Source organism: Pseudomonas sp. NPDC089752, assembly GCF_044748725.1.
In the GTDB taxonomy this organism is placed as follows: domain Bacteria; phylum Pseudomonadota; class Gammaproteobacteria; order Pseudomonadales; family Pseudomonadaceae; genus Aquipseudomonas.
In genome coordinates this window covers 1-44,096 of record NZ_JBIVGP010000024.1, presented here as the reverse complement: position 1 = coordinate 44,096, position 44,096 = coordinate 1, and the positions used below count along the sequence as shown (strand labels likewise).

The 44,096-nt window shown below is 63.4% G+C and carries 36 protein-coding genes, 4 tRNA genes, 2 pseudogenes and 1 riboswitch; of the genes and pseudogenes, 13 read left to right on the top strand and 29 right to left on the bottom strand.

All coding sequences use genetic code 11. The features are described from left to right. Nucleotides 1-145 precede the first annotated feature (145 nt). The 5 genes from ACIPZF_RS25315 to ACIPZF_RS25295 form a co-directional block, all read right to left on the bottom strand. Complete coding sequence (locus ACIPZF_RS25315; protein ID WP_400804576.1) at nt 146-3,886, bottom strand: molybdopterin-dependent oxidoreductase; 3,741 nt, start codon at nt 3,884-3,886, stop codon at nt 146-148. Nucleotides 3,887-4,336: 450 nt separating this feature from the next. Then, nucleotides 4,337-4,413, bottom strand: a tRNA-Asp gene (locus ACIPZF_RS25310). A gap of 14 nt (nt 4,414-4,427) precedes the next feature. Further along, nucleotides 4,428-4,503: transfer RNA gene (locus ACIPZF_RS25305), tRNA-Val, on the bottom strand. Between the two features lie 169 nt (nt 4,504-4,672). Next, nucleotides 4,673-4,749 (bottom strand) — tRNA-Asp (locus ACIPZF_RS25300). Nucleotides 4,750-4,762: 13 nt separating this feature from the next. After that, nucleotides 4,763-4,838, bottom strand: a tRNA-Val gene (locus ACIPZF_RS25295). Nucleotides 4,839-5,043: 205 nt separating this feature from the next. Between ACIPZF_RS25295 and rdgC the strand changes: the two genes are divergently transcribed. The 3 genes from rdgC to sugE all read left to right on the top strand — a co-directional run bounded on the left by rdgC (nt 5,044) and on the right by sugE (nt 7,663). Continuing rightward, nucleotides 5,044-5,964, top strand: a complete 921-nt coding sequence (rdgC, locus tag ACIPZF_RS25290; protein WP_008098477.1) for a recombination-associated protein RdgC — start codon at nt 5,044-5,046, stop codon at nt 5,962-5,964. Between the two features lie 185 nt (nt 5,965-6,149). Further along, the gene (locus ACIPZF_RS25285) at nt 6,150-7,115 is read left to right on the top strand and encodes a bile acid:sodium symporter family protein (RefSeq protein ID WP_400804573.1); all 966 of its coding nucleotides are present in this window, start codon (nt 6,150-6,152) and stop codon (nt 7,113-7,115) included. 230 nt (nt 7,116-7,345) lie between these two features. Next, on the top strand, nt 7,346-7,663 hold the full coding sequence (sugE, locus tag ACIPZF_RS25280; RefSeq protein ID WP_010952753.1) for a quaternary ammonium compound efflux SMR transporter SugE: 318 nt from the start codon (nt 7,346-7,348) through the stop codon (nt 7,661-7,663). Between the two features lie 10 nt (nt 7,664-7,673). Here sugE and ACIPZF_RS25275 read toward each other — a convergent pair whose 3' ends face one another. Continuing rightward, nucleotides 7,674-9,551, bottom strand: a complete 1,878-nt coding sequence (locus ACIPZF_RS25275) for a 1-acyl-sn-glycerol-3-phosphate acyltransferase (RefSeq protein ID WP_400804569.1) — start codon at nt 9,549-9,551, stop codon at nt 7,674-7,676. 194 nt (nt 9,552-9,745) lie between these two features. On the opposite strand from ACIPZF_RS25275, the pseudogene ACIPZF_RS25270 reads away from it, so the two are divergent. Then, nucleotides 9,746-10,810, top strand: a pseudogene (locus tag ACIPZF_RS25270) (methyl-accepting chemotaxis protein); the annotation flags it as partial. After that, a complete protein-coding gene (locus ACIPZF_RS25265; protein ID WP_400804581.1) occupies nt 10,802-11,665 on the top strand; it encodes a methyl-accepting chemotaxis protein in 864 nt (287 codons plus the stop codon). The pseudogene ACIPZF_RS25270 and the gene ACIPZF_RS25265, both read left to right, overlap by 9 nt. A 58-nt stretch (nt 11,666-11,723) precedes the next feature. On the opposite strand, the gene ACIPZF_RS25260 is transcribed toward ACIPZF_RS25265, so the two are convergent. Together ACIPZF_RS25260 and ACIPZF_RS25255 are read right to left on the bottom strand one after the other, a co-directional pair. After that, nucleotides 11,724-13,025, bottom strand: a complete 1,302-nt coding sequence (locus ACIPZF_RS25260; RefSeq protein ID WP_400804567.1) for an SLC13 family permease — start codon at nt 13,023-13,025, stop codon at nt 11,724-11,726. 32 nt (nt 13,026-13,057) lie between these two features. Beyond that, a complete protein-coding gene (locus ACIPZF_RS25255; protein WP_400804565.1) occupies nt 13,058-13,891 on the bottom strand; it encodes an amidohydrolase family protein in 834 nt (277 codons plus the stop codon). A gap of 171 nt (nt 13,892-14,062) precedes the next feature. Between ACIPZF_RS25255 and ACIPZF_RS25250 the strand changes: the two genes are divergently transcribed. The 3 genes from ACIPZF_RS25250 to ACIPZF_RS25240 all read left to right on the top strand — a co-directional run bounded on the left by ACIPZF_RS25250 (nt 14,063) and on the right by ACIPZF_RS25240 (nt 19,676). After that, on the top strand, nt 14,063-14,800 hold the full coding sequence (locus ACIPZF_RS25250) for a GntR family transcriptional regulator (protein WP_400804562.1): 738 nt from the start codon (nt 14,063-14,065) through the stop codon (nt 14,798-14,800). Between the two features lie 23 nt (nt 14,801-14,823). Then, a complete protein-coding gene (locus tag ACIPZF_RS25245; RefSeq protein WP_400804559.1) occupies nt 14,824-16,008 on the top strand; it encodes an MFS transporter in 1,185 nt (394 codons plus the stop codon). 191 nt (nt 16,009-16,199) lie between these two features. Continuing rightward, nucleotides 16,200-19,676 carry a NahK/ErcS family hybrid sensor histidine kinase/response regulator gene (locus tag ACIPZF_RS25240; protein ID WP_400804556.1) on the top strand — a complete coding sequence of 1,159 codons (3,477 nt, stop codon included), beginning with the start codon at nt 16,200-16,202 and terminating at the stop codon, nt 19,674-19,676. On the opposite strand, the gene rmuC is transcribed toward ACIPZF_RS25240, so the two are convergent. After that, a complete protein-coding gene (gene rmuC / locus ACIPZF_RS25235) occupies nt 19,648-21,021 on the bottom strand; it encodes a DNA recombination protein RmuC (protein WP_400804579.1) in 1,374 nt (457 codons plus the stop codon). The two genes, ACIPZF_RS25240 and rmuC, sit on opposite strands and share 29 nt — an antisense overlap. 154 nt (nt 21,022-21,175) lie before the next feature. Then, nucleotides 21,176-21,535 (bottom strand): sel1 repeat family protein, encoded by a 360-nt coding sequence (locus ACIPZF_RS25230; RefSeq protein WP_400804553.1) that lies wholly within the window; start codon nt 21,533-21,535, stop codon nt 21,176-21,178. 954 nt (nt 21,536-22,489) lie between these two features. Here ACIPZF_RS25230 and ACIPZF_RS25225 point away from each other — a divergent pair. From ACIPZF_RS25225 to ACIPZF_RS25215, 3 genes are all read left to right on the top strand, one after another. Continuing rightward, nucleotides 22,490-22,714 carry a hypothetical protein gene (locus ACIPZF_RS25225; RefSeq protein ID WP_400804551.1) on the top strand — a complete coding sequence of 75 codons (225 nt, stop codon included), beginning with the start codon at nt 22,490-22,492 and terminating at the stop codon, nt 22,712-22,714. Between the two features lie 249 nt (nt 22,715-22,963). Then, nucleotides 22,964-23,446 (top strand): hypothetical protein, encoded by a 483-nt coding sequence (locus tag ACIPZF_RS25220; protein ID WP_400804548.1) that lies wholly within the window; start codon nt 22,964-22,966, stop codon nt 23,444-23,446. A gap of 145 nt (nt 23,447-23,591) precedes the next feature. Continuing rightward, the gene (locus ACIPZF_RS25215) at nt 23,592-24,857 is read left to right on the top strand and encodes an OmpP1/FadL family transporter (RefSeq protein WP_400804545.1); all 1,266 of its coding nucleotides are present in this window, start codon (nt 23,592-23,594) and stop codon (nt 24,855-24,857) included. Between the two features lie 41 nt (nt 24,858-24,898). On the opposite strand, the gene ACIPZF_RS25210 is transcribed toward ACIPZF_RS25215, so the two are convergent. Beyond that, nucleotides 24,899-25,828: a LysR family transcriptional regulator gene (locus tag ACIPZF_RS25210; protein ID WP_400804543.1), complete on the bottom strand. Its 930-nt coding sequence runs from the start codon at nt 25,826-25,828 to the stop codon at nt 24,899-24,901. Nucleotides 25,829-25,942: 114 nt separating this feature from the next. Here ACIPZF_RS25210 and ACIPZF_RS25205 point away from each other — a divergent pair, with 114 nt between their 5' ends. Beyond that, nucleotides 25,943-26,203 carry a DUF2798 domain-containing protein gene (locus ACIPZF_RS25205; protein WP_400804540.1) on the top strand — a complete coding sequence of 87 codons (261 nt, stop codon included), beginning with the start codon at nt 25,943-25,945 and terminating at the stop codon, nt 26,201-26,203. Between the two features lie 243 nt (nt 26,204-26,446). On the opposite strand, the gene ACIPZF_RS25200 is transcribed toward ACIPZF_RS25205, so the two are convergent. The 18 genes from ACIPZF_RS25200 to hda form a co-directional block, all read right to left on the bottom strand. Further along, the gene (locus ACIPZF_RS25200; protein WP_400804537.1) at nt 26,447-26,998 is read right to left on the bottom strand and encodes a glutathione peroxidase; all 552 of its coding nucleotides are present in this window, start codon (nt 26,996-26,998) and stop codon (nt 26,447-26,449) included. Between the two features lie 45 nt (nt 26,999-27,043). Beyond that, nucleotides 27,044-27,166 carry a hypothetical protein gene (locus ACIPZF_RS25195; protein WP_400804534.1) on the bottom strand — a complete coding sequence of 41 codons (123 nt, stop codon included), beginning with the start codon at nt 27,164-27,166 and terminating at the stop codon, nt 27,044-27,046. Further along, entirely contained in the window at nt 27,163-28,365 is a 1,203-nt protein-coding gene (locus ACIPZF_RS25190; RefSeq protein WP_400804531.1) for an MFS transporter, read from the bottom strand. Before ACIPZF_RS25190 ends, ACIPZF_RS25195 begins: the two co-directional genes overlap by 4 nt. A gap of 76 nt (nt 28,366-28,441) precedes the next feature. Beyond that, nucleotides 28,442-29,623, bottom strand: a complete 1,182-nt coding sequence (locus tag ACIPZF_RS25185) for a glycoside hydrolase family 5 protein (protein WP_400804528.1) — start codon at nt 29,621-29,623, stop codon at nt 28,442-28,444. A 65-nt stretch (nt 29,624-29,688) separates the two neighbouring features. After that, complete coding sequence (locus ACIPZF_RS25180; RefSeq protein WP_400804526.1) at nt 29,689-30,429, bottom strand: adenosylcobinamide-GDP ribazoletransferase; 741 nt, start codon at nt 30,427-30,429, stop codon at nt 29,689-29,691. A gap of 1 nt (nt 30,430) precedes the next feature. Continuing rightward, nucleotides 30,431-31,000 carry an alpha-ribazole phosphatase family protein gene (cobC, locus tag ACIPZF_RS25175; RefSeq protein ID WP_400804523.1) on the bottom strand — a complete coding sequence of 190 codons (570 nt, stop codon included), beginning with the start codon at nt 30,998-31,000 and terminating at the stop codon, nt 30,431-30,433. Further along, nucleotides 30,997-32,052, bottom strand: a complete 1,056-nt coding sequence (cobT, locus tag ACIPZF_RS25170; RefSeq protein WP_400804520.1) for a nicotinate-nucleotide--dimethylbenzimidazole phosphoribosyltransferase — start codon at nt 32,050-32,052, stop codon at nt 30,997-30,999. Before cobT ends, cobC begins: the two co-directional genes overlap by 4 nt. After that, on the bottom strand, nt 32,049-32,570 hold the full coding sequence (gene cobU, locus ACIPZF_RS25165) for a bifunctional adenosylcobinamide kinase/adenosylcobinamide-phosphate guanylyltransferase (RefSeq protein ID WP_400804519.1): 522 nt from the start codon (nt 32,568-32,570) through the stop codon (nt 32,049-32,051). Before cobU ends, cobT begins: the two co-directional genes overlap by 4 nt. Before the next feature lies 1 nt (nt 32,571). Further along, nucleotides 32,572-34,026, bottom strand: coding sequence for a cobyric acid synthase (locus ACIPZF_RS25160; RefSeq protein WP_400804518.1), 1,455 nt, complete (start codon nt 34,024-34,026; stop codon nt 32,572-32,574). Further along, nucleotides 34,023-35,015: a threonine-phosphate decarboxylase CobD gene (cobD, locus tag ACIPZF_RS25155; RefSeq protein ID WP_400804516.1), complete on the bottom strand. Its 993-nt coding sequence runs from the start codon at nt 35,013-35,015 to the stop codon at nt 34,023-34,025. Before cobD ends, ACIPZF_RS25160 begins: the two co-directional genes overlap by 4 nt. Then, nucleotides 35,008-35,916 (bottom strand): adenosylcobinamide-phosphate synthase CbiB, encoded by a 909-nt coding sequence (gene cbiB, locus ACIPZF_RS25150; RefSeq protein WP_400804513.1) that lies wholly within the window; start codon nt 35,914-35,916, stop codon nt 35,008-35,010. The genes cobD and cbiB overlap by 8 nt, the downstream gene beginning before the upstream one ends. Continuing rightward, nucleotides 35,913-36,563 (bottom strand): 5,6-dimethylbenzimidazole synthase, encoded by a 651-nt coding sequence (gene bluB, locus ACIPZF_RS25145; protein WP_400804510.1) that lies wholly within the window; start codon nt 36,561-36,563, stop codon nt 35,913-35,915. The genes cbiB and bluB overlap by 4 nt, the downstream gene beginning before the upstream one ends. Then, entirely contained in the window at nt 36,560-37,855 is a 1,296-nt protein-coding gene (locus ACIPZF_RS25140) for a cobyrinate a,c-diamide synthase (RefSeq protein WP_400804509.1), read from the bottom strand. Before ACIPZF_RS25140 ends, bluB begins: the two co-directional genes overlap by 4 nt. Next, the gene (gene cobO, locus ACIPZF_RS25135) at nt 37,852-38,463 is read right to left on the bottom strand and encodes a cob(I)yrinic acid a,c-diamide adenosyltransferase (protein WP_400804507.1); all 612 of its coding nucleotides are present in this window, start codon (nt 38,461-38,463) and stop codon (nt 37,852-37,854) included. Before cobO ends, ACIPZF_RS25140 begins: the two co-directional genes overlap by 4 nt. Nucleotides 38,464-38,584: 121 nt before the next feature. Further along, nucleotides 38,585-38,806: riboswitch (cobalamin riboswitch) on the bottom strand. Between the two features lie 70 nt (nt 38,807-38,876). After that, the gene (locus ACIPZF_RS25130) at nt 38,877-41,420 is read right to left on the bottom strand and encodes a dermonecrotic toxin domain-containing protein (RefSeq protein WP_400804506.1); all 2,544 of its coding nucleotides are present in this window, start codon (nt 41,418-41,420) and stop codon (nt 38,877-38,879) included. 172 nt (nt 41,421-41,592) lie between these two features. Further along, on the bottom strand, nt 41,593-42,126 hold the full coding sequence (locus ACIPZF_RS25125) for a C40 family peptidase (RefSeq protein ID WP_400804503.1): 534 nt from the start codon (nt 42,124-42,126) through the stop codon (nt 41,593-41,595). 138 nt (nt 42,127-42,264) lie between these two features. Next, nucleotides 42,265-42,909 (bottom strand): C40 family peptidase, encoded by a 645-nt coding sequence (locus ACIPZF_RS25120; protein WP_400804501.1) that lies wholly within the window; start codon nt 42,907-42,909, stop codon nt 42,265-42,267. Nucleotides 42,910-43,035: 126 nt separating this feature from the next. Further along, complete coding sequence (gene hda / locus ACIPZF_RS25115) at nt 43,036-43,743, bottom strand: DnaA regulatory inactivator Hda (protein ID WP_060509165.1); 708 nt, start codon at nt 43,741-43,743, stop codon at nt 43,036-43,038. Between the two features lie 133 nt (nt 43,744-43,876). Between hda and ACIPZF_RS25110 the strand changes: the two are divergent. After that, nucleotides 43,877-44,096 (top strand): annotated as a pseudogene (locus ACIPZF_RS25110) (hypothetical protein); the annotation flags it as partial.

The following is a 44,096-nucleotide window of genomic DNA, read 5'->3' as shown; positions in this document are numbered from 1 at the left end:
GCTTCAAGACCTTCCCTCGATGATCAGTCGAGAACTTTCGCCTCTTGGGAGGCGAAAGTCGAGATACAAGGAGCGGCTTCAGCCGCGATGAGGCCAGTAAAGCCAATGCACATTCCAAGTGCACTACTCACCATCTTGGGGCACTTCAATACACATCCCGCCGATACCGCTTGGCCTTGCTCAAGGCCTCCATATAAGCATCCGCGTCCACGCCCCCATGCTCGCCAATGACCTCGCGCAACGCCACATCCACATCCTTGGCCATGCGCTGAGCATCTCCGCACACATAGAAGTACGCCCCCGCCTCCAGCCACTGCCACACCTGCGCGCCCTGCTCACGCAGGCGCTGCTGCACATAGATCTTCTCGGCCTGATCACGGGAAAACGCCGTGTCCAGCCGCAAATGGCCGCTCGCCTGCCAAGCCTGCAGCTGCTCCCGGTAGTAAAAGTCGGTCGCAGCATACTGCTCACCAAAGAACAACCAGTTGCCGCCCTTGGCTCCCCGTGCCTCGCGCTCTTCGAGGAAGGCACGAAACGGCGCGATCCCGGTACCGGGACCGACCATGATCACCGGCACCGTGTCGTCATCAGGCAAGCGGAAATGCTTGGATACCTGCGGGAAGATCGCGATCTTCTCTACCTGCCCACGGTCGGCGAGGAAGCTTGAGCAGACCCCTTTGCGCTCGCCATAGCGCACCGTGGAGACGGTCAGATGAACCTGGCCAGGGTGCGCCAGTGGGCTGGAACTGATCGAATACAGCCGTGGCTGCAGAGGCTTGAGCAAGTCGAGCCATGCAGCCACCGGCAGGTCTTGCGGAAAAGCGTGCAGCACATCGACCAACTGCCGGCCCCACAGCCAGTCCTGCAACTCGCCTTTGCATTCCGGCTGCAGCAGGCGCTCCAGCTCGGCGGCTTGCTGGCTGAAGACCTGCAGTTGTTGCGCAGTGACCTTGGCGATTTCCAGATGCGACACCAGCGCCTGGGCCAGGGGCATGAGTGCTTGCCCTTTGACCTGAACCTGGGCCTGGCCATCGAGGCGCATCGCGGCCAGCAGTTCCTCCACCAGCGCCGGGCAGTTGCGTGGCCATACCCCCAGGGCATCCCCGGCGGCATAGGTGAAATCGCTGCCGGCCAGGTCGAACACCAGCTGGCGGGTTTCCTTGCTGGCGCCGGGGCCATTGAGCAGTCGATTTTCCAGCAAGGTGGCCGACCAGGGTTGTTGCTTGCTGTAGCCCGCAACGGGTTCAGATACAGGCGGCGGGACGGCGGCGCTGCCCAGTTCGGGCAAGAGTGCATCGAGCCAGGTGGCGAAGGCCTCATCGAAATCCGGCTCGCAGTCGACCCGTGGCAGCAGGCGCCGCCCGCCCAGTTCAGCCAGGCGCTGGTCGAGCTTGCGGCCAAACCCGCAGAACTGATCGTAGCTGGAGTCTCCCAGTGCCAGCACGGCATACGGAAGCTCGGCACAGTGCGCGCCCTCCTCGCCCTGCAGCGCCTGCCAGAACGCCGTGGCGCTGTCGGGCGCATCGCCATCGCCGAAGGTACTGGCGATCAGCACGACGCTGGCCGCCCCCTGCAACTGGCGAGGGCTGACCGCCTCCAGGCCACTGAGCTGCACGTGCAACCCACCACGGCGTAGACGCTCGGCGCAGCGTTCGGCCAGCACTTCGCCGTTACCCGTTTGCGAAGCCCACAGCACCTGATGGTGGGGCGCAACCGACGCGCTCGCCGTCGGCTCGGCACTCAGCTCGAGGGCTTCGATGCGCTCACCGGCAATCCGCTGCAAGGCCACGGCGCAGTGCTTGAAGGCCGGTTGCAGCGACAGCGGGTCGACCGCATCACAGGTGACGGCATTGATCGCCAATTGCTCGCCGATCACATCGTTCCAGTGGAAGGGCGCAAAACAGCTGCCGGGCATCACCCGGTCACTGACCCGCGCCGGCAGCACGGCCTGACCACGCCGCGAGCGGATCGCTACCTGGTCCTTGTCGCGGATGCCCAGCCACGCCGCATCCTTGGGGTGAATTTCAACGAATGGACCGGGTTCCAGCTTGTTCAGCGCCGGCACCTTGCCGGTCTTGGTCAGGGTGTGCCACTGGTGCTGCACCCGGCCCGTGTTGAGCACCAGTGGGTAGTCGGCGTCTGGCAGCTCTGGTGCGGGTAACCAGGGCCGGGCGAAAAAGCCGGCCTTGCCGCTCGTTGTTGGGAAAACCAGGGTGGCGGGATCGCCGTTCTCGACATAGCGCAGTGGGCTGCGGTCATCCGTGTGGCCTGGGGCGCTGGGCCATTGGCGGGGTTTGTCGCGCAGCGCCTGGTAGTCGATGCCGCGCAGATCGTAGCCGGTGACCGGGTTGTTGAAGCGGCGGATCTCGTCGTACACCGCCTCGGCGTTGACGTAGTCGAAGGCCTCGGCATAGCCCATGGCACACGCGACCCTGGCGATGATCTGCCAGTCCGCCAGGCTCTCGCCCGGCGCCTCGACCGCGCGCGGCATCAAGGTGAGGTTGCGCTCGCTGTTGATCATCACGCCCTCGCCCTCGGCCCACAGCGCGGCCGGCAAGAGGATATCGGCGTAGCGGTTGGTTTCGGTGTCGAGGAAGGCATCCTGGGTAATCACCAGCTCTGCCTGGCGCAGGCCGTCGATCACCTGCTGGCGGTTGGCGACACTGGCCACGGGGTTGCTGCAGATGATCCAGCAGGCCTTTACTGCGCCCGCCTTCATCTGCTCGAACAGCGCCACCGTGCCTTCGCCACCCTCCGCACGCAGGCTTCCGGACGTCAGGCCCCACTGCGCCTCGACGAAGCGGCGGTCGCCTTCGACCAGTACCGAGCGCTGGCCCGGCAGGCCCGGCCCCATGTAGCCCATCTCGCGGCCGCCCATGGCATTGGGCTGGCCGGTCAGCGAGAACGGCCCGCTGCCGGGGCGGCAGATGGCGCCGGTGGCGAGGTGCAGGTTGCAGATCGCATTGCTGTGCCAGGTGCCGTGGATGCTCTGGTTGAGGCCCATGGTCCAGCAGCTCATCCACTCCTTGGCCGTGCCGATCAAGGCTGCGGCCTCGCGGATGTCATCCTCCGCCAGGCCGGTGATGGCGGCCACGCGTTCAGGCGTGTAGTCGTCGAGGAAGGCAGGCAGCTCGTCCCAGCCTTCGGTGTGGCGGGCGATGAAGTCGGGGTCGGTATGGCCATCTCGATGCAGCAGGTGCAGCAGGCCGTTCAGCAGCGCCATGTCTGAACCCGGCCGCACCTGCAGGAACAGGTCGGCCTTGTCGGCGGTGGCGGTGCGTCGCGGGTCGACAACGATCAGCTTGGCCCCGGCTTTTACCCGGTCGAGCAGGCGCAGGAAAAGGATCGGGTGGCAGTCGGCCATGTTCGCGCCGATCACCAGGAACACCTCGGCGTGCTCGAAATCCTGGTAACTGCCAGGCGGGCCATCGGCACCAAGCGACAGTTTGTAGCCGCTGCTGGCACTGGCCATGCACAAGCGCGAGTTGGACTCGATATGGCGGGTGCGGATGAAGCCCTTGGCCAGCTTGTTGGCCAGGTACTGGGCTTCCAGCGACATCTGCCCGGACACATACAGCGCCACGGCGTCAGGGCCATGCTGGTCAATGATGCTGCGCAGGCGCTCGGCGGCCTGGGTGATGGCCTGGGCCATGCTGCTGCGGGCTGGCTGGTGGTCGCGCTGCTGGCGCACGAAAGCGCTCTCCATGCGCCCAGGGGCGGTCAGCGGGATGTGCGCGGTGAGGCCTTTGGTGCACAGGCGGCCGAAGTTGCTTGGGTGCTGTTTGTCGCCGCTGACCTTGGTTACCTTGCCGTCGGCGACGCTCATGACGATGCCGCAACCGACGCCGCAATAGGGGCAGACGCTGCGAACTTGGGTGCTGGCCATGGGCGGGGCTCCTGCTGGAACGCAAAAGGCGCCGGTTGCCCCGGCTTGCTTGGCAAGGGGGGCAACACGGCGCCTTTGTCGTGAGTCTGATGGGCTGTCGACGTTGACAGCCTGGAATGGGATCAAGTCAGCAAATACTGGGCCAGCTGTGCTGGCCTCTTCGCGGGCAAGCCCGCTCCCACAGGAACACCACGGGTTCGACGGCTGTGCAGTACCTGTGGGAGCGGGCTTGCCCGCGAAAAGGCCGGCACAGCCAACGCACCATGCGGTGGCATCACAAAGGCCCCTGGCGCTATGCTGGAGCAAATTCCAGCAGTTATCATCCGCCCCGGCACCCGCGACCTTGCGCGAAGAAGAGCGCGGCCAATAAGGCCCAGAAACGAAAAAAACGACCCTAAGGTCGCTTTTTTTGTAACTTCCGGGTGTTCAGTGGGCCCTGGAAGTTGAATATGGCGCAGCGGACGGGACTCGAACCCGCGACCCCCGGCGTGACAGGCCGGTATTCTAACCGACTGAACTACCGCTGCGCTATTTCATCGAGTGGTGGGTGATGACGGGATCGAACCGCCGACCCTCTGCTTGTAAGGCAGATGCTCTCCCGGCTGAGCTAATCACCCTTCGTCTCGGTGAGGCGCGCATTCTACGTAGGACGCGGCAGCATGGCAAGCCATTAGTGCAACTTTTTCGCAAAATCCACTTTCAGCAAATCGCAGGCACAAAAAAAGCGACCCCAAGGTCGCTTTCTCTGTTACTTCCGGGTGTTCAGTGGGCCCTGGAAGTGGAATATGGCGCAGCGGACGGGACTCGAACCCGCGACCCCCGGCGTGACAGGCCGGTATTCTAACCGACTGAACTACCGCTGCGCTATACATCGAGTGGTGGGTGATGACGGGATCGAACCGCCGACCCTCTGCTTGTAAGGCAGATGCTCTCCCGGCTGAGCTAATCACCCTTCGTCTCGGTGTGGCGCGCATTCTACGGACGGCCCGCCACCCTGGCAAGCACAATTTTCAACTTTTCTAAAAAAAATTCTCAGCCCTTTCAACGACCTAGCGCAATCTGCCGTTATATCGCTGCTGGCCCTATGACAGGGCTGGCCTGGAACGGCTGCGCGGAGAATAATGCCCCCCTTATGCATTAAGGAGAGATTCCCCCACATGTGGTTCAAGAACCTGCTGACCTACCGCCTGACCCAGGATGTCCCATTCGAGGCTGAAGCACTGGAAGCCGCCCTGGCCAGCAAGCCGGCCCGCCCCTGCGCCAGCCAGGAGCTGACCACCTATGGTTTCGTCGCGCCGTTCGGCAAAGGCGAAGACGCTCCTCTGGTGCACGTCAGCGGCGAGTTCCTGCTGATTGCCGCGCGCAAGGAAGAACGCATCCTGCCGAGCAGCGTGGTCAACGATGCCGTCAAGGAAAAGGTCGAAGAGATCGAGACCGAGCAGATGCGCAAGGTCTATAAAAAGGAACGCGACCAGATCAAGGACGAGATCATCCAGGCCTTCCTGCCGCGCGCGTTCATCCGCCGCTCGATGATCTTCGCCGCCATTGCCCCGCGCCTTGGCATGATCCTGGTCAACTCGGCCAGCGCCAAGCGCGCCGAAGACCTGCTGTCGACCCTGCGCGAAGTGATGGGCTCGCTGCCGGTGCGCCCGGCCACCGTGAAAATCGCCCCGACCGCGACCATGACCGACTGGGTCAAGTCGCAACAGGCCGCCGAAGGCTTCTATGTGCTGGACGAATGCGAACTGCGTGACACCGCCGAAGACGGCGGCATCGTACGCTGCAAGCGCCAGGACCTGACCGGCGAAGAAATCCAGCTGCACCTGAGCACCGGCAAGGTGGTTACCCAGCTGGCCCTGGCCTGGCAGGACAAACTGTCGTTCGTGCTCGACGACAAGATGGTGATCAAGCGCCTGAAGTTCGAGGAGCTGCTGCAGGAGCAGGCCGAACAGGATGGCGGTGATGAAGCCGCGCAACAGTTCGATGCCAGCTTCCTGCTGATGATGATGACCTTCAGTGAATTCCTGCCGGTGCTGTTCGAGGCCCTGGGTGGGGAAGAGATTCCGCAAGGGGTCTGATTTGCATGATTGGCCGGTGACAGGCTGCTAGGTATTCTTCGCCCCTACCGGCCTCTTCGCGGGGCAAGCCCGCTCCCACAGGTACCTCACAGATGTTGAATACTGTGGGGTGTCTGTGGGAGCGGGCTTGCCCCGCGAAGAAGCCAGTGAATTCAGTAAAACTATAAATAGAAAAGGACTTGCCCATGCGCGCCCTCGCCGCCTTCAGCCGCTTCGTCGGCAACACCTTCGCCGTCTGGGTGCTGCTGTTCGCCTGCCTGGCCTTCCTGCAACCGCAATGGTTCATCTCGCTCAAGGTCGCCATCGTGCCGCTGCTGGGCCTGGTGATGTTCGGCATGGGCCTGACCCTCAAGCTCGACGACTTCGCCGCCCTCGCCCGTCAGCCCTGGCGCGTGGCGCTCGGCGTGGTCGCGCACTTCGTGATCATGCCGGGCATGGCCTGGCTGCTGTGCCAGCTGTTCCAGCTGCCGGCGGAAATTGCCGTCGGCGTGATCCTGGTCGGCTGCTGTCCGAGCGGCACGGCCTCGAACGTGATGGTCTGGTTGTCCAAAGGCGACCTCGCGCTGGCCGTGGCGATCGCCGGGGTGACCACGCTGCTGGCGCCGCTGCTGACCCCGACGCTGATCTGGTTCCTCGCCTCGGCCTGGTTGCCGGTGTCCTTCATGGACATGTTCTGGTCGATCCTGCAGCTGGTGATGCTGCCGATCGTGCTCGGCGTGTTGGCCCAACGCCTGCTCGGCGCGCGGGTGCAACTGGCGGTGCAGGTGCTGCCACTGGTGTCGGTGGTGAGCATCGTCATGATCGTCTGTGCGGTGGTGGCGGCCAGCCAGGCGAAAATCGCCGAATCGGGCCTGCTGATCATGGCGGTGGTGATGCTGCACAACAGCTTCGGTTACTTGCTGGGCTACCTCACCGGTAAGTTCTGCAAGCTGCCGCTGGCCCAGCGCAAATCGCTGGCGCTGGAGGTGGGTATGCAGAACTCGGGGCTGGGGGCGGCATTGGCAGCCGCGCATTTCTCGCCGCTGGCGGCGGTGCCGAGTGCGCTGTTCAGTGTTTGGCACAATATTTCCGGGGCGCTGCTTTCTACCTGGTTCCGGCGGATGGAAGAACCTTCAGCTGAAGTTGCAAACGGGGAGCCGGCCCGGCATTGATGTTGCCAGTGCTGGCCCTTTCGCGGGGCAAGCCCGCTCCCACAGGATCACCACAGATTTCAGGCTTGTGTGGATCCTGTGGGAGCGGGCTTGTCCCGCGAAAGGGCCAGCACTGTTTGCACTGCAATCAGAAGATGTGCACCATAGTGCCCACCGTGAGGACGGCCTCACAACGCATAGCGTTAACACTCCGGGGACGGCCCCATCATTCAAACGATGGAGACACACTCATGTCCTGGATCATCCTGTTCTTCGCCGGCCTGTTCGAGGTCGGCTGGGCTGTCGGCCTCAAATACACCGACGGCTTCACCCGCCCCCTCCCCACCGTGCTCACCGTCGGCGCCATGGTCATCAGCCTCGGCCTGCTCGGCCTGGCCATGAAAGAGCTGCCGCTGGGTACCGCCTATGCCATCTGGACCGGTGTGGGTGCAGTGGGCACGGTGATCGCCGGGATCATCCTGTTCGGCGAATCCATGGCCTTGGTGCGGCTGGTCAGTGTGGCGCTGATCGTCTGCGGCCTGGTTGGCCTGAAAGTCAGCGCCAGCTGACCATTCCCGTTTAACGCAGGTCGCCGCGCAGGCGGCTGACCTGCTCACGCAACAGCTCGGGCTGCGCTGCGTCCACCGGGATGGCGGAGCCGGCCACGATGGTCACCCGCGACCACAAGCGCTTGAAGAAGCCCTTGCCCGGATCACGGCTGAAGAAACTGCCCCACAGCCCCTGCAACGCCAGCGGAATCACCGGCACCGGGGTCTCCTCCAGGATGCGGCTGACACCACCCCTGAACACATCGATTTCGCCATCACCGGTCAACTTGCCCTCCGGGAAAATGCACACCACCTCCCCCGCCGCCAGGTACTGGGCGATGCGGGCGAACGCGCGCTCGTAAATGGCGGCATCTTCGTTGCGCCCGGCAATCGGGATGGCACCGGCGGTACGGAACACGAAGTTGAGCACCGGCAGGTTGTAGATCTTGTAGTACATGACGAAACGGATCGGCCGGCGGATCGCCCCGCCGAGCAGCAGCGCATCGACGAACGACACATGGTTGCACACCAGCAGCGCCGCGCCTTCATCCGGGATGCGCTCGAGGTCGCGATGCTCCACGCGGTACATCGAATGGCTGAGCAGCCAGATCAGGAAGCGCATGGTGAACTCGGGCACGATCCTGAAGATATAGGCATTGACCAGCACATTGAGTAGCGACACCACCAGGAACAGCTGCGGGATGCTCAGCTCGGCCACGCCCAGCAAGAAGATGGTGAGGATCGCCGACACCACCATGAACAGGGCATTGAGAATGTTGTTGGCCGCGATCACCCGGGCGCGCTGGTCCTCGGCGGTGCGCGCCTGGATCAGCGCATACAGCGGCACGATGTAGAAGCCGCCGAATATGCCCAGGCCGACGATCGACAGCAATATCCACCAGGCCTGGCTCATGCCCAGCAGGGTCAGCCAATCGTGCGGCGCCGCGGCAGCCGGCACATCACCGGAATGCCACCACCAGAGCAGGCCGAACAGGGTCAGGCCGAACGAGCCGAACGGCACCAGGCCGATCTCGACCTTGCGCCCGCTGAGGCGCTCGCACAGCAGCGAGCCCAGGGCGATGCCCACCGAGAACAGGGTCAGTACCAAAGTAACGACCGTACCGTCACCGTGCAGCCAGTCCTTGGCGTAGGTCGGGATCTGCGTCAGGTAGATGGCGCCGACGAACCAGAACCACGAGTTGCCGACGATCGAACGCGACACCGCTGGCGGCTGCCCCAGGCCCATGCGCAGGATCACCCATGACTGCTTGAAAATGTTCCAGTCCAGCTTCATCTGCGGCGAAACGGCCGCCGCGCGGGGGATCCAGCGGCTGGCCAGGTAACCCAGCACCGCGGTGCCCACCACCCCACCGGCCACCACCGTGGCGTAGCTGTCGCTGGCCATCATCACCCCGGCGCCGATGGTGCCGGCGAGGATGGCCAGGAAGGTGCCCATTTCCACCAGGCCGTTGCCGCCGACCAGCTCTTCTTCGCGCAGGGCCTGGGGCAGGATCGAGTATTTCACCGGGCCGAACAGCGCCGAATGGGTGCCCATGCCGAACAGTGCCACCAGCATCAGCGTCAGGTGATCGGTGACGAAACCGAGCCCGCCGATGGCCATGATGGCGATTTCTGCCAGCTTGATCGCGCGGATCAACGCGTCCTTGGCGAACTTCTCGCCAAACTGCCCACCCAGCGCCGAAAACAGGAAGAACGGCAGGATGAACAGCAGCGCGCAGAGGTTGACCCAGATCGAGCGGTCGCCATCGCCAAGGCTGAGCTTGAACAGGATCGCCAGGATCAGCGACTGCTTGAACAGGTTGTCGTTGAAAGCACCCAGCGACTGGGTGATGAAAAACGGCAGGAACCGCCGCTTGCCGAGCAAGGTGAATTGCGAGGAATGACTCATCGTCCTTGTTCCCTTAGGGGCTTTAGTCATTGGAGGCGCACCGAGTGCGCGAAGCCACAAGTCTGCCCAATTTAATGGAAATCGTCGTTCAGATTTTGTTACAGCTGCCGACAATTCATATAGATGACTATATCTGACAGAAGGAACGGACCTCCGGTCTCCTCCAACGCATAAGAAAAGGAGCTCAGCAGTTTATGTTTACCTGGTTCGGCGATCTGAAAATCGCCCATAAGCTTTTCGTCGGTTTTGGCTTGGTACTTTGCCTGACCCTGGTCCAGTCGCTGATCGGCTGGGACGGCCTGGGCAGCCTGGTACGGCGCAGCGAGGTGGTCAGCGACGTCTCGCGCCTCAACGATGCTCTCGGCGATCTGCGTGAAGCGCGCCTGCGCCATGCCATGGCCAATGGCGGGGAAAATGAAGGCAAGGCATTGCAAGCAGCACTGCAGGCCTTTCAGGCACCGCTGGCGAAACTGCGTGGGTCGCTGGTCAAACCCCAGAGCCTGGCCCTGATCGACAATGCCGAGCAGACCTTGAACAGTTATGCCGCCAACCAGGCACAGAGCTTCCAGTCGTATCAGAAAATGCGCGCGGCTCAGAAGCAAATGGGCGCTCTTGCCACCAACGCATTCGCCAGCATCGAAGCGATTCGCAAGCAGGTCCGCGCCCTGCCCGACGCCGAGCAGCGTTTCGTGCGCAGCGAGGCGATCAACCAGATCCGCGAGAACCTCATCCTGCTGCGCTACCACGTGCGCGGCTACACCGGTAACACCAACGCCGACACCGAACAGCTGATGAACGCGCAGATCGCGACCACGGTCGATGACCTGCCAGGCCTGGTGGCGCGCTTCAATGGCGGTTTTGCCGAGCAGTTCAGCACATTGAACCAACAGGTACGCGCCTATGCCGAGGCGGTCGAGGCGTTTCGGGGTGAAGTCAGCAAACTGGTCCAGTATCGCAATGCCATGGCCGCCGACATCGACGGCCTCAATGGCCTGATCGGCCAATTGCTCGACGCCCAGGCAGTGTCGGTGGTCAGCGACAGCCAATTCGCCAAGAACCTGCAGGTGGTCACCACGCTGTTGGCGCTGCTGATCGGCATCCTCGCCGCCGTGGTCATCGCCCGCCAGATCAGCGCCCCTTTGCAGCAGGCCCTGCGCGCCATGCAGCAGGTTGCGGCCGGCGACCTCAGCGAGCAACCGGCCAGCCGCCGCCGTGATGAAGTCGGCCAGTTGCAGAATGCCCTGCAGGGCATGACCCGCAACCTGCGCGAATTGATCGCCCAGGTGCGCGACGGTATTTCGCAGATCGCCAGCGCCACCGAGGAGCTGTCGGCGATCACCGAGCAGACCAGCGCCGGTGCCAACAACCAGAAAGTCGAAACCGACCAGGTCGCCACCGCCATGCAGGAAATGGCCGCCACCGTGCACGAGGTGGCGCGCAATGCCGGCGAAGCTTCGCTGGCTGCCAGTGCCACCGACGAAGAAGCGCGCGAAGGGGACAGCGTGGTCAACCGCGCCGTCGCGCAGATCGGCCGCCTGGCCAGCCAGGTAGACGCCACCGGCGAGGCCATGGGTGCGCTGCGCAATGAGAGCCAGCGCATCGGCAAGGTCATGGATGTGATCAAGGCGGTCGCCGAGCAGACCAACCTGCTCGCGCTCAACGCCGCGATCGAGGCAGCCCGCGCAGGCGAGGCCGGGCGTGGTTTTGCGGTTGTGGCGGATGAGGTGCGCAGCCTGGCCCAGCGCACCCAGGCGTCGACCCTGGAGATCGAGTCGGCGATCGGCAGCCTGGATCAAGGCACCCGCTCGGTGAGCGAACTGATGGAAGAAAGCCAGAGCCTGACCGTAAGCAGCGTGGCGCTGGTGCGTGAGGCGGGTGTGGCGCTGGAGGGGATTACCCAGCGGGTATCGGGTATCCAGCTGATGAACCAGCAGATCGCCGCAGCTTCTGAGCAGCAGAGCGCAGTGGCCGAGGAAATCAGCCGCAGCGTGGTAACGGTGCGGGATATTTCCGAACAGACGGCTGAGGCCAGCCAGCAGACGTCGGCTTCCAGCGTTGAGCTGGCGCGATTGGGTGGGCAGTTGCAGCAGATGATCGGCAAGTTCCGCGTCTAGACCCTCTCAGGCACAAAAAAACCGCAGCCAGGCTGCGGTTTTTTTATGCCATCCGATGTCAGAGCACGAACGTCAGTACCACGTTGAATGCCAGCGCAGCCACGAAGCCAATGGGCGCCGCCTTGAACAGCAGCTGGGGGAACAGTGACGTGCGGCTCTGTTCATTGTTGCACGAGCCCAGAATCAGGCTGCCGCCAGAGGAGAACGGCGAAATCGAAGTAGCCTGAGCACCCGCGACGATGGCAATGAACAGAATCATCGGCTCGATGCCCATGTTGTGCGCAATCGGCAGCACCATCGGGAACAGCGCCGGTGTCACCACACCGAGGGTGCTGGAGAAAATCGACATGAAGGCAGCCACCGCACCGAACACCACCGGGACCATGATCGGTGGAATGCTGCTGCCAATCCAGGACGCGAGGATATCGATGGTACCGGCCTTGATCGCCACGGAAATCAACATGCCCACGCCGCAGATCATGATCAGCGTGCCCCACGGCACCGTGGCCATGGCCTTGCGTTCGTCACCCAGTTTCAGCAACAGGGCGATCACCGAGAAGATGCTGGCGATCAGGCCGATGTCCATCTTCGAATTGATGAAGGCCGCCGTGGCATTGCCTGGCAAAAGGATGCTCGCCACGGGTGCTGCCAATACGATCACCATCATCGCCAGGGTCAGCCACAGCGTGGTGCGCTGCTGACTGTTCAGCGGTTGCGGCGCTTCGACCGCCACTGCCGATGCCTTCAAGGCGCGGCCATGGCCGGTCAGAAAGACGAATACGCCGATCACCAGCAAGGGGATCACCAGGGTACTGACGAAGATGCCGGTGGCATTGATGAAAGCCTGGTTGTCACTTACCCCGGCATTGGTCATCAAGCCCCGGAAGATGATGCCGCTCTGGCTGGACATGAAGTTGGCCCCGCTGAGCGCGCCATAGTTAACGGCCATGCCGCCGACGATCAGGCTCATGCGGGTGCGCTCGCACAGCAGCAGGGTGATCGGCGCCATGAACGCCAGCACGGTGTAGTAACCGGCGCCCATTGCAGCGATCACGGTGGCGGCGAAAAACACCGCGAACGGCAGCAACTGCGGCACGGCGCGGCAGCGGTAGATCAGGTGTTCAGCCAGCTTTTCAAGGGTGCCGTTGACCGTAGCAAAGCTGTAGAACAGGCAGACCGAGAAGATCACGAAGAAGATCTTCAGTGGCCACATGCCGATGACCTCGGAGGGGCTCAGGCCCATGCCGAAGCAGCCGATCAGGTAGGCAAAGGCAATCGCGAACAGGCCGATATTGATCTTGGTCCTGTAGCCCAGTGCCACGGCGGCGATGATGGCCGCGACGACGAGGATGCTCATCATGTTGAAAGTGTCCTGTTGTTATTGTTGAAGTATCAGCGCGAATGGGCGAAGCCGAACAGCTTCGCCGGATTGGCGCTCAGAATCTGGGTGCGCTCCTTGGCATCGGGGAGCAGCGCCTGGAAGAACTCGGCCTGGTCGGCATAGCAGGTCTGGCGTTCGAACTGGGTATTCGGCCAATCGCTGCCCCAGAGCATGCGCTCGATACCGCCGGCCGCTTCACGCAACTGCGTCAGCAACACGTGCGCCTTGGCCAGGTCGGTCTGGCTGCGGTAGCCAGCGGATAGCTTGAGCCACAGCTTGGGTTCGCCAAGCAGGTGCAGGAAGGTGCGGTGGGTGTCCTTGCGCGGGTCGATGCCATCGGCAGGCAGGCCGAAATGGTCGACCACAACGTCTACGCCGCAGGCCAGGATTGCCGGCACGATCAGGGCCAGATCGTCGAAGCCGCGCTGTATTTCCACCTGCCAGCCGCGCACGGCCAGGCGCTTGAACAACGCTGTCCATTCTGGCCCGGCGTAGTCGGCCAGGCGCTTGCCAATCAGGTTCAGGCGGATGCCCACGACCCCTGCTTCGGCGAGCGCGTCCAGCTGCTGCTCGCTGACTGTCGCATCGACCACCGCCACAGCGCGCAAGCGCTGAGGGTAACGGCGCAGTGCCTGGAGCATGTAGCTGTTGTCGGTGCCCAGGAAGCTGGGTTGGATCAGTACGCCGTGAGACAGTCCGTGATGGTCAAGATGAGCGAGGTACTGCTCGATCAGGGCGTCGTAGTCCGGGCTGTAGCGACGGTTGGCAACCATCGGCAGATCCTGGCGGAAGATATGGGCATGGGTGTCTATGCCGGTGACGGCGGGCAGAGAGGGGTTGGTCATAACGCGATAACCCTGTTCGATTGTTATCGCCGCTAGCGGATGCCGCGGCTTTTAGACAAACATAAATTCATATATATGACTGCATGACCATATCTTTAGTGGGCGGATTCTGTCAATCGAGTGCCAAGTGGTAGAGTGCTGCCAATTCTTCAGCCACGGACCTTTTGAACGATGAGCACCGGGATACTCGGCCACGACCCGCGCCTGCCGCTTTACCAGCAACTGCGCGAAGAGATGCTCGCCAAGATTGCTGAGGGGCATTGGCTGCCAGGCGCACCGATCCCTACCGAGACTGAGCTCACGCGTTTGTATGGCGTTGCCATTGGCACTGTGCGCAAGGCAGTCGACACGTTGGTCAATGAGGGTTTGCTGCTACGCAGCCAAGGCCGCGGAACCTTCGTGCGCCGCCCTAACTTCGATGCCTCGCTGTTTCGCTTTTTCCGACAGGTGGATGCCAAGGGCCAACGCCTGGTGCCGACCAGCCGTATCATTGGCAAGCAGTTGCGCGTACCGACGGCAGAAATCGCCGAGGCGCTTTCGCTCGACGGCGAAGAAAAGGCAATCAGGCTGGAGCGATTGCGCCTGATCGAGGGCCGACCGCTGTTCCACGAAGAAATCTGGCTTCCGGCCTCACGCTTCATGGCCTTGCTGGATATCGACGCGGACGCGTTCGGCGACCTGCTTTACCCTTTTTATGAGTCACAGTGCGGCCAGTGCGTGGCATCGGCCAGGGAAACCCTGACGGTAGGTGTGGCCGACAGCGCCTGCGCGCAACACCTGGCGATCGGGCCAGGTGCGCCGGTGGTGGTGATTCAGCGTACGGCGCAGGGTTACGACCGCAAGCCAATGGAGTACCGTGTGTCTCGGGCTGCGGCAGAAGGTTTCCGCTACCAGATCGATATTTCCTGAAGCTCGGCAACAAGGATGTGCCCATGCTCCACGCCCTCAAGCACTACCCCGCAGCGGTACGCCTGCTGCTGGCAACCACCTTTACCCTGACCGTTGCCCGCGCCCTGACCTTGCCCTACCTGGTCGTTTACCTGGCCGACAACTTTCAGCTGTCGATCAGCCATATCGGCTTGCTGATAGGCGGCGCACTGATCGTCGCCTCGCTGCTGAGCCTGTACGGCGGCCACCTGGTCGATACCCTGCGCAACCACACCCTGGTCACCGCCAGCACGCTGGTCTTCGCCCTCGCCTTCGTCGCCGCCATCGCCAGCCGTTCGGCACTGCTGTTCTTCCTGTGCCTGGTGCTGATCAACCTGGCCCTGGCCGTGGTCGACATCGCCGCCAAGGCCGGCTTCTGCGCACTGCTGCCGGTGGAGCAAAGGGCTGAAGTCTTCGCCATCAAGTACACCTTGAGCAACGTGGGTTATGCCGCCGGCCCGCTGCTCGGCGTGGCCCTGCTGGAACTGAACGATCACCTGCCCTTCGTCGCCTCCGCGCTGATTGGCCTGGGCATGTGCCTGGCCTACTGGCGCCTGGGCGATCGCGGGCTGCAGGCCAGCGCCGAGGCACAGCCGGGAGCCGGCTTCGCCCAGGTGGCGCTGGGGTTGGCACGTGACCGGCGGCTGGTGTGCTTCACCCTCGGCGGCGTACTCAGCGCGGTAGTGTTCGGCCAGTTCACCGCTTACCTGTCGCAGTACCTGGTGGTGACGACCAGCGCCAGCGAGGCCGCGCGCCTGGTGGGCTATCTGGTGACCACCAATGCCGTGACGGTGATCGCCCTGCAATACCTGATCGGCAAACGCATTGGCCGCCAGCAGTTGATGCCCTGGCTGCTGGCCGGCATGGCGCTGTTCATCGCCGGGCTGTTGGGCTTCTCGGTCGCCGGGACAGTGCTGGCCTGGTGCCTGGCCATGCTGGTGTTCACCCTGGGCGAAATCATCGTGATACCGGCCGAGTACATGTTCATCGACCTGATCGCGCCGGAGCATTTGCGCGGGGTGTATTACGGCGCGCAGAACCTGTCCAACCTGGGTGCGGCGCTGGGGCCGGTGCTGGTGGGGTTTAGTCTGGGGCATTGGTGGCCGGGGGCGATCTTCTACCTGCTGGTGATGTCGGTGGTTTTGGCGGGGGTGTTTTACTGGCTGGGTACTCGTAGGCATCTCTATTGACTGTCCCGGCCTCTTCGCGGGGCAAGCCCGCTCCCACAGGATGTGTGTTGGCCCTCAACTTGTGGGAGCGGGCTTGCCCCGCGAAGGGGCCAATGGAGATTTCTGCGACCATCGTCGGCGCTGACGAATAGCCGGCTGCGTGCCAGACTGGTTGATCGGGACCGCGTTACCTTTCTTGCTCCGGAGTTTTCATGTCGTTGTCCAGCGGGCTGATCGCCGTGGTCGCCCTGGCCTATATGGCCGTCATGTTCGCCATCGCCTTCTACGGCGACCGCCGCAGCACACCGTTGCCGCCGCGGCTGCGTGCCTGGGTGTACAGCCTGTCGCTGGCGGTGTACTGCACCAGTTGGACCTTCTTCGGCGCGGTCGGTCAGGCCGCCGAACAGCTGTGGGCCTTTTTACCGATCTACCTGGGGCCGATCCTGCTGCTGATCTTCGCACCCTGGGTGCTGCAGAAAATGGTGCTGATCAGCAAGCAGCAGAACATCACCTCGATTGCCGACTTCATCGCCGCGCGCTACGGCAAGTCGCAAACCCTGGCGGTGGTGGTGGCGCTGATCTGTCTGGTCGGCGTGCTGCCCTACATCGCCTTGCAGCTCAAAGGCATCGTGCTGGGCGTCAACCTGCTGATCGGCGCCAATGCCGATGCCACCGGCACCCGTGTGCAGGACACCGCGCTGGTGGTGTCGCTGGTGCTGGCGCTGTTCGCCATCGTCTTCGGCACGCGCAGCCTGGATGTCACCGAACACCACCGTGGCATGGTCCTGGCGATTGCCTTCGAATCGCTGATCAAGCTGCTGGCCTTTCTCGCCGTCGGCGTGTTCGTGGTGTTCAATCTGTACGACGGCTTCGACGACCTGCTGACCCAGGCACGCCAGTCGGTGCACCTGGACAGCTATTGGCAGGAAACCATCAACTGGCCGTCGATGGTGGTGCAGACCGCCGTGGCGATGATGGCGATCATCTGCCTGCCGCGGCAATTCCACGTCACCGTGGTGGAGAACATCGAGCCGCAGGACATGCGCCTGGCGCGCTGGGTGTTCCCGATGTACCTGGCCCTGGCCGCGTTGTTCGTGGTGCCGATTGCCCTGGCCGGGCAGATGCTGCTGCCCGGCACGGTGATTTCCGACTCGTTCGTGATCAGCCTGCCACTGGCCGAAGCGCACCCGAGCCTGGCGCTGTTGGCGTTCATCGGCGGCGCCTCGGCCGCCACCGGCATGGTCATCGTCGAGGCCGTGGCGCTGTCGACCATGGTTTCCAACGACATGCTGCTGCCGTGGCTGCTACGCCGCAACAATGCCGAGCGGCCGTTCGAAGTGTTCCGCCACTGGATGCTGTCGGTGCGCCGGGTGACTATCGTGGTCATCCTGCTGCTGGCCTACGTCAGTTACCGCCTGCTCGGCTCCACCGCAAGCCTTGCGACCATCGGCCAGATCGCCTTCGCCGCCGTGACCCAACTGACCCCGGCCATGCTCGGCGCGCTGTACTGGAAGCAGGCCAACCGCCGCGGCGTGTTCGCCGGCCTCGCCGCGGGTATCTTCCTGTGGTTCTACACCCTGGTGCTGCCGATCACCGCCCACAGCCTGGGCTGGTCGCTTGAGTTGTTCCCGGGCCTGGCATGGCTGCACGGCAACCCGCTGAACCTGCCGATCACGCCCCTCACCCAAGGCGTCGTGCTGTCGTTGGCAGGCAATTTCACTCTGTTTGCCTGGGTCTCGATGTTGTCGCGCACCCGCGTGTCGGAGCACTGGCAGGCCGGGCGCTTCATCGGCCAGCAGACCAGCGCGCGGCCTAATGGCAAGCCGCTGCTGGCGGTGCAAATCGACGACCTGCTGACCCTGGCCTCGCGCTTCGTCGGCGAGGACCGCGCACGGCAAAGCTTCATCCGCTTCGCCTACCGCCAGGGTAAGGGCTTCAACCCCAACCAGAACGCTGACGGCGACTGGATCGAGCATACCGAGCGCCTGCTCGCCGGCGTGCTCGGCAGCTCCTCGACCCGCGCAGTGGTCAAGGCCGCTATCGAAGGCCGCGACATGCAACTGGAAGACGTGGTGCGCATCGCCGACGAAGCCAGCGAGGTGCTGCAGTTCAACCGCGCGCTGCTGCAAGGCGCCATCGAGAACATCAACCAGGGCATCAGCGTGGTCGACCAGAACCTCCATCTGGTGGCCTGGAACCGCCGCTACCTGGAGCTGTTCAACTACCCCGAGGGGCTGATCAGCGTTGGTCGGCCGATCGCCGACATCATCCGCTACAACGCCGAACGCGGCCTGTGCGGCCCGGGCGAGGCGCAGGTGCATGTGGCCCGGCGCCTGCACTGGATGCGCCAGGGCCGTGCGCACTCCTCCGAGCGGTTGTTCCCCAATGGCCGGGTGATCGAGCTGATCGGCAACCCGATGCCCGGTGGCGGCTTCGTCATGAGCTTCACCGACATCACCCCGTTCCGCGAAGCCGAACAAGCGTTGCGCGATGCCAACGAAGGGCTGGAGCAACGCGTGGCCGAGCGCACCCATGAGCTGTCGCAACTCAACCAGGCGCTGTCGGAAGCCAAGAGCCAGGCAGAAGCGGTGAGCAAGTCCAAGACCCGTTTCCTGGCCGCGGTCAGCCACGACCTGATGCAACCGCTGAATGCCGCGCGGCTGTTCTCCGCCGCCCTGTCGCAGCAGGCCGAGGGCCTGAATGACGAAGCGCAGCAACTGGTGCAGCACATGGACAGCTCGCTGCGCTCAGCCGAGGAGCTGATCAGCGACCTGCTGGACATCTCGCGCCTGGAAAACGGCAAGATCACCCCGGACGCCAAGCCATTCGCCCTCAGCGAGCTGTTCGACACCCTCGGCGCCGAATTCAAGGTACTGGCTGCCGAGAAGGGCCTGGAGTTCCGCCTGCGTGGCAGCCGCCTGCGGGTCGACAGCGACATGAAACTGTTGCGCCGGGTGCTGCAGAACTTCCTCACCAATGCCTTGCGCTATGGCAAGAGCCCGATCTTGCTTGGAGTGCGCCGCCAGGGCGAGCACCTGTGGCTGGAAGTGTGGGATCGCGGCCCGGGCATCGACGACGACAAGCTGCAGGTCATCTTTCAGGAGTTCAAACGCCTGGATAGCCACCGAACCCGCGCCGAAAAAGGCCTGGGGCTGGGCCTGGCGATCGCCGATGGCCTGTGCCGGGTGCTCGGCCACACGCTGGAAGTGCGTTCCTGGCCAGGCCAAGGCACAGTGTTTCGCGTGAGCGTGCCGATCGCCAGACAGGCTGTTGCCGCGCCGACCACGCCGGTCGAGCAGGCCAGTCAGCCGCTGGCCGGGCTGCAAGTGCTGTGCATCGACAACGAGGACAGCATCCTGATCGGCATGAACAGCCTGCTCAGCCGCTGGGGCTGCAAGGTGTGGACGGCGCGCAACCGTACAGAGTGCGAAACGCTGCTGGCCCAGGGCATGCGCCCGCACCTGGCATTGGTGGACTATCACCTGGATGACGGCGACACCGGCACCGCGCTGATGGGCTGGCTACGCGCGTGCCTGGGCGAACCGGTGCCGGGTGTGGTGATCAGCGCCGACGGCAGCAAGGAAACCTTGGCCACGGTGCATGCCGCAGGCCTGGATTACCTGGCCAAGCCGGTCAAGCCGGCGGCCTTGCGCGCGCTGCTCAATCGCCATCTGAGCCTGGTGCAGTGACCGCCGCCTCCACCAGGCCTTCATCCGACAGCGCCCGTTCCAGCAGCTCGGCCGGCAGGCTCTTGCTGGCACGGGCGCCGAGCAGCTTGAGCTGCTCGCTGCGGCTGACCAGGTTGCCGCGCCCTTCGCAGAGCTTGTTGCGCGCTGCTGCGTAGGCTTTGTCGACCTGCTGCAGGCGATTGCCCAGTTCGTCCAGGTCCTGGATGAACAGCACGAACTTGTCGTACAGCCAGCCAGCGCGCTCGGCGATCTCGCGGGCGTTCTGGCCCTGGCGCTCCTGCTTCCACAGGCTGTCGATAACCCGCAAGGTGGCCAGCAAGGTGGTCGGGCTGACGATCACGATCTGCCGGTCGAAGGCTTCCTGGAACAGGTTGGGCTCGGCCTGCAGGGCCGCCGAAAACGCCGCCTCGATGGGCACGAACAACAGCACGAAATCCAGGCTGTGCAAGCCTTCGAGACGGTTGTAGTCCTTGCTTGAAAGGCCTTTGACGTGGCTGCGCAGCGATTGCACGTGCTGCTTCAGAGCGTTTTCATCGTTGCCGCTGACGTACTGCTGATAGGCGGTCAGGCTGACCTTGGCATCCACCACCACCTGCTTGTCGCCCGGCAGCATGATCAGCACGTCGGGCTGGAAGCGCTCGCCGTCGGCGCTTTTCAGGCTGACCTGGGTCTGGTATTCGCGGCCCTTCTCCAGGCCCGCATGCTCCAGCACCCGTTCGAGGATCAGCTCGCCCCAGTTGCCCTGAGTCTTCTGGCCCTTGAGCGCCTGGGTGAGGTTGGTGGCTTCGTCGGACAGGCGCAGGTTGAGTTGCTGCAGGCGCTCCAGCTCCTTGCCCAGCGAGAAGCGTTCGCGGGCTTCTTGCTGGTAGCTTTCCTCGACGCGCTTTTCAAACGCCTGGATGCGTTCTTTCAGTGGGTCGAGCAACTGGCCCAGGTGCTGTTGGCTGGTCTGGGCGAAACGCTGCTCGCGTTCGTCGAAGATTTTCGTGGCCAGGTCGGCGAACTGGGCGCGCAGGGTGTCGCGAGCTTCCTGCAGGTCTTCCAGGCGCTGTTGGTGGCTGTCCTGCTGCTCGCGCAGCTCAGCCTCCAGGCGAGCAGCTTGAGCCTCCAGGCGGCGCAACTCAGCCTCACGGTTGGCCCGCTCGAGGTGCCAGGCGTGAGCAGCGTCGCGGGCATTGTCACGGTCGACCTGCAGCAGTTCGAGCTCACGGCCCTGGGCGGCCAACTGCGCCTGTTTGACGCTGTTGGCTTCGCTGAGGTCGCTGATTTCATCGCGGCTGGCCTCCAGCTGCGCCTGCAGGCCGGCCTGGGCCAACTGGGCGCCATTGAGGCGCTCTTCAAGCAAGGCTTGCTCGCCCCGCCGCGCGCCTTGGCGGCGTTGCATCTGCATGAGCCAAATCAGGCAAGGCAAAGCACCTGCCACCAAACCCAGCAGAATGCTGGTCAGATCCACTGCCATGCTTACCCCGAACGGTCTGTTGCAAATGAGCTGCAGCTTATCAGTCCGCTTGCTCCGTTGCCTGCTCCGGCGTATTGGCCTGACACAGCCGCGCATACTCCAGCTGCGCCCGTGGATCGCCAGCGCGCGCGGCCTGGCGCAACAGTTCATGGCCGATACGCCGGTCACGGGCGTTGCCGCAATCGCGACAGAGCATCTGCCCCAGGCGGCTTTGCGCCACCACCACCCCTTGGCGCGCTGGCTGCTTGAGCAGGCGCCCAGCCAAATGCTTCACCTGGGCTTTGTCGCCCAAGCGTGGGTTATCGAGCAGCCACAGGGCCACCTTCAGGGAGAAACGTTTGGGGGAAGGGGCCGATGAGGCAACAGCTGGGCTGGCGAGGTATTTACCGCGAAATTTCATGAGCAACAGGGAAGGCAACCCGAAAGGCGCGCCACTCTACTCTTTTTTTTTGCGTGTGACCTGTCGATTTTTCAAGCGTTGGCAAAAATAATCACTGATCGTTTCTTGACGTTTCCAAGTGGATGACCAGCCGGTCTGCAGGCGTCTCACGATTGTCGGACAGTTCTCTGATTTGCTGGCACACCCGTCCTAGAGCAAGCGCTCGGGACAATCCACAGTTCCTGTGGATAACTCGGTGGACAACCCCTTTGAAGACCTCGCAAACCCCTATGAAATGGGGCCTCCAGTCAAACTGACGATTTTTTCACCAGCTAAAATTAGTGTTTTTTTTCATTGACTTAAGGCATCAGTCAAGTCATTGGCGAGCTCCGCCAGGGCTGTTGCGGGGCTGTTACAACTCGCGCCTCGAATGTGAACAAGTGCACCGAAAACCTGCATTCGAATGCACGTTAATGGTACATCCCAGCGCCAGCGTGCTCTATCCCCCTCTTCCCACGGCACCCAAGAAACGCCATACTGCTCGGCTCGCCTGAGCAAGTACGCTACTGCTTGCAAAGCTTGCCGAGTTCGGTTAAGGTGCGCCTCGTTAGTACCAAGCTGAAAGTCAATTCTGGCCAGAAGCGTCCTTGCAGATGTGCTCCCCCCAAGAGCAACACTGCTGAAACCAGGACCGGCCCTTTCGATGATTCACTCGCCAGCCCCGCGCTGTTCAAGCACGAATCACGTGACAGATTGATCAGGATTCCATACCGATGGCCTCGAACCTTGGCCCCGGCATGCTGCCTGCCCTCTGAAGTACCTACCAGTCAGCCCAAGCGCCCACCTTATGAATGCGCTCTCTCTGGCTGCCCTGTTCCAGTCAGGTTCGTTCGTCCCTTAATAAAGGCGTCACTGGAACGTTTCTATCATGCACGGATCATATCCCCCGTGTTTAAAGCAGGAACATCCAACAATATGCATACTCATCATCAAATTCAGGCTGCCATTGGCACCCTCTCCCAGGCCTTCTCGCCGTTGAAGTGCCTGATCACCGCCCCTCGCAAGGGTAACTTCAGCTTCACCCTGGTGGACGAGCACGGCGTCGCCTGCCACACCGAACGCCTGTACCCAGAGCAGTACAGCCGCTCGGAACCGCTGCAAGCCGTTATCGCCCGGACCCGTCAGTCGCTCACGGCGTGAGCGGCGAATACCAGGGCATTCAGCGGCTGAATGCACACACTCGCAAGCTACCTGATCGTTCTTGGCGTAATTGCCGCAAGGCATATGGCGCCCGACGTCAGGCAGCAATCGATTTAAAAACAGCTCTTTACACCACGGTTATCACACTACACTTCAACTCGAGCGGTCCTTGCCGCTTCCGGCGGGCCTGATCAATCACCAGCTGCCAAGCTCCAGCGCCCGTCCGGCCCTTTACTGCTCGAGGGCATCATGGGTATCGCGGCTAATGAATTGTGTCAGTATGTGATCCGGCCAACCCTGGTCTATCTCAATCGTCATTGCGCCAGTGCCGAAGCCCTCTTGTTGGGCATCGCGGCATGCCAGTCGGCGCTTGGCTCGGCGCTGCATGACCGGCGAGGCCACGGTCTCTACCGCATCGGCGAGCATCGCCATCAAGCCGTATGGGACGATTTCCTCGCCCGCGACCCTGAGCTGGCCAGCCTGGTACGCGGCCTGGCGAGCCAGCACGCGTTTCTGGGCGGCCCGCACCTGGAACTCACGGTGAACCTGCGCTATTCCACCGCCATCGCCTGGATGCTCATCGAGGCGCAATCCACACCCCTGCCTGACGTTGACGATCTACTCGGTCAGGCGCGGATCTGGCGGCAGATCTTTCACCCTCAAGGTCGCCTGCGCGACTTCACTGAAGCCTGGCATTTGTGCATGAATCAGAAATTGCCACAGGCATCTTAGGAAACGCCCTACAGCTTTGCCGGAAAAAATGGAATTTTGGTCGGATTGTCCTACAAAACCGCTCTATCTCCTGTGTTACAGGCTATAGCGCAGCGCGTGATTTGTTGGTAGCTTTTCGCCCCGGAGATCCCAAGGAGTTCTAATAATGAAAAAAGTAATGCTCAAAACCTCCCTCGGCGTTGCCGTTGCTCTCGCTTCCAGCCAACTGTTCGCTGCCGGCTTTGCCCTCAACGAACAGAGCATCAGCAGCATGGGGACAGGTTTCGCGGGACGTTCTTCTTCTGCCGAAGATGCCAGTACCGTGTTTGGCAACCCGGCAGGCATGTCCCGCCTCAAGCGCGAGCAGATTACCGTGGGCGGCGCAGCCGTCATCGCCAAGTCCGATATCTCGGGCCCAGGCAGCAACCTCGGGGGGGAAACCGACGGTGACATGGTGCCTGTGGTCGGCGTACCGATGGGTTACTACGTCAAGCCAATCGATGATCACTGGAGTGTCGGTTTCGGCGTCTATGTACCGTTTGGCCTGGTTACCGACTACGGCAGCGACGATGCCGCCCGCTACTGGGGCAAGAAAAGCCACGTCGAGGTCGTCACCTTCCAGCCTACCGTCAGCTACGCCTTCAACGACAAGGTATCGATCGGTTTCGGCCCAACCATCAACCGTATCAAGGGTGAACTGGGTTCGAGCCTGATCAACCCCTTCACCCCGGGCCGCAACGACGGCGAAGTGAAGATCAAGGGTGACGATACCGCCGTTGGTTACAACATCGGCATCCTGGTACAGGCCACCGACAGCACCCGCGTCGGCCTGACCTACCACTCCATGGTCGACTACAAGCTCGAAGGCAAGACCCGCGTCAGCACGCCGTTGATCGGGCCGTACAACGGCAGCAAGTTCGACGCCAGCCTGAAGATCAAGACCCCGGAATCGGTGGACCTGTCGGTCACCCATGAGCTCGACGACCAGTGGACCCTGTATGCGGGCAGCACCTGGACCCGCTGGAGCCGCCTGGAAGCGATCACCGTAGAGAACGATGTGCCTGCACCGCTGGCGGGTTCGGCATTCCAGACCATCAGTGAAGAGCAGAACTGGCACGACACCTGGGCACACGCCATTGGCGCGTCCTACAAGGTGAACAAGGAATGGGTACTGCGCACCGGCTTCACCGTTGACCAGTCGCCAACCAACAACCACGACCGTTCACCACGCATCCCGACTGGCGATCGCAAAGTGTTCAGCCTGGGTGCCGGTTGGAGCCCGAACGACGACATGACCATCGACGTGGCCTATTCCTACCTGTGGGAAGAGGACACCAAGGTCAACCAGGTCAGCGCCACCAAAGGCAGCTACCGGGCCAAGTACGAGAACAGCGCGCACGGTGTCGGTGCATCCCTCACCTACCGCTTCTGAGTCGTAGCGTTGCATGAAGAACCGCCCTTGTGGCGGTTTTTTCATGCCGGGATTTGCCAGTGATCACCCAGCGAATCGCGCAGGTAATCCATGAAGGCGCGCACCTTCGGGGTCATGGCGAAGCGGTCGGCCAGGCACAGGTAGATGTCCATCGGCTCGGTCTGGGCATAGGCGTGGCGGTCATCACGGTATTCGAACAATGGCACCAGCGCGCCGGACGCAAGATGCGGCCTGACGATGAACTCCGCCAGGCGGGTGATACCGCCATCGTTGAGCGCCATCTGGGTCAGCGCATCGATATCGTCACTGATCAGCACCGTGCCGAATTCCGCCTCAAAACGCAGCCCATCACGCATGAAGCCCCAACGCAGAAAGCGGCCGTCCACCGGGTAGCGGAACACCAGGCAACGATGCTCGCGCAAAGCCTCTGGGGTGGCGGGCAAGCCGGCGCTCGCCAGGTAGCCGGGCGACGCACAGCAGATGAACGGAATGCGTGCGATATGCCGCGCCAGCAACTGATCCTCCAATTGTGGGGCGATGCGCAGGCTCACATCCACATCTTCTCGGGCGTGATTGACGCGCCGATCAGTCGTTATCAACTCTATCGAAAGCTGCGGATAGCGGGCACTGAAAGCGGGTATCAGCGGCGCCAGCACATGGCGGCCGAATGCCGAGGTGGAAGCGATGCATAGCCGGCCCTGAGGTTCGCTGTCTGGCGTGGTAACCGCCTGTTCAGCCTGGACCAGATCGCGCTCGATGTGCCTCACCCGTTCGTAATAGAGGCTACCGGCCGGGGTCAACGCCATGCTACGGGTAGTGCGGCTGAGCAGGCGCACTTGCAGATGGCTTTCCAGACGCGAGAGATTCTGGCTGACAGCAGCGGGGCTGATCCCCAGGTTACGCGCCCCGCCAGCGATGCTGCCGGCTTCAACCACTTTGATGAAGCTGCGGATGGCGTTGAGCAGGTCCATGTCGAGCCCTTTGATTCGTAAGAATCTCTTTATAAAGAACTCAGTATTAGCGGTCTACAGGCCAAGCTCACTGCATTGTTAACCTGCGCCTCCACCCACTTTCCAGGAGTTCGCATGAGCAACCTGCCCCAGGCGCGCAGCCGCCGCAAATTACGCCCCAGCGCCACGCCGTATGTGTTTGCGCTCTACATGTCGTCGATCATGGCGCTACTGATGTGCTTCGTGATCACCGCTGCCAATGCCGGCGTGAATCCGGAGTATTTGGGGAACGTGCTCAAGGCTTACCAATTGGCGATGCCGGTTGCGTTCGTATGCGTGTTGATGGTGAGGCCAGTCGTGCTGCGCCTGGTGGCACTGACTGTGCACCCGCACTAGGCATTGAGCACGGGACCCGTAGGAGCGGATTCATCCGCGAAGCAGGCACCGCGGTGTATGGCACGGGCTACGCCCGTGTTCGCGGCTGAAGCCGCTCCCACAGGGATTGCATGCCGCCTGAGGCATTTCGCCGGTAGGAGCGGATTCATCCGCGAAGCAATCACCACGCTGGATGGCACGGGCTTCGCCCGTGTTCGCGGCTGAAGCCGCTCCTACGGGGATTGCAAGACAGTTGCTCCCCCACTATTGCTGCGAAGCTATCGCCTTCTCGATCGCCGCCCTGAACGCTGGATCATCAGGTTTGGTCAAGCTGGAGAAATTGCCGATCACCTTGCCCTTGCGATCTACCACGTACTTGTAGAAATTCCACTTCGGCGCGCTGCTCTGCTCCGCAAGCCCCACGAACAGGGGTATCGCATCTTTGCCCCGAACAGCCTGGGTCTTGGTCATGGTGAACGTCACCCCATAATTGGCGTAACAGACCTTCGCCGTCTTCTCGCTGTCAGCGTCTTCCTGCTTGAAATCATTGGACGGCACGCCGAGCATCTCCAGCCCCTGCGGGTGATACTCCTTGTAGGTACTCTCAAGCCCCTCGAACTGTGGCGCAAACCCGCAATAGCTGGCGGTATTGATCACCACCAGCGGCTTGCCGCCAAAGCGCTGGCACAAGTCGACCTGCTCCTTGCCACGCAATTCCGGCAAGCTGCCCTGCAACAAAGCCGGGCAATCCGCAGCCCACACGGAGCTGGCGGCGAAAAGCGCCAGAAATGGCATCATCAACCCCTGAACACGCATCGTCCGGTCTCCTGCAAGACATTCCTCGAACTTGCAGGGTAGCGCTTAACAAACGCTCATGCCCAGTTGCATCAACGCCATGCCGCCCTGATGCCAACCCCACCACGCCAGAACCAGCAGCAGCGCGCAGGCCAGGGCCAGCAGACCACGTAGCAGATAACGGCTCATGCCGCCTGGGCCTGCAGGCGGGCGACCGGGCGTTCGCTCACCGGCCAGTTGAGCGCCGCCGCCAGCAGGCTGAGCAGGATCGAGATCTGCCAGACCAGGTCGTAGTTGCCGGTCCGGTCATACACCACCCCGCCCAGCCACCCGCCGAGGAATGCTCCCAACTGGTGGAACAGGAAGACGATGCCGCCCAGCATCGACAGGTTGCGCACACCGAACACCGAGGCCACCGTACCATTGGTCAATGGCACCGTCGAAAGCCACAACAGGCCCATGGCGATACCGAACAGATAGGCGCTGAACTGGGTCACCGGCGCCCACAGGAACAGCACGATCACCACTGCGCGCAGCAGGTACAGCGCCGTCAGCAAGCGCGGCTTGGACATGCGCCCGCCCAACCAGCCCGCCGTATAGGTGCCGACAATGTTGAACAAACCGACCAGCGCCAGCACGGTGGTGCCGGTAGTCGCCGCCAGATGCTGGTCAACCAGATAGGCCGGCAGGTGCACACCTATGAACACTACTTGGAAGCCACAGACGAAGAAGCCCAACGCCAGCAGCCAGAACCCGGAATGCGAGCACGCTTCGCGCAGCGCCTGGCCCAGCGTCTGCTCGGCACCGTGGCTGGGCAGCGGACGGTCACGCAGCAGGCCGACGAAGGGCACGATCAATGCCACCAACAGGCCCAGTACCAGCAAGGCGGCTGACCAGCCCAGCCATTCGATCAAGCCGAGGGTGCCGGGCAACATGGCGAACTGGCCGAACGAACCGGCCGCACTGGCGATGCCCATGGCCATGCTGCGCTTCTCTGCCGGAACCGCACGGCCGACCACCCCCAGGATGACCGAGAACGAGGTGCCGGACAGGCCAATACCAATCAGCAGGCCGGCGCTGAGCGACAGCGACCAGGCAGAGTCGGCGGTACTCATCAGCAACAGCCCGGCGGCATAAAGGATGCCACCGATGATCACCACTCGGGCGGCCCCGAGACGGTCTGCCAGCGCGCCAGCAAAGGGCTGGGCCAGGCCCCAGATAAGGTTCTGCAGGGCGATGGCGAAGGCGAACACCTCACGGCCCCAACCGAAATCGGCACTCATCGGCGCCAGGAACAGGCCGAAGCCGTGCCGCACCCCCAGTGACAACGCCAGGATCAGCGCCGCCCCCGCCAGTACCCACCCGCTGATTCGCCAAACCGAAGTCATCGTCGTTATCTCCAGCACATCGCAAGGATATGCGGGTATATACCCGCACCTTGGATGTTGCAAGACGTTTCAATGATTACTCAGGGTTCAGACGTCGGCGAATCGGTTCGAATTCGGCCGTGGCCTGACGGGCAATCGGGTCGGGAGCTCCCTGTTCGATCGCCTGCCAGTAGCGCCAAGGGACCTTGGCCGCCCCCAGCTCGTAGTCCATGCCGTCCCAGCTGTCTTCGCGAAAGCTGTAGAAAGCCCAGTGCAACTGATGACGATCAAGCACGTCGAGCACGTCCTCTAGGTACTGCTGGCAGCCTGGTAGCCGCCGCATGCAGCCGAACTCGCCGACGACCAGGCGAGTACGGGGCACCTGCATGGCGTCCAGCCACGCCAGCGGCTGTGCCAGGTACTGCGCCACGCGCTGGGCATTCCACTGCTGTTTTTCCCCAGCGAAAGGCGCCGGCCCTGGGTAGGCCAGCGGCTGCTTGCGCGTCATGTTCGGCGCGCTGGTGGCGGCGTAGGGTTCATACATGTGGACGCTGTAGAGCACCCGCTGATCTTTCAGCGGCTCAGGCCAGTAGCTGAAGGCATCGGCAGCGGCATACCAGCCGGCATCGAGCATGACCGGCGTGAGCGCGTCCACTTCGCGGATTGCCGCAAGCAATTGCCGGTACAGGCCTGGCAGATCGCGTGCGCTGCCTTGCTCGCGGCCGTACCACTGCTGCATGTGTTGCACAGGCGCATGTTCGGCCAGACCGCCCTGCTTCTCCGGTGCGGGCTCATTAATGAGGTTGTAAGCGGCAACGGCAGGGTGATCCTTCAACTCACGCGCCAGGTCTCGCCAAAAGTCCGCCGCCTGCGCCCAGTAAGCTTTGTCTTGCCACAAGCGGTCGTCGAACTGACCACCGTTGTTCTGCGACCAGCGCATGCCTGGCAGGGACAAAGGCGTAATGACGACCTTCAGGCCTGCCTGGTGGGCACGGTCCAGAACAGCGCGCAGCTGTTCGAGGTCTGCCTTGGACAAGCCTTGGTAATGGTCGGCATCGCCCAGCAGAAAGTCGCGCTGCGCGGGCTGCCATTTGTCGTAGGAAAGCCGCACCCAGCTGGCGCCATAGCCGCGCAACGCCTCGAAGTAGGCTTGATCGGGTGGCAACCGGTTGAAGCTGTTGCCGCCATGGCGCGGCGTGCCCCAGAAGTCGATGAGGTCGGCGGCGCTGACCGACAGCGTATGCAGCCCAAGCAGGCAGGCGAGGATCCAACGATGCATGAGGGCCACCCTGGCCAAATTAGGAGCAGCCGAGAATACGCCCCTGCAACGTGGGAATCAGTTGCTCATGCGTTGCTGGAAATTGCCAACGTCACTACAACCGTGAGTTCGAGCAATTCCAGGATTGCCCCAGCCGTATCCCCGGTAGTCCCGCCCAGCCGTTGAAAGGTCAGCCGACGCAACCAGCAGAAGGCCCCAAGCGCCAGCGCCAACGGCCACACCGCCTGCCAACCGCCCAGCAGCAGGCAAAGCATCAGGCTGCTCAGCAAGACCCAACCAGCAGCTCGGCGCGGCAGATGCTCGGCCAGCGCCTGGCCCAGGCCACCCTTGCGCACGTAGGGCGTGCCGAGGAACAGCCCAAGCATCGCCGCCCGCCCCACCACCGGTGCCAGCACCAACAGCGCTCCCGCACCGCGCTCGAGCAGCACCCACAGCGCGCAGAACTTCAGCAGCAACACCAATACCAGGGTCACCACGGCAATCGGCCCACTGCGTGGGTCCTTCATGATCGCCAGGGTTCGCTCCCGGTCGCCAAACCCACCCAGCCAGGCATCGGCACTGTCCGCCAGGCCGTCCAGATGCAGTGCACCGCTGAGCAGCACCCACAGTGTCAGCAGCAATGCCGCCTGCAGCGGCGCAGGCGTGCCTTGCAGCAGATGGCTGGCCAGCCATAGCAGCAGGCCGAACAGCAGACCAACCAGCGGATAGCACAGCAGCGAGCGCCCCATGTCACGCGGCTCGGGCATACCCGCCAGGCGCACCGGCAGGCTGCTGAGGAACTGCAGGGCAATCCAGAACGGCAGCATCTCAGTGCACCTCTTCCAATTGCCCGTCCTCAAGCAATCGCACACGCAGCAGCGCACCGTGGCCCACTTCGACCTGCAGCAACTGCTCCCTGGGTAGTCCTCGCGCACGCGCCAACAGCAGGCGCATGACGCCGCCGTGGGTGACCAGCAGCCCCCGCTTGCCGGCATGCTGTCGCTGCAGGCGGGCAACAGCGGCCAACACCCGTTCGGAAAACGCGCTTACCGGCTCGCCCCCCGCGGGGGTGTAGCCATAAGGGTCGGCCCAGAACTGGCCAAGCTCGTCGGCTTGGGTCTGCATGATCTGCAAGGCACTGCGCCCTTCCCACTCGCCGAAATGCAGCTCTTGCAGGTCGGCCTCGCGTTGTACCGACAAGCCCAGGCGCGCACCCAGTTCATCAGCGAATCGCGCGCAGCGCTGCAAAGGCGAGCTGACCAGCACCTGCCACGGCCCGCCCTCACGCACTGCGCTGCGCATCTGCGCCCAGCCCTGCTCGGTCAGGGCATCGTCGAGGCTGCCGCGCAGCCCGCCACCCTGTTCGGTTTCACCGTGGCGCAGCAGATCGAGGATCATGCGGGGCGATCCGCCACGGCGGCTTCGGCGAAGGTCGCCATCTGCCCGTGCAGCACGCACGCCAGACGCATCAGCGGTACGGCCAGGGCGGCACCGCTGCCCTCGCCCAGACGCAGGCCCAGCGTCAGCAGTGGCTCGGCCTGCAAGGCGTCGAGCAACGTCTTGTGCCCAGGCTCGGCGCCCTGATGAGCAAACAGTAACCAGGCGCGGCACTGCGGATTGAGCCGCACCGCCACCAAGGCAGCGACGCTGCAGATGAACCCATCCACCAGCACCGCAATGCCTTGCTGTGCGCAGGCCAGGTAGGCGCCGACCAAGGCAGCGATCTCGAAGCCTCCGACACAGGCCAATGCCTGCAGCGGATCATCGGCCCGCAGGCCGTGCAGCACCAGGGCGCGCTCGATCACCTCGGCCTTGTGGCGCACACCCGCGCTGTCCAGGCCGGTGCCAGGGCCGCTCAAGTCACGCGCCGGACACCCCAGCAAGGTGCTGGCCAAGGCGGCGGCGGCGGTGGTGTTGCCGATGCCCATCTCGCCACCGATGAACAACTGGGCACCGTTGTCGGCGGCGCGCTGCACACTGTCACGACCAGCCTGCAGGGCCGCTTGTAGCTGTGTGTCGATCATCGCGGGCTGGCGGGCGAAGTTGGCGGTACCGGCGCCCAGGCGCAGGTGGCGCACACCCGGCAGTTCCAGCGCCGGATCGATGGTGCCGAGGTCGACCACTTCAAGGCTGGCCTGCAGTTGGCGCGCCAGCACACTGATCGCTGCACCGCCGCCGACGAAATTGCGCAGCATCTGCCCGGTCACCGCTTGCGGGTAGGCCGAGATGCCCTCTTCCACCACACCATGGTCACCTGCGAAGATCGTGATCGCGACCTGCTCCAGGGTCGGCCGCTCGCGCCCCTGCAGGCCGGCCAACTGCACTGCCAGGCCTTCCAGCTGGCCTAGCGATCCGGCAGGTTTGGTCAGCTGTTGCTGGCGGGCGCGGGCCTGGTCCATGGCGGCGTTGTCGAGGGGTAGGCAGGCGTCACGCCACCAGGTCGGGTTCATAGTGCAGGTCCTTTGAGCATCAGGGGCAGGCCAGCCACGGTCAGTACCACGCGCTGGCAGCGTTCGGCGACGGCCTGGTGCAGCCAGCCGGCGAGGTCGACATAGCGCCGGGTCAGCTCACCCATGGGCACCACGCCCAGGCCGGTTTCATTGCTGACCAGGATGATCGTACCCGGCAACTGCGCCAGGCAGTCGAGCAGCGCATCGCGCTCCTCGGCCAGGCGCTGGTCGTCATCGAGCATCAGCAGGTTGGTCAGCCACAAGGTCAGGCAGTCCACCAACAGGCAGCGGCGCTCGGCGGCTTCAGCCCGTAGTATGGCAGCCAAGGCCAAGGGCTCTTCGATCAGCCCCCAGTCGCTTGGCCGGCGTTGACGGTGCAGGCGCACGCGTTCGTTCATTTCGCCATCGAGCGGTTCACTGGTGGCGATGTAGGTCACTGGCAGGCCGCTGTCGGCAGCCAGTTGCTCAGCCAGGCGGCTCTTGCCCGAACGGGCGCCGCCGAGGATCAGGTTGCGCATGTCAGGCGACTCCACACAGCGTGCGCAGCAGCGCGGTATCCAGGTGGTTTTCGACAAGGTCGGCCAGGCGCTCGATATCACGCTCGCGCAGGGCCTCGTAATCGATCTGCTGCACCTGCTCCAGGCCCGCCCAGCGCAGCAGGGCCGCACACGACTGGCTGCCCTCGAACAGGCCATGCAGGTAAGTGGCGAGGATCTGCCCGTCGGCGCTGATGGCGCCGTCGCTGCGGCCATCGGCCAGCTGCATGGCGGGGCGCTCCAGCGCAGGACCCTGGGTAACACCGGCATGGATCTCGTATCCGGCGACAGGCGCCTGCCCGAGGTTCAATACACCGGCCACGTTGCGCAGCTGCTTCTCGGCTTCCAGGACCGTGACGTAATCGAACAGGCCGAGCCCGGCGCTGGAGCCTGCAGGCCCTTCCAGGCCCAACGGATCGTGCACGTGCTGGCCGAGCATCTGCAGGCCACCGCAGATACCGATGAGCTTGCCGCCATAACGCAGGTGCCGGGCGATCGCCGTGTCCCAACCGCGCTCACGCAATTGCGCCAGGTCGCCGCGCACGCTCTTGGAGCCGGGCAGGATGATCAGGTCGGCCGGCGGGATCGGCTGGCCGGGGCCGATGAACTGCAAGTCCACCTGCGGATGCAGGCGCAGCGGGTCGAAGTCGGTATGGTTGCTGATGCGTGGCAGCACCGGGACGATCACCTTGAGCACCCGCTCATCCTTGGTCGCCTGGCGCACATCGATGCCATCCTCGGCTTCCAGGTGCAGGTCGGTGACGTAGGGCAGCACGCCCAGCACCGGCTTGCCAGTACGCTGTTCGAGCCAGTCCAGGCCCGGCTGCAGCAAGGCGATGTCGCCACGGAAGCGGTTGATGACAAAGCCTTTGACCCTGGCCTGTTCGCTTGGCGACAGCAGTTCGAGGGTGCCGACCAGGTGGGCGAAGACGCCGCCCCGGTTGATGTCGGCCACCAGGATCACCGGGCAGTCGACCGCCTCGGCAAAGCCCATGTTGGCGATGTCGCCGGCGCGCAGGTTGATCTCGGCCGGCGAACCCGCCCCTTCGACCATCACCACCGGATACGCGGCGCTCAGCCGCTGGTGGGAAGCCAGCACCGCGTGCATGGCGATGGCCTTGTAGTCGTGATAGGCCACCGCATTCATGCTGGTGACCGCGCGGCCATGGATGATCACTTGCGCGCCGGTGTCGCTGTTGGGCTTGAGCAGCACCGGGTTCATATCGGTGTGCGGCGCCAGCCGGCAAGCCTGGGCCTGCACCGCCTGGGCACGGCCGATCTCGCCTCCGTCGGCGGTCACGGCGCTGTTGAGCGCCATGTTCTGCGGTTTGAACGGCACCACGGCGACGCCCTGGCGCAGCAGCCAGCGGCACAGCGCGGTGACCAGCGTGCTCTTGCCGGCATCGGAGGTGGTGCCTTGCACCATGAGGGTGGTCATGCCGTTTCCTTCTGATAATCGGCCAGGGCCTGGGCCAGGCGCTGTTCATCGGCCGCGCTGGCGGGCAGGCCGAAGCGCACGGCGCAGGGCTGCGCGAACAGCCGCACGAGGATGCCGCGGCGGGCGAGGAAGTCATGCAGCTGGGCAGCACGCTCGCTGCGCACGTACTGGAACAGGTCGCAGCCGCCTGCAGGCGCCAGGCCGGAGCCTTGCAGCAGCACGGCCAGGCGCTGGCTGGCCTGGGCGCAGCGTTCGATCTGCAGCTGATGCGCGGCCAGGTCGGCGAAACAGGTCTGGGCCAGGACACGGGTCGGGCCGCTGACCGTCCACGGGCCAAGCAGGTCGGCCAGACGCTGCAGCAGCGGCGGTTCAGCCATCACGCAACCCAGCCGCACGCCGGCCAGGCCGAAGAATTTGCCAAACGAGCGCAACACAATAAGCCCGGGGCGCTCGGCGCAGTCGACCACGCTGTGTTCGGGGGTGTTATCCATGAAGGCTTCATCGATCACCAGCCAGCCGCCACGCGCGGCCAGGCGGGCATGCCAGGCCAGCAACTGCTCGCGGGGCACGAGGCGGCCGGTCGGGTTGTTCGGGTTGACCAGCACCAGCACGTCGAGGCTGTCGAGGGTCGACTCGACCTGAATCTCGTCCAGCTCTAGCAGTTGATGCCCTGCCCGCTGCCAGGCTTGCGGATGTTCCGCATAACAGGGCGACAGCACGCCGATACGGCCACGCGGGCGCTGATGCGGCAAGGCCTGGATCGCCGCCTGGGAGCCGGCTACCGCCAGTAACTGGCGAGCGCCGTAATAGTTGCGTGCCGCCGCTTCAAGTCCATCTTCTGTCTCCGGCAGGCGCGCCCAGGCGTCCACTGGGATCGACGGGATCGGGAACGACCACGGCGCGATGCCACTGGACAGATCGAGCCAGTCTTCACGGGCAATCCCGTATTGCCGTACCGCGCGCAGCAGGCGACCGCCGTGCTCAAGCATTCCAATACGCTCCTACGCAGATCACCAGCAACCACAGCCACACCCCGCGCTGCACCAGGCCCCAGCCACGCTCTATGGCGTCGGCATCGGCCATCGGTCCTTCGCCCAGACGCGGGCGCTCGTGCAGTTCGCCGTGGTACACCGCCGGGCCGCCGAGCTCCACGCCCAGCGCTCCAGCGCCGGACGCCATCACGGGGCCGGCATTCGGGCTGTCCCACAGCGGCGCCTGCTTGCGCCAGCAGGCCAACGCCAGGCGGGTTTTGCCGAGCAGCGCGTAGGTCAGCGCCACCAGCCTTGCGGGAATATAGTTGAGCACATCGTCTATGCGCGCCGCACACCAGCCGAAGCGTTCGAAGCGTTCGTTGCGATAACCCCACATGGCATCCAGGGTATTGCTCAGGCGGTACAGCACCACGCCTGGGGCGCCGGCCACGATGAACCAGAACAACGCCGCGAATACCGCATCGCTGCCGTTTTCCAGGACCGATTCAGTCGCCGCTCGGGCCACGGCGGGCTCATCCAGCTCGCGGGTTTCGCGGCTGACCAGATAGCCGACACGCCGCCGCGCCTCTTCCAGGTCGCCATGGCGCAAGGCACTGGCGACCGGCAACACATGCTCGCCCAGGCTGCGCAGGCCCAGCGCGCAGTACAGCGCCAATACATCCACCAGCCAGCCGATGTAGGGCAGCCAGGAGAGGATCAGCGCCACCAGGGTGAAGGGCACCACGGCCAGGAACCAGGCGCTCACGCCATGGCTGCGCCAGCCTCGCCCGCCAGCATTCAGGCGCCGCTCAAGGTTCGACGCCAGGTTGCCGAAGGCTACCAACGGGTGGCGCCGTTGCGGCTCACCCAGCAACGCATCCAGGGCTACGCCAGCCATGGTCAGCAAGGCCACGCTCATGGATACTCTCCCCATTGATTCTCGTACAGCATGTCGCTCAGGGGCCGCTCCTCGGCCCAGTGTTCCTGGACCAGCATCGGTGCCGGATAGAACGCGGTGACCGGCCCCAGGCACAGCACCGCGACCGGCTTGGCACCGGCGGGCATGCCCAGCAGCTCGGCCAATGCCTGCGGGTCAAACAGCGATACCCAGCCCATCCCCAGCCCTTCGGCACGAGCTGCCAGCCACAGGTTCTGAATCGCGCAGGCCAGCGAGGCGAGGTCCATTTCCGGCAGGGTACGGCGGCCGAAAATGTGCGGCTCGCGGTTATCCATCAGCGCTGCTACCAGCAGTTCGGCGCAGTCGTTGATGCCTTCGACCTTGAGCTTCATGAAGGCGTCACTGCGCTCGCCTAGTGCCTCGGCGGTGCGCACCCGCTCCGCTTCCACCAGCGTCTGGATTTGCCCGCGCAATGACGCCTGGGTGATACGAATGAAACGCCACGGCTGCATCAGGCCTACGCTGGGTGCCTGGTGCGCGGCGCCGAGCAGGCGGCCGAGCAGTTCCGGGGCGACCGTGCCACCGGCGAAATGACGCATGTCGCGACGTTCACCGATGGCGCGGTAGATGGCGGCGCGCTCGGCGTCGCTAAAGGCGTGTTCGCTCATGGTCGCAACAGCGCCGCCGCCGCTTCGGGGTTGGATGGGAAATAGAAGTGCACGTATGACGCGGTCAGCCGGCCAAGCCGATAGACCGCCTCGTTGCCGCGCCCACCGTTGGGGCTCAGGCCACGAGCAATCGGTTGCAGCTCGGTGCTGGTCAGCGAATGGTGGTACGTATGCCCGCGCAGGGTGCCTTCCGGCAGCTCCACGGCCTGCAGGGCCAGGGCCGCCAGGCGCTTCTGCATGGTCGCCTCGCCCGGCAGCAGGCCGAGCAGCGCTGCGCGCTCACCGGCGACATCGGTCAAGGCATCGAGCAGATAGAGCATGCCGCCGCACTCGGCCAGCAAGGGTTTACCGGCGGCATGATGGGTACGTATCGCTGCGCACATGGGGGTGTTGGCGGCCAGCGCATGGTGATGCAGTTCTGGGTAGCCGCCCGGCAGGTACAGGCTGTCTACCTCGGGTAATGCCTGATCGTGCAATGGCGAAAAGAACGTGATCGTTGCGCCCAGGTTACGCAGCAGGTCGAGGTTGGCGCCGTAGGTGAAGGCGAACGCTTCGTCCTTGGCCACACCGATGCGCACACCGGCCAGCGATGCGCCGTTGGGCTGCGGCTCGGGTTCGGCAAAGGCCACTGGCGGCGGCAGCGCGGCGTCGCAACTGCTGCCCAGAGCCTCGGCGGCGGCGTCCAGCCGTGCATCCAGGTCGTTCAACTCGCTGGCCTGCACCAGCCCGAGGTGGCGGCTGGGCAACTCGATACCGCGCTCGCGCGAAAGCCCGCCATACCAGCGCAGGCCCTCGGTCAGGCTGCCTTCGAGCAACTGCGCGTGGCGCAGGCTGCCGACCCGGTTGGCCAGCACGCCAGCGAAGGGCAAGTCGGCCTGGTAGCGGGCCAGGCCCAGAGCCAGGGCGCCGAACGTCTGGGCCATGGCCGTACCGTCGATCACCGCCAGCACCGGCACACCGAAATGGCGCGCCAGGTCGGCGCTCGACGGGGTGCCGTCGAACAGCCCCATGACCCCTTCGATCAGGATCAAGTCGGCCTCGCCCGCCGCTTCCCACAACAGGCGCCGGCTTTCTTCGGCGCCGATCATCCACAGGTCGAGCTGGTAAACCGGCGCACCGCTGGCTCGCTCAAGAATCATCGGGTCGAGAAAATCAGGCCCGCATTTGAATACCCGAACCTTACGCCTCAGGTTGTGATGCAGGCGGGCCAGGGCTGCGGTCACGGTAGTCTTGCCCTGGCCGGAGGCCGGCGCCGCAATCAATACAGCCGGGCAGTGTCGCGTATGGCTCACAGTTCGACGCCTTTCTGCGCACGGATGCCCGCCTGGAACGCATGCTTCAACATGCCCATCTCGGTGACGGTGTCGGCCAGCTCGACCATCTCGGGCTTGGCCGCGCGGCCGGTGACGATCACATGCTGCATCGGTGGCCGCGCCTGGATATCGCTGAGCACCTGGTCGAGGTCAAGGTAGCCGTGCTTGAGGGCGATGTTCAGCTCGTCGAGCACCACGAACTGCACGCTCGGGTCCTGCAGCAACTGGCGGGAAACCGTCCAGGCCGCTTCGGCGGCGGCGATGTCACGCTGGCGGTCCTGGGTTTCCCAGGTAAAACCCTCGCCCATCACGTGGTAGCGCACCTGCTCTGGGAAGCGCCGGAAGAACAGCTCCTCGCCGGTGCTGTTGCGGCCCTTGATGAACTGCACCACGCCGCACTGCATGCCGTGCCCCAGGGCGCGGGCGAGCATGCCGAAGGCCGAGCTGCTCTTGCCCTTGCCGTTGCCGGTGAGCACCAGCAGCAGGCCGCATTCGTTGGGGGAATTGGCGATGCGCTCGTCGATGATCGCCTTCTTGCGCTGCATGCGCGCCAAGTGGCGTTCGTCGCGTTCGGTGGGTTCGCTCATGGGGGTACTCCGCAGGCTGGCGCCGCGTGAAGCAGCGGCGACAGGTCGATAGACAGGCAGGCGGAGGGCGCGCAGGAGCCGCGGCCGCAGGCCACGGTGCACCGCGCATCACCCTCCGTGATGCCGTTGGCAGTAATCAGGCCGGTCTCCGGGCTCGTGAGCGGGCCTAGGCCCAGGCCTGCGCGCCTTCCCGGATACGGGCATCCAGTGGCTGTGCGCGGCGTTCGACTCACCTACCGTTGCGGGGGCAGCTCCGGACTCGCGCCTTGCTGGCGCCCACCGGCTTCCCAGTTTCACCCTGCCCAGACGAGGCTGGCAGGGCACCTGAAACACGCGCGAAGGTTAGAGGGTTGCACGGGGAGCGTCAATCGAACGGGGGGATTTCACCGCCGCTGTCGCCGCCCCGGCATCACTCAGGGGAAAAACCGGTCAGCCAGCGCTGGATGCTTGAAGCGTGCCCGATAGGCCGACATGTCAAAAGCCTGCCCCGTGCGCAAGTCATACACAGGGCCCGATGCAGGCTTGGCTATCTTCTGCAGCCTCACATTGACGAAGCGGTAATGCTCGCCATAAACCTGCTCCAGCGCCTCGATGCGAAAGTAGTTGCCTGGCAGCAGCAACGACTCGGCTTCATCCCAATAGAGCGAAAATGCACTGATCGGCGTGGCTTGTTCATAATCCTCCGGCGGCAGTTCGAACATGACCGAGCTGTCATCGAATATACCTGGCAGGCCTCCCTGCACATCCGCAGCCGGCAGGCAGGCGAACTCGGCTGCTTTGTAGGGGTTTTCGGTAAACGAGGTAAGGTCTGTATTGACCAACACATCGCCAACGCCAAGTTCACCGTTGCGGTATCGCTCTCCGCCGGTCCCGCGTGAACGATGGCCCCCCCGGTACAACCGGACTCGATTGCTTTTTGGCAATAGCTCCAGGCTGTCTACAAGGTCGGTGATGTAGTCCTCCTCGTCGCCATAGCGATAGGTGCCTGAACGAAATACATCATTCACTTTCGATTCATCACTGGTGTAATACTCAATCAACGTATTGAAGTACTCACGGCCATAGCGGTAGGAATAATACCTTTGACCTTCGAGCCTGACGCAATCCATGCCCCGCTCATCCAGGTCAGGAGCGCGCCCTTGCTCCAATTCGGCGATTGGCCAATCTGCCAGTAACGCTTTCTGCCGCCCCAGCGCTGAAGCTGACAATTTCCTGCATTTGCCTGCATCGGCGACCGTATAGGTATCCCAGAAGGGCGAACGCACGCTTTGCATGCCATTCACTGCTGGCGGAGCACCGCCTAGCAGTTGCGGAGGTGCCAGCAGCTCCCACTCCCCCGCCTCATTCATGCGCACCGGATGAAGCGGGCTGAAGGCAAACGGATTGTCCGCCGCGACCACCAGCCATACCGCCAGCTTTTGATCGTAACGCACGCGGTAAGGCAGGCCTCCCAAGGTGATCCAGCAACTGCCGTCGCCATTGACATAGATACCGCGCAAAAGCCCTGCCTGACCTGGCGCCTCAGCCAGCAATGTGTTCCCCTCGCGCACGCCCGCCGGCAGGGTCGAAGCCTCCGCGACCTGCCAGTGCTCGAGTGAAACTTCCGTTTCATGGGGTGGCGCTTCGTACGACAGTGAAGCAAAGCTCGACTGAAAGGTCACGTCCACCAGGTTCAAGCTCGCGAACACACTGTCGAGCATCGCCGTGCGCAACGCCTGCTTGCGGCTCTGCTCATCGGTAGCATGCACAGCCTCGTCGACATCCAGCGCCACCTTGGCGGCGCTGGCGCCCAGCAACATCAGCGATAAAGGCCAACCAACCGGGGCGAGTCCGCCGAATACATTCAAGAACGCTGAAAGATAGCCTCTGAACATGGCTTTGCGCAGGCTGGAATTGTCCTGCATGAGGCGCGCGTTGCCTTGCATTTCGAGCTTTGCCTGCTCCACCAGATAGGTGAACAGATCGGCGCGCAGGGGCCGCTTGAACATCGACAGGGCAATCAACGCCGCTTCGTCGGAGCGGCTGGCGGCGATCCCTCGCAGGTTCACTTCGATAAGTTGCCTGGCGGCCGAGTCCCGGGGGCTGCTGTGCGCCCCGCTGACAAAGGCTTGGAGCTGGTCATCCGACTGCAACTGCGAGCGGAGCCATGCCGCCATCGCCCCTTCCGAATCGAATGCGTTCACGGGTTCGTCCGACCAGGGCATGTACGTCAGGAGCCTGCCACCCGGCGCAACCAGACTGAAAAGACACCACCGGTCGCCTTCACCGAATACATAGCGGTTGACCGTCAATACCGAATGCGTGGCATCTTTTTGCAGAAGTTCCAGCGTCGGCAGTTGGTCAACCGGCAAACCGTCGGCGGCCAGATCACGCATATGTTGCCAATCACTTATCGAGATTCGGCCCTCTTCTACCGCCTTTGCACCATGTGCCAACAGGTTGACTTTGGCCAGTACGCGGAAGTTGGCACCATAGGAAGACCAGAACCGCTCCACCTCGGCGCGGTAGAGAACCGCGAAGTCCAGCGCCCACAAATCCGCTTGAACCTGGCTACCGAGCATCGGCACTTCGTTGCGTTCGTCAAAGGTGGTGGCGTGCGGCCCTTGGCGATAGAAACCACCGCGCTGATCGAGCTCATCGCTGGCTTCTTGGAAATAGAGATCGAATCGATCGATCATCAGCTCGACCATCACCAGGGATTTTTGCGGCGGGCCGCTGTGTTCCCATCCGGTGAAGGCGCGAGGGCTGCTCTGCTCGTTGTTGAATTGATGCCACCAGACAAACCGCGGATCAATGTCTCTACCGGTGTGTTTGCGCAGAATGCGCATGGCATGTTCGCTCGCCAGCGCGTAGGGATCAGGGTAATTACTGACCATGCCATCCACCAGTTGAACCAGTGGCCGGGCGGCGTTCATGGCTTCAAGGGTGCGGGTCACATTCTCTTCGGTTACAGCCACGCTTTGCTCCAGAGCTCGATGTCGGGCCCCTATCCTTGCGCCATGGGCGCCGCAAAGGTGCTATCTGGATGCTGCCGCTGACGCAGCCTGTCGTGCCCAGCTGTGCGCTGAAAAGTGAATGGCAGGCTGCCGAGGGCAATGTGGAGTGAAGGGGCCAGGCGGATAAAGTGTTCTAGGGGTTCTGCGCCAGATGCCCTTGGGGAATGACCCGTTTGGCCTGCAGGTAGGCCTTCGACCAGTAGCTGTTGGACAAGTAATCCAGGCGTACCGTGCCGCCGCTGGAAGGCGCATGGACGAAACGCCCCTCACCTACATAAATGCCGGCATGGCTGACTTGCGAGCCGCCACCGGTGGCGAAGAACACCAGGTCGCCCGACTGCAGCGCGTTGAGGTTCACAGTCGGTGCACGCATCACGATCATCTCGCGGGTAGAGCGCGGCAGACTGATACCAGCGGCGTCACGGTATACATAGCCAATCAGGCCACTGCAGTCGAAACCTGAATCGGGAGTATTGCCGCCCCAGCGGTACGGCGTTCCGACCAGGCCTATGGCGCGGATCAACACGTCGTCGGCAATCGGCGAGCCATCAGCTTGGCTGGCGGTGATTTGTGGCTGAACGACCGGGGCCGGTGCCGGGGCACGGCTGGAGCAGGCGGCCAGCAATGCCACCAGGGAAAGGAATGCAAAACGCGCCATCATCGCCATGGCCAGAACGTCCTGTCTGAGACCGCAGGGCCGCAGCCCAAAAGTGTTGAGAATTTAGATTAGACGCATTCTGTAAATGCGCACGGCGGCGAGCTTTTTTAAAGCATCACCGCCGTGGCAGGGTACATCATTTTGATATCAGTTGCGCGCGATGTTGGTGGTCGGCGCCATGGCCAAGGCACGCTTGGCTTCGATGAAGGTCTTGCTCCAGTAGCGGTCACCGAGGCTGTCGATGCGCACGCCACCGCTGCGGCGGCTGCTGGAGTGGATGAACTGGTTGTCACCCAGGTAGATGCCGGCATGGCTGACACGGCCACGGCCATTGGTGCTGAAGAACAGCAGGTCACCTGGTTTGAGCTTGTTGCGGGCCACCTTCGGCGCATCGACGTTGATCATTTCGCGGGTCGAACGCGGCAGTTTCATGCCGGCCTCTTCGCGGAACAGATAACCGATGAAGCCGCTGCAGTCGAAGCCGGACGCTTCCGAGGTACCGCCGAAGCGATAGCGGGTGCCGATCAACGACATGCCACGCTCGAGAATGCTGTCCGCCAGCACTGGCAGTTGGTAAGGCTTGCTGTTGCTGGAGAACGCCTGAAGGTCATCTTCAGTGGCCAGTTCTTCCTGCTCGCCAAAGACGGAAGAAACCGAAGCCTTGGCGTTGGTCGACGATTGCGAGACAACCGGGGTTTGATCCTGGGGCTGGGAAACCGGGCTTTGTGCCGCGCAGCCAATCAGCAGGGTCAAGAGTGCGAGGGGCACGAGGGGTGCGAAGCGCTTCAGCATGGGCACGACCGTGTCTGTAATCCTTTAGAAGGGGGAAACTATGCCTTCTATCGGGGCCATTTGCAAATTTTATCGAAAAAGATGTGACTTTTCTGACTTCGGGCTGCAACCCCCGTTTTTACGGGCTTACCAGCCGAGCGTTTCCTTCAGGAACGGGATGGTCAGCTTGCGTTGCGCCTGCAGCGAAGCCTGGTCGAGGCGTTCGAGCAGATCGAACAATGCGCTCATGCTGCGGGTGCCGCGGGTGAGAATGAAATGGCCGACTTCATCGGTCAGGTGCAAGCCACGGCGCGAGGCGCGCAACTGCAGAGCACGCAGCTTGTCTTCGTCAGACAGGCCGCGCATCTGGAACACTAGCGCGAGCGTCAGCCGCGACTTGAGATCGGGTAGTTTGATCGGCAGTTCGCGTGGCGAGGCCGAGGCGGCAAGCAGCAGGCGCCGGCCGCTGTCACGCAAGCGGTTGAACAGGTGGAACATCGCCTCTTCCCAATCCGCTTTGCCGGCAATCACGTGCAAGTCGTCGATGCATACCAGCTCGTACTGCGCCAGATAATCGAGCAGTTCGACGCCACGGTCCAGCAATTGCGCCAGCGGCAGGTAGACGGCAGCTTCGCCGCGTTGCTGGAAACGATGGGTCGCGGCCTGCAACAGGTGGCTGCGGCCGACACCTTGCTTGCCCCACAGATAGATGAGGCTCTCGGTCCAGCCGGCGTCGGCTTCGCACAGCCGCTCGACGTAGCCTAATGCCGCAGCATTGGCGCCCGGATAGTAGTTGATGAAGGTGGCGTCATCGCGCAGGCGCACACCCAGGGGCAACTGGATCGGTGGTTTCATGCTCGCGGGCGGTCGGAAGGACCGCAGGGGGCCTTTGATGAACAATGTGCAAAGTCTATACCTGCATTGCAGGGCGCACAATCATGTAGGCGGATAGCCCAAGCAAAATCAATAGGTTGCGGAGCAAAAACCCATGCTTGGCTTTGGCTTTGGCTTTGGCTTTGGCTTTGGCTTTGGCTTTGGCTTTGGCTTTGGCTTTGGCTTTGCTCTGGCTTTTGATCTTGCTTCTAAGTGCGCGATAGACCAGACACCGCCGATTGCGACTTCAGGAGGCCGAGCGCAGGTCTTGCGGAGGGAGGTGACGGGCAGGAGCCCGTCAAGCGCCTCGGCCCATGGATGGGCCGTGGGCGCGG

Bases quoted from the DNA above. Each gene is read 5' to 3' on its own strand.
- ACIPZF_RS25315 (WP_400804576.1), bottom strand. From the start codon at position 3,886: ATGGCCAGCACCCAAGTTCGCAGCGTCTGCCCCTATTGCGGCGTCGGT.
- rdgC (WP_008098477.1), top strand. From the start codon at position 5,044: ATGTGGTTCAAGAACCTGCTGACCTACCGCCTGACCCAGGATGTCCCA.
- ACIPZF_RS25285 (WP_400804573.1), top strand. From the start codon at position 6,150: ATGCGCGCCCTCGCCGCCTTCAGCCGCTTCGTCGGCAACACCTTCGCC.
- sugE (WP_010952753.1), top strand. From the start codon at position 7,346: ATGTCCTGGATCATCCTGTTCTTCGCCGGCCTGTTCGAGGTCGGCTGG.
- ACIPZF_RS25275 (WP_400804569.1), bottom strand. From the start codon at position 9,551: ATGAGTCATTCCTCGCAATTCACCTTGCTCGGCAAGCGGCGGTTCCTG.
- ACIPZF_RS25265 (WP_400804581.1), top strand. From the start codon at position 10,802: ATGACCCGCAACCTGCGCGAATTGATCGCCCAGGTGCGCGACGGTATT.
- ACIPZF_RS25260 (WP_400804567.1), bottom strand. From the start codon at position 13,025: ATGATGAGCATCCTCGTCGTCGCGGCCATCATCGCCGCCGTGGCACTG.
- ACIPZF_RS25255 (WP_400804565.1), bottom strand. From the start codon at position 13,891: ATGACCAACCCCTCTCTGCCCGCCGTCACCGGCATAGACACCCATGCC.
- ACIPZF_RS25250 (WP_400804562.1), top strand. From the start codon at position 14,063: ATGAGCACCGGGATACTCGGCCACGACCCGCGCCTGCCGCTTTACCAG.
- ACIPZF_RS25245 (WP_400804559.1), top strand. From the start codon at position 14,824: ATGCTCCACGCCCTCAAGCACTACCCCGCAGCGGTACGCCTGCTGCTG.
- ACIPZF_RS25240 (WP_400804556.1), top strand. From the start codon at position 16,200: ATGTCGTTGTCCAGCGGGCTGATCGCCGTGGTCGCCCTGGCCTATATG.
- ACIPZF_RS25230 (WP_400804553.1), bottom strand. From the start codon at position 21,535: ATGAAATTTCGCGGTAAATACCTCGCCAGCCCAGCTGTTGCCTCATCG.
- ACIPZF_RS25225 (WP_400804551.1), top strand. From the start codon at position 22,490: ATGCATACTCATCATCAAATTCAGGCTGCCATTGGCACCCTCTCCCAG.
- ACIPZF_RS25220 (WP_400804548.1), top strand. From the start codon at position 22,964: ATGGGTATCGCGGCTAATGAATTGTGTCAGTATGTGATCCGGCCAACC.
- ACIPZF_RS25215 (WP_400804545.1), top strand. From the start codon at position 23,592: ATGAAAAAAGTAATGCTCAAAACCTCCCTCGGCGTTGCCGTTGCTCTC.
- ACIPZF_RS25210 (WP_400804543.1), bottom strand. From the start codon at position 25,828: ATGGACCTGCTCAACGCCATCCGCAGCTTCATCAAAGTGGTTGAAGCC.
- ACIPZF_RS25205 (WP_400804540.1), top strand. From the start codon at position 25,943: ATGAGCAACCTGCCCCAGGCGCGCAGCCGCCGCAAATTACGCCCCAGC.
- ACIPZF_RS25200 (WP_400804537.1), bottom strand. From the start codon at position 26,998: ATGCGTGTTCAGGGGTTGATGATGCCATTTCTGGCGCTTTTCGCCGCC.
- ACIPZF_RS25195 (WP_400804534.1), bottom strand. From the start codon at position 27,166: ATGAGCCGTTATCTGCTACGTGGTCTGCTGGCCCTGGCCTGCGCGCTG.
- ACIPZF_RS25190 (WP_400804531.1), bottom strand. From the start codon at position 28,365: ATGACTTCGGTTTGGCGAATCAGCGGGTGGGTACTGGCGGGGGCGGCG.
- ACIPZF_RS25185 (WP_400804528.1), bottom strand. From the start codon at position 29,623: ATGCATCGTTGGATCCTCGCCTGCCTGCTTGGGCTGCATACGCTGTCG.
- ACIPZF_RS25180 (WP_400804526.1), bottom strand. From the start codon at position 30,429: ATGCTGCCGTTCTGGATTGCCCTGCAGTTCCTCAGCAGCCTGCCGGTG.
- cobC (WP_400804523.1), bottom strand. From the start codon at position 31,000: ATGATCCTCGATCTGCTGCGCCACGGTGAAACCGAACAGGGTGGCGGG.
- cobT (WP_400804520.1), bottom strand. From the start codon at position 32,052: ATGAACCCGACCTGGTGGCGTGACGCCTGCCTACCCCTCGACAACGCC.
- cobU (WP_400804519.1), bottom strand. From the start codon at position 32,570: ATGCGCAACCTGATCCTCGGCGGCGCCCGTTCGGGCAAGAGCCGCCTG.
- ACIPZF_RS25160 (WP_400804518.1), bottom strand. From the start codon at position 34,026: ATGACCACCCTCATGGTGCAAGGCACCACCTCCGATGCCGGCAAGAGC.
- cobD (WP_400804516.1), bottom strand. From the start codon at position 35,015: ATGCTTGAGCACGGCGGTCGCCTGCTGCGCGCGGTACGGCAATACGGG.
- cbiB (WP_400804513.1), bottom strand. From the start codon at position 35,916: ATGAGCGTGGCCTTGCTGACCATGGCTGGCGTAGCCCTGGATGCGTTG.
- bluB (WP_400804510.1), bottom strand. From the start codon at position 36,563: ATGAGCGAACACGCCTTTAGCGACGCCGAGCGCGCCGCCATCTACCGC.
- cobO (WP_400804507.1), bottom strand. From the start codon at position 38,463: ATGAGCGAACCCACCGAACGCGACGAACGCCACTTGGCGCGCATGCAG.
- ACIPZF_RS25125 (WP_400804503.1), bottom strand. From the start codon at position 42,126: ATGGCGATGATGGCGCGTTTTGCATTCCTTTCCCTGGTGGCATTGCTG.
- ACIPZF_RS25120 (WP_400804501.1), bottom strand. From the start codon at position 42,909: ATGCTGAAGCGCTTCGCACCCCTCGTGCCCCTCGCACTCTTGACCCTG.
- hda (WP_060509165.1), bottom strand. From the start codon at position 43,743: ATGAAACCACCGATCCAGTTGCCCCTGGGTGTGCGCCTGCGCGATGAC.